Origin of the sequence: Pseudomonas reactans, from assembly GCF_013387025.1 — a bacterium.
GTDB classification, from domain to species: Bacteria; Pseudomonadota; Gammaproteobacteria; order Pseudomonadales; family Pseudomonadaceae; genus Aquipseudomonas; species Aquipseudomonas reactans.
In genome coordinates, this window is the sequence record NZ_JACAQP010000006.1 from 1 (window position 1) to 55396 (window position 55396).

Below are 55396 nucleotides of genomic sequence, written 5' to 3' on the forward strand. Positions count from 1 at the left end.
GGCTACTTCAGACCATCCTTTGCTGGGCGTACACGTTGTTTACCTTGTCCCAGAAATTAATGAGGAACTCAAGGTACTCCGGCATCGTTAGTAGCGCCTTGTTGTTCTCATCGAACTTGGAGAACGCGGTCAGGAGATAGTCTTCGTACAGGCAAATCGTGCCTATCTGATACCTTTTCTTCTTACCGTGTTTCCTTGCCTCGTTCTCCTCCAGGACTTCACTTTCATCAAAAGCGTATTCCTCGATGTAGCGGTCTAATTCGGAAATCGGAACGCCGAGATGCTTCTGGATGAAAACTCCGTTGAGAGAAGTCTCGCCAATTATCTTGTTGTCCACCTGAGTGTCGAAATACTCATTGAAGGCAATTGCCTTCAATCCCGGCTGGTGGAAAATGTCGCCGGTCTTGATCGCGACATCGCTGCCCTCAACATTGATGTCGATACTGTTCAGGTTGTTCGACCAGAGCCATATCACCACGTAGGTGAGTGCCAGTATTGCCAAGAAAGCCAAGCCAGCCTTCAGCTTCCACTCGGCAGGAACGTCAACAAAAATAACTATGAATGACAGCGTACCGCTGACGACAGCGGTGATCTCAAGGAATTTCTTGATGACCCGCTTGTCAAAAAAGTTGACCTTCGCCATGACGTGAATCATTCGCTCCGATATGTCGATTGATTATGGGTTGTATCTGTAGATGCCTGGGGCCTTCATGCTCCCAACCATAAACTCGCCGTCCTGCAAGGATTTTTTGATGAGCTCTTTATTCATCGGGACATGAAGCGTCGGGACTTTGTTCATCGAATCCCGGAACACGGGAAGATTTCCCCACAGGTTCTTGACCGCCTGCTTCAATGATCCGCCGACAAGCAGACTTTCCTTGGTGGCATATTCGGGATAGATGACAATAACAGGAAGCCCTTGATCGTTGATCCCGTAGTCGATTTCTTCTCGAAGGGCGCGGGAATTCGTCGTGATCGAACTCAAGATGAGGATAATGTTCTTCGAGCTCCGAAGGCGCTCCCTGAGCCTGGGTTTCAGTGTGTATTCCCAATCGCTGCCATCGCGGACACTGTAAGTTTTGTCGTGCGAATCAACGAAGGGGAACGTCGCATCAGCACCTTTCCACATCCGTAGGGTGTTGTAATACTGAAAATCCTTCGTCGCATTGGCACCTAGCGAGCTGGGATGGAATGGCTCTGCAACGTAAAAGGCGGTGTAGTTTCCATTTCGATATGCCATGTCGCTTCTCAATCTCCATCAGAGTTCAGTACCGCCTCAAGTTCCTGGCGCACCTGCGCCAACAACTCGTCAGCCTTGTGCGTGCTGTCGCCCGCAAAGGCCAGCGTCAACAACGTGAGCGGATGCACGTCCATGACCTCGCACAGCTCGGTCAGCTTGTGCAGGGTCGGACTTTTCAGGTCGCGCTCCAGCGTACTCATATAGGTGCGGCTCGACACGTCGGAGAACGCTTCCTGGCTCAAGCCACGCGCCTTCCTGACCGTCTTCAACGCCTTCGCCAATGAGTACTTTGCCGCCACCTATGGTTTCCTCTTAAAACCAAGATGACAACCCATTGAATCCTATAGGGCTACAATCTATAGTGTTCATTCATGGCTGAGAGGCCGCTTTCGTGCTTTTACGGAAATCCGTATCCCCGGATTCCGACAGAACCGGGGAATCGCATCCGTGTCTTTCCGGCTTCCGACAATTCCGCTTCGGTGCTTCCGTCCTTCTACGGATGCGATGGCTTGCACATCCGTGCTTCCACGCGAATGCACAGATTCGGTTCGACGGTTCTGTGCTTTGGCTCAAGAGCGCATCCGCGCATCCTCGGTTTCGTGGGGAGGCTGCCCATGACCCTGCCGCTTGTCACCGCAGATGAACGCGCCCGGCTGCTGGCTCACGGCGCGACGCGCGCCGCTGGTCAACGGTTCGACCCGCTGCCCGTGGTGCGCCTGTTCACCCCGGACGCGCACGCCACTTGGCTGCTGGTGTCCCTCGACCCCGCGGATGGCGATACGGCCTACGGTCTGATCGACCTCGGTATCGGGATGCCCGCGCTCGGGACGGTCAAGTTGTCCGACCTGGCTGGCATCGCCGGGCCGCGCGAACTGCCGGTGCGACGGGATCGGTATTTCCAGGCGGTGCGTCCGTTGTCGGAGTATGTCCGGCTGGCGCAGGAGAACGGCGCGATCACGGACTGATGAAAGCCAGCGCGGCCCGGCCAGCCGGGGCGCATTGTGACTATTTCAGTCTTGGTCAAGACCGTGCAGGTCTGAATCCGCATTCTCGCACCGAAGCGGTGCAACCATGCTGTAAGTAGTCCTGATCCTTGGCGCGGGCTGCGGCACGGTATCCGACGCCGCGCACCATTTCCGGGTTGCGCAGCCGTCGCATTCAGACGACTACCGCAACACGCCGGAGCCAAACGGTCTTGACACTAACAGTTACAGCTTAACCGTTTTTGATGACGACCTGATGGCATTTCGATAGCTCTCGCATCGCGGAAATCGTGGCGACGCACCCCGAACACTGGGAGGTTTCGCCATGACTGATCGCAGCGCCGAACACTGGTATCCGACAGCGGCTTATCTCTATGTCCTGCACCTTGATGGCCCTGCGCTGGCCTGGGAATACTTACGCCGAAACCCCGACTACCGCCGCGACTGGCTGCGCCGTCGCCGCCGGTCGGACGCGGCGCAGGCTTGGGGCCTGCGCTTGCTGGAAGACCCGGCCCTGGATGCGCGCGACGCGCATCCAGCCTGGTTCCCCGATCACGATGCCGTGGTGCAGCTTTACCCCGACGCCGATCCGCCACCGGACGCCGAAGCCTTCGAGTTGTGGCGCGTTCCAGGACGCAAGCACCTGATCCACGACGGCAAGCGCCTGGTTCTGGTGTCGCGCTGGCCTGGCTGCTGCCTGCGGCTCGCGCTCGGGCCGGGCTTGGAAGACGGTATGGCCTACCTCTACGCCACCCGTGCCTGCGCCATGCCCTGCGCGCGCTATCGCACGCTCGCGGCCGAGCTGGATGCCCTGGCCGCCGCTACGATTGCCGCGCCTGCGGCGGCGGCCCGTTCCCGGCCCACGCCGGCGGCGGTGCTGGAGCTGCACACCTTGCAGGCGCTCGACGCGACCCTCGCGGGCGCGTCCTTGCGTGAAGTGACCGAAGGGATTTTCGGGGCGGATGCTGTCGCCGCCGACTGGCACAAGGACAGCGCCTTACGTGCCCGCGTTCGGCGGCTGGTACGCCGTGGCGATGCGCTGATGCGCGGCGGCTATCGCCGCCTGGCACAGCTTCCGCCGCTGCCGTTGCAGTAGAGGGGACGTTTCGCATCCCCCACAGATCGTCCCTTAGCAAGCAGCCTCGCTTTCTTGAAAGTGCCTCTATCCGGCCGCGTGGTGTGGCCGGGCTTGATGGAGGTACATCCCATGCGACCCGCTCCCTTGCGGCCTGCCGCCGCTGCTGTCGCTGCGCCTGCGCAGCCCCAACGCTACCTGACTAACGACGAAGCCGCCGAATACCTGCGCCTGTCGCCGCGCACGCTGGAGAAACAGCGTGTGATCGGCGGCGGCCCGAAATTCCGCAAGTTCGGTCGCCGCGTCATGTACGCAGTGTCTGACCTCGATGCCTGGGCCGACCAACGTAGCTACGAGGCGACTTCCGACCCGGAATACGCCGAGCGCCACGCGGGTGACTACCGTGATGGCCGCTGATCGCTGGCGCGTGGGTGGCCGTCGCCATGTCCAGCCCGCCAGGGCAAGCCTTGCAGCAGCGCGAACAGCTCGACCTGTTCCGCGCGCTGCCGGGCGACATGGCTCCCCGCGACAGCCAGGACTTGATGGCCTTTCCGTTCTTCTCGCTGGCGAAGTCGCGGCGCACCGCGCCGATCGACTTCCGCAGCGGGAATATCACCATCCGCGTGGAAGGCACGGCCGAGCATGGCATCGCCACGATATGGGACGCCGACGTTTTGATTTGGGCAGCCTCGCAGATCGTGGAGGCGCGCGACGCGGGCATCCGCCCGTCGCGCTGGATACGCGCCACTCCCTACGAGATCCTGCGCTTCATCGGGCGCGGCACGTCCCTCAACGACTACCTGCGGCTGAAAGCCGCGCTCGACCGGCTGCAATCGACCACGGTGGCCACGTCCATCCGCGAAACCACGGGAAGGCGATTGCATCGCTTCTCGTGGATCAACGAGTGGAAGGAACTGGCCGATGCCAGCGGCGTGCCGCTGGGCATCGAACTGATCCTGCCGGACTGGTTCTATGCGGGCGTGCTCGACGCCGCCCTGGTGCTGACCATCGACCCGGCCTATTTCCGCTTGAAGGGCGGCATCGAACGCTGGCTGTACCGCCTGGTGCGCAAGCACGGCGGCAAGCAGCCGGACGGCTGGCAATTCGACTTCCGGCACCTGCATCGCAAGTCGGGCAGCGCGGCGCGCTTCTCCGACTTCGCGTACGACCTGCGCGCCCTGGTGTCGCGGCAGTCGTTGCCCGGCTACGTCCTGGGCATCGAGCGGATGCCGGACGACGGACTGGAGCTGCTGACCTTCCGGCCCGTGCTGCACACGGCACGGGGATAACTCGGGGAAAACGTGTGGACGGACTCGTGCTATCAGGAGTACCGGGTATCGTGCTATCAGGAGTACGCCTATCGTGCTATCAGGAGTACGAAAACGCCGGAAAGCCAATAACGGCGCGGATTTTCGGCCCCTCTAACTTACCTAACAAGAAATACATAACTTTTAGTAGAAGCGCTCCGTTTCGGTGGACAACCACCCAACGGCACGGGCAGGCCAGCTTTCCAACACGGAGGGCCGCGCCATGATCCTCGCGCTACTCAACCAGAAAGGCGGCGTCGGCAAGACGACGCTCGCCACGCACATCGCGGGCGAACTGGCGCTGCGCGGCCAGCATGTCGTCCTGCTCGATGCAGACCCGCAGGGTTCTTCGCTGGACTGGACGCAGCGCAGAAGCCAGCAGGGCTTGCCACGGCTGTTCAGCGCCGTGGGCCTCGCCCGCGAAACGCTGCATCAGGAAGCGCCAGAACTCGCCAGGCGGGCCGATCACGTCGTCATCGACGGGCCGCCGCGCATCGCCGCCTTGGCGCGCTCCGCGCTGCTGGCGGCCGAGCGTGTGCTGATCCCGGTGCAGCCCAGCCCCTACGACCTTTGGGCCAGCTCGGAAATGGTTTCGCTGATCCGTGAGGCGCAGGTGTTCCGGCCTGCGCTGCGCGCGGCCTTCGTCATCAACCGGCGCGTCAGCACCACCATCATCGGCCGCGAGGCGCGGCAATCGCTCGCAGAACAGCCGCTGCCCGCGCTGCGTTCGGAAGTGCATCAGCGCATCGTGTTCGCCGACAGCGTGGCCGCTGGCCGGCTCGCACGCGAGACAGCGCCCGACAGCGCCGCCACCCGCGAAATCACCGCCCTGGTGGACGAACTGCTGCGGTGGCCGACATGACAGCGAAGCAGCCACCACGCGGTAAGCGTGTCGGCATCGGCGCACGTCCGCCCGCGAATCCGCACGCCGAGGCGTGGATTCGCCAGGGCGACGCCGATGCGCTGGGCAAAGGCGAGCTCTACACCGCGCGCCTGACCCTCGACATTACGCCCGCCATGCGGGCGCGCATCAAGGTGTCGGCCTTCACGCGAGGCGTGACCGTGGCCGACCTGCTGCGCGGCCTGCTGGAGCGAGAGTTTCCTCCGGAGAGCACACCATGACCGCATCCGCTTTGCCTGCCGCGAACGCGGCACCGGCTACGCCGCTGCTTGCGCTTTCGGCACTCGCCGGGCAGGCCGGCAACGTGCCACTGACGCGCGTTTCGCTGGCCTACATCGAACACCGCTTCAAGCTCTACCTGCGCTTCGGCGAACCCGCACGCACGCTGCGCCTGGACGACTGGCGGCGCTGCGCGGTGTTCCTGCCGGGCGCGATGCTCTGCCGCATCCGCTGGCAGGCCAACGATTACGGCACCGTGCGCTGGCAGCTCATGGTGATGCAGACCGCCACGCCGCTCGATGCCGTGCAGCGCATCCCCGGCGTGCAGCCGGGCGCGCGCCTGCTGCTACACGCCGAAGGCGATGCCAACGTGCGCGCCGTGCTGGAACGCATCGACGCCATCGAGGCGCTGGGCATCGCCGCCATCGACGTGCCGCCCGCGTACTGGCGCACGCTGGGCAACCGGCTTGCGGCTCGCCTTGCGCTGCCCGAATACAGCGCCGAGCGGCATGTCGCCTGGCTGGCCGGAAAGGTGCTGCCATGACCGCCTCGACCACCACGGCCAACGCGCCCGCCGTGCCGCCGCGTCCTCGCTCGCGCCTGCGCGCTCGCATCATCGTGGCGACACTGGCAGCCATCGGCTTGGCTGCGCTGGCCTGGGCGGCTTTCGTGTCGCCGCTACCGCGCCTGACCTACAACCCGTCCGACAGCGTGGCGGTCGGCTGGTATCGCATCGACCCGTTCGACCCGCGCACCGCCTCGCTGTCACGTCCGTTGTCCGTGGACAGCATCGTGCTGGTGCCGCTTCCGGCCACGGCCGCCGCGCTCGCTGCGCAGCGCGGCTACCTGCCTGTGCACGTGCCGCTGCTCAAACGTGTGGGCGCGGTCGCGCCGCAACACGTCTGCATCGTCGCCGGTCAGGTACGCATCGACGGCGTGCCTTCGGCCGCCGTGCTGCCTGCCGACCGGCTGGGCCGGGCGCTGCCGGCCTTGCCGCTTTGCCGCCGCCTTGAACCGGGCGAACTGTTCCTGTTGAGCGTGACGAATCCGGCATCGTTCGACAGCCGCTATTTCGGCCCGGTCAGCGCATCCACCGTGATCGGTGTCGCGCATCCGGTCTGGCTGGAGACACGCCCATGATGGCCGCCGATTCGCTGCGCTCCGGCGTGCCATCGGGCTTGCCGTTCTCGCTGCTGCCGCCATGTCGCCGCGCCTGCCGTGTCGGTGCATTCGCACCGCACGTCGCGCTGCCTTCGGCGCAGCCGTCCAACGTGCAGGCGTCTTGCCTCGAACGCGCCCGGCCTGCGGCCATCGCCGCGTTCGCCGGCGCGCTGTCGGTTCACGCAGCAGCGCCGCCGGGCCGCCGGTGCCTGGAGCGACAGCGGAAGGCAAAGGCGGAAGGCAAGATAAAAGGTCGCGGCACATGGCCGCTTGAAAACCTTGTCTGCACATGGGGGGAGCGCGGCACGCGCCACGGGGCGGCAGCGTGCCGCGAAGGTGCGCAATGCCGCATTGGCCTTGGCGAAATCGCGTGCTTCGTCTGCTGGACTGCGCCGATCTTGGATGGGGCTACGCTATGAGCCAGCGCGACGATGACCACTTTCGCGTCCGGCCTGGTGCTCCGAAACAGCGCGGCGACGCCTACATCAACAAGGTGCTGCGGCAGGCCAACAAGACCGGCGCGAAGCTCGGCAAGGCGGCCGGCAAGGTCGGGCAGCGCCCCGGTTCTCGGCTGGGCCGCGGCCACGTCGCGGCGCGCTTCGCCGGTCGGGGACTTGGGGCCAACGCCCGGCGCGTGACGATCAAGGCGCGGCTGGTGAATCTGGCGAAGGCCGGGCTGCGTTCGACCGCCGCGCATCTGCGCTACATCGAGCGCGAAGGCGTCGATCGCCAAGGCGGGCCGGGCCATGCCTACGGGCCGACGACCGACGAGGCGGACACCAAGGCGTTCGAGGAGAGCGGGCGCGAGGATCGGCACCAGTTCCGTTTCATCGTCTCGCCGGAGGACGCCGAACAGCTCGACGACCTGCGCACCTACACCCGGCACCTGATGGCGCGCATGCAGGCCGACTTGGGTACGCGGCTGGAATGGGTCGCGGTCGATCACTGGAACACCGACAACCCGCACACGCACGTCGTCTTGCGCGGCAAGGACGACACCGGCAAAGACCTCATCATTTCCCGCGACTACATCGCCGAGGGAATGCGCCGCAGAGCATCGGAACTAGCGACGGAATGGCTCGGGCCGCGTACCGAACTGGAGATGCAGCGCGCCATGCAGCGCGAAGTCGATCAAGAGCGGTGGACGGGGCTGGATCGCACCTTGCAACGCGAGGCCGTGGACGGCCTGGTGCGACCGGAGACGTTGGCCGAACCCCGGTTGCAGCGCCAGCGGCAAATGTTGATCGGCCGCCTGCAACGCTTGCAGCGTATGGGGCTGGCGACCGAACAGCAGCCCGGCACCTGGGCTGTCCACGCCGACGCCGAAACCACGCTGCGGGCAATGGGCGAGCGCGGCGACATCATCCGCACCATGCAACGGGCCATGAGCGGCCAGCAACGCGAGCTGGCCGTGTTCCAAGCTGGCGAGGATGGCCGCGCCATCATGGGCCGCGTCGCCAGCAAAGGACTGGTCGATGAGCTGTACGACAAAGGCTATTTGATCGTCGATGGCACGGACGGCAAAGCGCACTACGTCGCGCTGCCGCCGCGGTCGGAACTGGAGCAGTACCCGACCGGCGCCGTGGTGGAAGTCAAAGGCGCGGCCGACGTGCGCGCGGCTGACCGCAATATCGCCGCGCTGGCCGTCGATGGCGTGTACCGTACCGATCATCACCTGGCCGTGGCGCTAGGACAGGCGACGTCCGACCGCGACCCGCGCGAGGTCGTGGCCGCGCATGTGCGCCGGCTCGAAGCCCTGCGCCGCGCCGGCATCGTGGAGCGCGAGGCCGAAGGCGTCTGGCGCGTCCCCGGCGACCTGGCCGAGTGTGGCCGCCAATACGACGCGCAGCGGCTCGGCGGCGGCGTGGCGGTGGAACTGAAATCTCACCTGCCCATCGAGCGGCAGGCGCGTGTGATCGGCGCCACCTGGCTCGACCAGCAGTTGATCGGCGGCGGCAAGGGGCTGGGCGACCTGGGCTTTGGGGCCGAGGTGAAGGATGCGCTACGCCAACGCGCGGACTTCCTGGCCGAGCAGGGCTTGGCCGAGCAGCGCGGACAGCGCGTCGTGCTTGCGCGCAACCTGCTGGCGACGCTGCGCGGGCGCGAGCTGGCGAAGATCGGACAGGACATCGCCGGCGAAACCGGCCTGGAGCATCGGCCAGTGGCCGACGGGCAGCGCGTCGCTGGTATCTACCGGCGTAGCGTCATGCTCGCCAGCGGGCGCTACGCCATGCTCGATGACGGCATGGGTTTCTCGCTGGTGCCGTGGAAGCCCGTGATCGAGCAGCGGCTGGGCCAGAAGCTCGCCGCCACAGTACGCGGTGGCGGCGCATCTTGGGAAGTTGGGCGGCAGCACACCCTTTCCGTTGGTTAGCTGCCAGTGCACGGGCTTTGCTTTTCGATAGGTGCTATCAGGTGCCTTTCTTCAGCGTGGTCATGAAGTCACGGAAATGCGGAGCGAACACCTGGAAAAGCGGATGCTCCCTATTTTCCAGCATCACTTCGCTGAACAGCTTGAGCCCCACTGCGAGGGCTGCTGCGGAGGCGGGGTCAAAATCGACACGCTCACGGACACGATCAACGATCGCAAAGATATTGTCGTGATTGCCTACCTCGAACTGTAGCGGTTGCCTGTTGGGCAGCAGGCTATCGTGGGCATCGACAAGGTGTTCGACGGTTATGCGGTAACGATGCTGTTTCATGGCTGGTCCTTACCTATCGCGTCCGTAGGCGCGCATGAACGTCGTTACAGCGTCTTTCGCCCACCGATCTCTTTGGGCAGCGGACGCCGGAGCATCAGGGTGCATTACGCACTGCATCTGGGCCTCACCGCGCACCATGTTCACGAACAATGAGGCCGCGGAGTCGAGTCCGATGCTTCCAAGATCCAGCTCTCCCTTCGAGGCAGCGACTTCCAGCGTCTCCGCAACGATGTTGTTTATGGCGGCGGGGCCGGCCAGGTAGAAGCGTCTCCCGAGCTCGGGAAACCTCGGCGCTTCGGCCGCAATCATGCGGTATAGCGCCAACCCGTCGCGCGACAGCACAATCTCCAAGTAGGCGAGCGCCATCGCGTTCAGAATATCGGCAAGCCGTTCTTCTGGAAACTTGGGCTTTCGAACGGCTCTAAGAAACCGCTCACATTCGGCCTCGACGACGGCCACGAACAAAGCTTCCTTGTTCGGGTAGTGCGAATACACCGTCGATTTCGATACGCCGGCGGCCTGCTGAATCATGTCGGTCGTCGCAGCGCTAAAGCCGTTTGCCAAGAAGACAGTCCTTGCGCCGGCAAGGACAAGGCGTGCTTTTTCTGATTGCACTGCGCCCCCAGCGGACGAGGGATGCTTGGAAGGCGTGCTCGCCTTCGAGCGCGCTGACGAAGTGGTCATGTGTTCGGTCCACCGCTGCGGAAAGTAAAGCCGCACGATAGCACATAAGCGGTCCAAGTCAAACCGATCGGTACTGTATTGTCTTTCCACAACATGTTGACATTGCTGTATTTCCTGTTTGACTTCCGCTCTTGACTAAACCGAACCGATCGGTTTAGCATGGCGCCATGCCAAGTCACGGGTGCCTCCATGTCAAGCCCATCGCTCCAATATTCATCCTTCGTCGATAAGTCCTCTGCCGCATGGCGCAAAACCGCTGCGGTAGCGATTTGCTGCGCAGTACTGGCGTCATGCGCCTCCATCCCGGACCTGGGGCCGATGGAAAAGCCCGCATCAATGGACGGGCTTGCGGCCGACAAGAGCCTTGGGGCGCCTGTCGGTGAATGGCCGACGCAGGCGTGGTGGAAGTCCTTTGGCGATCCACAACTTGACCAATTGATGGACGAAGCGCTGGCTAGCTCGCCGTCGATGGCGCAAGCGCAGGCTCGCCTCAATGCCGCTATTGCGCGATCGAAAGGTGCGCGCGCAGCGCTGTTTCCCTCTGTCTCACTGGACGCATCCGCCAGCGAGCAGAAGCTGACGTACAACAGCATCTTCCCAAAGGATGTCGTTCCCAAGGGATGGAACGACTATGGCGCGGCTTCTCTGAATTTCGGATGGGAACTCGACTTTTGGGGAAAGAACCGGTCCGCGCTGGATGCGGCCACATCCGAGGCGCTGGCGGTGCAAGCCGATGCCGCCGCAGCCCGCGTCCTGCTGACGACGGAGCTTGCAAGCCGCTATGTCCAACTCAATGGCTTGCATGTACAGCGCGATTTGGCGAGCGACACGCTCAGAAATCGTGAGGACTCCGAGCGCATGGCGATGCGCCGCGTTGACCAGGGCCTCGATACACAGACAACACTGGAACAGGCACATGCGAGGGTCAAGCTGGCACGGGCTGACTTGGCCGACGTGGAAGAGCGGATAGAACTGGCTCGCAATGGGATCGCGGCTCTGCTGGGGCGTGGACCGGATCGTGGTCTGAATATCCACGAGACGCATCTTTCGCCGAGCCTGTCCCTGGCGCTTCCGGAAACACTGAAGAGCGATCTGATCGGGCGCAAGCCCGAAATCGTGGCAGCGCGATGGCGCGTGGAGTCGGCCGCCAAGCGTATCGGCGTTGCAAAGGCAGGCTTCTATCCCAGCGTCAATCTGGTCGCCCTGGTTGGCTACGAGTCGCTGGGCCTGAACCGCCTGTTCGATTCGGGTTCCGACGCGGGCCGTGCCGGAGTCGCCATCCATCTGCCCATTTTCGAGGGTGGAAGGCTCCGAGCGAACTACAGCCGAGCCTGGGCCGAATACGAGTTCGCAGTAGCCAGCTACAACGATGCGCTGGTCCAAGCATTGAGAGAAACCGCGGACGCGGTGAGGAGCTTGCAAGCGCTTCCGATCCGCCTCGAAGCAACGGAGTCGGCGGTCGTCAGCAGCGACAAAGCCTACCAACTCGCCAAGCGCCGCTACGAGGGCGGCTTATCCAACTATCAAACCGTGCTAACGACGGAGGATGCCGCGCTCAATGCGCGGATGGCCGTCAATGCCCTGTGGGTGCGCGGCCTATCCCTCGACATTGCGCTGACAAAGGCCCTTGGCGGCGGCTTTTCCGATTCCTCAATGAATGAACAGGTGACCCGATGAGTGCTCCGATGCCCCCTGACCCTCAAGATTCTTCCACAACGCCGGAGGCTTCACAAAAGCGGGCGAAGCGCAAACGTCTCGTTTTAATTGCGACGGTTGGTTTGGTCGCCATCGGTGTTCTCTACGGTGCGTGGGCGCTTCTGTTCGCAGGCAAATCCGTCACCACGGATAACGCCTACACGGCAGCGGAAGTGGCCCAAATCACACCACTCGTTGCCGGCCCTGTAAAGGAAGTCAAGGTCAGTGACACGCAGGCCGTCAAGGCTGGCGACGTGTTGGTAATTCTGGACGATACCGACGCCAAGATTGCTGTCGCGCAGGCCGAGGCGGATTTGGCGCGTACTCAGCGCCAAGTACGGCAACTGCTGGGAAATGACGAGAGCCTTGCGGGACAAGTGGCCCTGCGTGCTGCCGAAATCGCCACCGCTCGCAGTGACCTGACCCGTGTAACTGCCGCCTATGAAAAAGCGGTCATCGACGAGCGCCGTAGGCAGAACCTGGTTGAAGAAGGCGCTGTCTCGAAAGAGGAGCTGACGAATGCGCAGACGCAGTTGCGCGAGGCGCGCGCTGCGCTGGAGCAGGCTCAAGCCCGAGTTCGCGCTGCCGAGGCCGCAAAGGAAGCTGCAAGCGGCGCCCGGACGGCCAACTGGGCGCTGATCGTAGATAGCACGGTCGATGACAACCCCGCCGTACTCGCGGCGAAGGCGCGGCTTGACCAGGCGCGCGTGAATCTTGAACGGACGGTGCTGCGTGCGCCCTTCGATGGCGTCATCGCGCAGCGTTCGGTGGAGATTGGGCAACAGGTTCAGACTGGCGTGCGGCTGATGACCGTGGTGCCGATCGACCGCATCTATGTCGATGCGAACTTCAAGGAAGGCCAGTTGCAGAAGGTCCGTCCCGGGCAGCACGTGGAACTGACCTCGGACCTCTACGGCAGCGATGTCGTTTATACGGGCCGTGTCGAAGGCTTCGCTGGAGGATCAGGGTCTGCCTTCGCAGCGATTCCCGCGCAGAACGCCACGGGCAACTGGATCAAGGTGGTCCAGCGGCTGCCCGTCAGGATTTGGATTGATCCCGAGCAGTTGAAGCAGCATCCGCTGCGGGTCGGTCTGTCAATGGAGGCTACCGTCGATCTGCGCGACCACGGTGAGTCCCAGCCGGTTGCGACGAGGTAGTGACATGACTTCCTCAGAACACAAGCCGCTTTCCGGGATGGATCTGGTCATCGCGGCAATCATCCTGTCTCTGGCGAATTTCATGGTGGTGCTCGATACCAGCATCGCCAACGTGGCCATGCCCACGATCTCGGGGTCGACGGGTGTCTCGACGAGCCAGGGCACTTGGATCATCACGTCCTATGCTGTTGCGGAGGCCATCACCATCCCCCTGACCGGCTGGCTCGTTCGCCAGGTCGGCGAAGTACGGTTGTTCATGATCTGCGTCGTGGCATTCGTACTGTTCTCCGTGTGCTGCGGCCTGTCATGGTCTCTGGAAAGCCTCGTCTTCTTTCGCGTGTTGCAGGGGTTGGCCGGTGGACCGCTGATTCCGTTGTCATCGACGTTGATGCTGGCGGTGTTCCCCAAGAACAAGTCAAACATCGCGCTCTCGTTGTGGGGAATGATGACGGTCGTGGCCCCGATCTTCGGCCCAATCCTGGGCGGGATCATTTCGGATAACTGGCACTGGGGCTGGATATTTCACATCAACTTCGGGTTCGGCATCTTGGTCATGCTGGGCGCCATGAAAGTGCTTCGGGGCCGGGACGAACCCACGGAGCGTTCCCGCATCGACGGAATCGGTCTGGCGCTTCTGGTGGTTTTTGTCACCAGTTTCCAGATCATGATCGACAAGGGCCGCGAGCTGGATTGGTTCGCTTCGCCGCTAGTGGTCACGTGCGCCATCGTTGCAGCCGTTTCGCTGATCTATCTGATTATTTGGGAACTCACCGACTCCGATCCCGTGATCGACCTGAGCGTCTTCCGCTCGCGCAACTGGCTGGTTTCCTCAATCACGCAGAGCCTGATGTTCGGCATCTTTTTCGGCAACATCGTGCTGACGCCTCTGTGGCTCCAGCAACAGATGGGCTACACGGCGACATGGGCCGGCTTCGCTACCGCGCCGATGGGCATTCTCGCGGTGGCGACTTCACCGATCGTCGGTCGTCTCCTGCCGAAGGTTGACCCTCGTTGGATCGTCACCTACGGCATGGGTATCTTGGCCGTCTCGTTCTTCATGCGGGCGCATCTGACGACCCAAGCCGACTTCATGTCGGTGGCCATCGCGATGTTTGTCCTCGGCGCAGGCATTCCCGCATGCATGATTACGCTGACCTCGTTGGGTGTTTCCGACCTGCCGCCCGAGCGCATTGCGAATGGAGCCGGCCTGCAAAACTTCCTGCGCGTGCTCTCGATGGCGCTCGGATCGTCCCTGACCCAAACCTATTGGGAGCATATGTCGAAGGCAAACCGGTCCGAGCTTGTCTCAATCATCAACCCGAATGCAGGGCATGAAATCGCTTCCGCGGCGGTTCGCGCCGGAATACCGCCATCGAGTTCTACAGCATTTTTCTCGCGCCTGGTCGATGGTCAGGCTGTGATGCTGGCTACGAACGATTTTTATGCGCTGGCTACCGTGCTGATGATCCTCTCGATCGGCGCTATCTGGCTGGTTAAGCGGCCGAAGGGGCCACTCCAGAAAGTCACGGGGCATTGATCTAAGGAGCGTGAATACTGCCGACGGGGTGTGACATGCAATTGATATATGCAAGAGAAAGCAACGCCGATGTGCCACATGGCCTCATTCATCTGATGAGTCGGACCAACATGGCGATTTGGCAGCTCATCACTCAGAGAACGTCTTCGCTGGGCGGCCTTACAGGCATGCAGGCGAGCGTGCTGCTGCTGTTGGCGTGCCGCCAAAGCATGACCTCCGTTGACCTTGCGCGTGAGTACAAGCTCTACCCGAGTGGCATTACGCGACTGATAGATCGTCTGGTTAGTCGAGGGTTGATTCAGAGAGTTCCTTGCGAGCGTGATCGCAGAGTGACGTATCTCCTCGCAACACGCGATGGCAAGGAAACGGCTTCGCAACTGCCGTCGGTCTTTGACGGCGCTTACGCCATCCTCTTCGATGGAATGAATGAGAAGGATATTGATGCTCTCAAGCGATGCTTGAGGCACATGCTTCTAAACGCCCGCGCAGCGGAAGAACTGAGCAACTCACCTGTAAATCAGAGCTTTCTAACTTAACCGAGGTTCTACTGCCGACAGCTTTCGTGGCCTGCGACAAGAATGGGAACCGTGCAAATTGCACCGGCAAGGCGCGAGCGGTCCGCTTAGGAGACTGCGATGGAAATACGCCATCTTCGCTGCTTTATTGCAGTCGCCGAGGAATTGCATTTTGCTCGCGCTGCTGAGCGGCTGCACATTGAGCAGTCTCCCCTATCGCGCGCGATCAAAGAGCTGGAAGAAGACTTGGGTGCACAGCTTTTCGTGCGCAATACACGCAGCACCCGACTGACTCGCGCAGGCCAGCTATTTCTGGAACACGTGCCGCGCGTCTTCACGGCTTTGCAGCAGGCGCGCGACAGCGTGAAGGCGGCTGCCAACGGTTTTCATAACCAGTTGCGCGTTGCGCTATCGGATGGCATCCCGTCTTCACGCTTCTCAACCTTTCTAGCATTGTGTCGCGAAGAAGAACCGGAAATCGAGATACGTCTATCCGAAGTTTCGCTGGCCCAGCAGATCAAAGGGCTGCACGACGACCTTTACGACGTGGGGTTTGCTCGGTCGGATGAAGTTGGCGACGGCATCGTCGCCGAAGCTGTCTGGAGCGATCCCTTGATGGTGGCGGTGCCCTCTCGGCACCCGCTGTTGACGTACAAGCGCATCCCACTGGAGGAAGTGCTACGCCATCCGCTGGTGCTTGGCGATCCCCATGCGTGCGAAGGATATACGCGGCAGATTGAAAGGGTGCTGCGTAGGGTCGATCAAGAGCCGTTGATCGCCGAACGGGTGGCCTCCGTTGATTTGATGATGGCGATGGTGGCAGCAGGTTTCGCCCTTGGGCTGGCCGGAGCCTCGCAGATTGCCGCCAGCCGTGAACAGGGTGTGGTCGCGCGGCCTCTGGCTGGCCGCACACCCATGCTCACTACTTACCTGCTGCGCCGGGGCAACGAGCCTTCGGAAGTGTTGGCTCGTTTCATCGAGAGAACAAGCACCCTTGAACCATCCGCGACGAAGAAGCCGACCGTACTACCCGACCTTGATGCTTCGGAGGAAATCGAGCCATGAACAAGATTGTGCTGATTCTGCTTGCTGCGATGCTGACCGCCTGCGGCAAATCCGAACCCACCGAAACGGTAGAGGCACTTGCCGCCAATCCCCAACGATTGAAGGAACTGCGGCAACAGTGCAAGACGGATCGCGCCAAGCTGGGCGACGAACTCTGCAATCGTGTGGCTGAGGCGACGAATCGACGGTTCTTTGGCGATGGGAAGGCGCCCTATACCCCACCGAAAGAGCAGCCGAAGTTTTGATCGGGCCATCACCTACCTAATGATCAAGCGAGCCCGCGATGCCACACACTAGGCCGGCCATTAGTGCTGCAAAGACGGCTCTCGTGCTGTCCGGTGGCGGTGCGCGCGCCGCCTACCAGGTCGGTGTGCTTCAGGCTTTGGTGACGTTGCGCCGTGAACACCTGGGCGAAGGGGCGCCCAACCCCTTCGGTATCCTATGCGGCACCTCGGCAGGCGCAATCAACGCCGCCGCTTTAGCCTGTCGCGCAGACTCCTTTGACGCTGGCGTGGAGGCCATCGCCGCAGTTTGGCGCAACTTCAATGCTGGTCAGGTGTATCGCACCGACGCGCTTGGTATCGCTCGCAGCGGCGCACAGTGGCTGAGCGCGATCTCGGTAGGCTGGATGTTGGCACGCTGGCGCAAAGAAGGACCGCATTCACTACTGGACAATGGACCACTAGCCGAACTGCTGCGACATTGGGCGCCTTTGGAACTGCTGCCGCACATGCTGGCCCAGCGCCATCTGCGTGCGCTGGCGATCGGCGCGTCCAGTTACACCAGCGGCGAGCACTTCACCTTCTTTGAGTCCATCGGCGATATGACGGGCTACGAACGCTCGCAGCGGCTGGCCGTGCCCATGCGGCTGGGATTGGCACACCTGCTCGCTTCGGCGGCTATCCCATTCGTGTTCCCGGCACAACGCATCGAACATATGGAGCATGCCGGCTGGTACGGCGACGGCTCGATGCGGCAGACCGCGCCGATCTCTCCGGCCATCCACCTGGGCGCGCAACGTATGCTCATCGTCGGCGTTGGTCGGATGCACGAACCTCGCGGGCGACTCGTGCGTAACGGCGGCTACCCGACACTGGCCCAAGTCGGAGGACACGTGCTGTCGAACATATTTCTCGACGCGCTCACGGTGGACATCGAGCGTATGGAGCGCGTCAACCGTACCCTTGGAATGATGACGCTGGGCCAGCGCCTCGCCACCTCACTACGTCCGGTGAAGGCGCTGGTGATTGCGCCGAGCGAGCGCATCGACGACATCGCGGCACGCCACCAAAAGCACCTACCGCGGGCCGTGCGCGCCCTGTTGCGCGGCGTCGGCTCGTCCAGCGCGAGCGGCGACCTGAGCGGCGCCGCCCTGGTCAGCTATCTGCTGTTCGAGGCTCCATTCACCCAGGAGGTAATGGCGCTGGGTGAGCGCGACACGCTGGCGCAACGGCAGGCAGTCTGCGAATTTTTCGGGTGGCTCTGAGGGGATGGGTGCTGCACTTCGACTTTCAGGGTGCAAGCATTCGCATGCGCCGCGCGTATATCGCTCGACACGCCATAACCCGCCGTCGTAGGCGGCGTTTTCCGTACATTCGCCCGTGCATGAAATCTTGCTTTTTCCGCGATATTCCTGCCGATAACGGTCTTTGACCAACCCTTGACCTGACTCCGATCCTTATGCGTGCGGCACGCTTTTGTGCCGCGTGACAACGAGGAGAAAGCGGAGGCCGGGATGCAAGGTCAAGGTGTGCTGTTCGGGCAAATCGGTGTCGTGTTCGGCATCGTAATTGCCGGCGTGTGGAGCGCCACGCAGTGGACAGCCGCCGCCCTGGGCTATCAAGTACGCCTTGGCTCGCCCTGGTTCGACTTACTCGGCACGCCGGTCTATCACCCTTGGCGCTTGTTCGAGTGGTGGTTCTCATTCGACGCCTACGCACCGCGCATCTTTGACACCGGCGGCGCAATCGCTGGCGGCAGCGGCCTGGTGGCCGTGCTGGTCGCTATTGCCATGTCCGTATGGCGCTCGCGGCAATCGAAGCTGGTCACGACCTATGGCTCTGCACGCTGGGCCGAAGCCGCAGACATTCGCAAGGCCGGCCTGGACAAGCCTGCCGGCGTGTTTCTCGGCCTGCATCGTGGCCTATACCTGCGGCATGAAGGCCCGGAACACGTCCTGACCTTCGCGCCGACGCGCTCCGGCAAAGGCGTCGGCCTGGTAGTGCCCACGCTGTTGAGCTGGCCAGCGTCTGCCGTCATCCACGACATCAAGGGCGAGAACTGGCAGATCACGGCCGGCTGGCGTTCGCGCTTCTCGCACTGCCTGCTGTTCAACCCGACCGATCCGAAGTCGGCCGCGTACAACCCACTGCTGGAAGTCCGGCGCGGCGCGCATGAAGTGCGCGACGTACAGAACATCGCGGACATTCTCGTTGATCCCGAAGGTGCGCTCGAACGCCGCAACCACTGGGAGAAGACTTCGCACGCGCTGCTGGTCGGCGCCATCCTGCATGTGCTCTATGCGGGCGAGGACAAGACGCTGCGCGGCGTCGCCAACTTCCTGTCCGATCCCGCGTGCCCGTTTGAGTTGACGCTGCACCGGATGATGACCACGCGGCACCTGGGCGACGTGCCGCATCCCGTCGTCGCATCGGCTGCGCGCGAGGTGCTCAACAAGTCGGACAACGAGCGATCGGGCGTGCTGTCCACCGCCATGTCGTTCCTCGGCCTGTACCGCGATCCGACGGTGGCCGAAGTCACGTCGCGTTGCGATTGGCGCATCGCCGACCTGATCGCGTCCGAACATCCAGTCTCGCTGTACCTCGTCGTGCCGCCTTCGGACATCAGCCGCACCAAGCCGCTGGTGCGCTTGATCCTCAACCAGATCGGCCGGCGCCTAACCGAATCGCTCGACGGCAGCGATGGCATCGCGCGTCGGCACAAATTGCTGCTGATGCTCGACGAGTTCCCTGCGCTGGGCCGCCTCGACTTCTTCGAGACGGCCTTGGCGTTCATGGCCGGCTACGGCATCCGCAGCTTCCTCATCGCGCAGTCGCTCAACCAGATCGACAAAGCCTACGGCCAGAACCATTCCATCCTCGACAACTGCCATGTGCGCGTGACGTTCGCCACCAACGACGAACGCACCGCCAAACGCATCTCCGAAACGCTCGGTACGGCCACCGAGCTGCGTGCGCAGCGCAATTACGCCGGCCACCGGCTCGCACCGTGGCTGGGGCACCTGATGGTGTCGCGCCAGGAAACCGCGCGCCCACTGTTGACGCCCGGTGAAGTGATGCAGCTCCCGCCCGACGATGCCGTGGTGATGGTGTCCAGCGTCGCACCGATCAAGGCGAAGAAGTTGCGCTATTACGCCGACGCCAATTTCAAGCGCCGCGTGCTTCCGCCGCCCGCGCTCGCGGCCGGACGCTACGCCGATGCGCCGCCGGTTCGGCCCGACGACTGGAGCGGGCTGGCTATTCCTGCTGTGCCGGTCGCGCCTGCCGCCGGCCTGGCGGACGACGACACCGGCGCCGCTGCCGACGACGGCGGGCCGCGCCGGCAGCCAGAGCTATCCGAAATCGCCGAATACAGCCCCGAACAGCAGCCGGCCGACAACGACCTGGCGTTGCTCGATGACGACGACCTGCCGTTGCCGCTTCCCCGTCAGCTCGACCCGGCCATGCAGCGCACGGCCCGGCTGGCGTCCCTCGACCAACAAGACGGGATCGAGCTATGAGCCAGTACCGCCTCAACCTGTTCATTCCGCACGAGCATGCAAAACGCCTCGACGAGCTGGCCACCAAGAAAGGCGTCTCGAAGTCCAGCATCGTCGCGGCGGCGCTCGCATCGTGGCTGTCACCCGATGCAGGCGACCAGCGCGAGGCAGCCATCGCCAAGCGGCTCGATCGGTTGTCGCGCCAGTTCGAGCGGCTGGAGCGCGACCAGAACATCGAGATCGAGACGCTGGCGCTGTTCGTTCGCTACTACCTCACAGTCAGCACGCCGGTTCCCGAGGCGCATCAGGAAGCCGCACGCGCGCAGGGCAAGGCACGTTTCGAGCAGTTCGTCGAACAGCTCGGCCGCCACCTGATGCGCGGGCGCAGCCTTGTACGCGACGTGGTGGAAGAACTGAACCCCGATGCCGCCCGGCTCGATGACGCGGCGGCGCTGGCGGCGGCCGAGGAGTGTGGGTCATGAGCGCCGTGCCGCAATCCTTCGCCACTACATCGCTCGACCGGCGCATCCGCATGTTGCGCACGGCGATGGGGCCGCTGATCGCCGCCGCGCTGGAAGACCCGGACGTGGTGGAAATCATGCTGAACCCCGACCGCACGCTATGGGTCGATCGCCTGTCGTCGGGTCGTGCCCCGATGGGCGCCGAGCTGTCCGAGGCAGACGGCGAACGCATCATCCGCCTGGTCGCGGCCCACGTCGGCGCGGAAGTGCATCGCGGTCAGCCGCTGTTGACCGCCGAGCTGCCGGAAACCGGCGAACGCTTCGAGGGCATTCTGCCGCCGGCCGCTCCTGGCCCAGCCTTTGCGCTGCGCAAGCGCGCGGTCGGCGTCATTCCGCTGGAACGCTACGTCACCGACGGAATGATGACTGCTGAGCAGGCTGCGTTCCTGCGTGACGCGGTACGCGAGCGGCAGAACATTCTCATCGCCGGCGGCACCAGCACCGGCAAGACGACCTTGGCAAATGCCTTGCTCGCCGAGATCGCTGCCACCGGCGACCGCGTGCTGGTGCTCGAAGACACCATCGAACTGCAATGCGCGGCGCGCGACCACGTACCGCTGCGCACGCGCGCCGGCGTCGTGTCGATGACCGAGCTGGTGCGCGCCACGATGCGCCTGCGCCCCGACCGCGTGATCGTCGGCGAGGTACGCGGCGGCGAGGCGCTGGATCTCATCAAGGTGTGGGGCACCGGCCATCCCGGCGGCATCGCCACGATCCACGCCGGTTCCGCGCTTGGGGCATTGCTGCGCCTGGAGCAACTGATTCTCGAAGTGGCCGTGAACCCGCCGCGGGCGCTCGTCGCCGAGGCGGTCAATGTCGTCATCCACATCGCCGGCCGTGGCCGGCGCCGTCGTATCGAGAGCATCGCCCGCGTCTTTGGCTTCGACGGCGTGGGCTATCGCCTGGCAGATGCGCTGGAGCAGCCGCTTCCAGAAGTGCCGCTTTCTTCCCCGTCCCCTAACCACCTTGGAGAACTGCCATGACGCAGACGCACGCCCATGCTTTCCGCTTTTCCGTAAATCCGGTTTCCATCCCCGCACGCCTGCGCCGCCTGGTCGGGCCGGCGCACCACGGCCTGTTGTCGGCGACCGTCATGCTGGCGACCGCCGGCACGGCACAAGCCGCCGGTTCCTCGATGCCCTGGGAAGGGCCGCTGCAATCCATCCTCGAATCTATCCAAGGGCCAGTCGCGCGCATCGTCGCGGTCATCATCATCATCGCCACCGGCCTCGCGCTTGCGTTCGGTGACACCAGCGGCGGCTTCCGCAAGCTGATCCAGATCGTGTTCGGTCTGTCCATTGCGTTCGCGGCATCGAGCTTCTTCCTGTCGTTCTTCAGTTTCTCCGGCGGGGCCGTCGTATGAGCACGGCCACCGACCTGCCTGGCTTCGAGGTGCCTCTGCATCGCTCGCTGACCGAGCCGATCCTGCTGGGCGGTGCGCCGCGCACCGTGGCGATCGCCAACGGGACGCTGGCCGCGGCCGTGGGCTTGGGCCTGCAACTCTGGATTCCCGGTGTCGTGCTCTGGATCGTCGGCCATTCGCTGGCGGTGTGGGGTGCGCGCGTCGATCCGCAGTTCATGCAGGTGTTCGCCAAGCACCTCAAGCACAAGCCGCTGCTGGACGTGTGACGGGAGGACGCCGCAATGCTCAACCTCGCCGAATACCGCCAGCGCCCAGCCTTGCTCGCCGACTGGCTGCCGTGGGCCGGCCTGGTCGCGCCGGGTGTCGTCTTGAACAAGGACGGCAGTTTTCAACGTACGGCGCGGTTCCGTGGGCCTGACTTGGAAAGCGCAACGCAAGGCGAACTGATCGCCAAGACTGCGCGCCTAAACAACGCACTGCGCCGCCTCGGTGCCGGCTGGGCACTGTTCGTCGAAGCCGAGCGCCTGCCGGCGGCGGACTATCCGCACTCGGACTTTCCCGAACCGCTGTCGTGGCTGGTGGACGAGGAACGGCGCGCGACCTTCGAGGAATCCGGCAACCATTTCGAGAGCGGCTATCACTTCACGCTGCAATACCTGCCGCCGGAGGAATCCCGCGCCCGCGCGGCCAAGCTGCTCTACGAGAACACACCGACCGCCGGCGTGGACTGGCGTGAACACTTGACCGCGTTCGGCGCCGAAACCGAACGCATCTTCGACCTTCTCGATGGCGTGATGCCGGAGATTGCGTGGCTGGACGACAGCCAGACGCTGACCTACCTGCACGCGACCGTCTCGACGCGGCGCTATCGCATCGGTGTTCCCGAAGTGCCTTTCCATCTGGACGCGCTGCTGGCCGATTCGGCACTGGTCGGTGGCTTGGCGCCCACGCTGGGCGACCAGCACCTGCGCGTGGTGTCGGTGCGCGGCTTTCCGACCTCGACCTGGCCGGGCTTGCTGGACGACCTCAACCGCCTGGGCTTTGCCTACCGCTGGAGCACGCGCTTCCTCTGCATGGACAAAGCCGAGGCGGAAAAGGAACTGGGCCGCCTGCGCCGCCAGTGGTTTGCGAAAAGGAAGAACGTCGTCGCGCTGCTGCGCGAGACGATCTTCCAGCAGGAAAGCCCGCTGGTCGATACCGACGCCAGCAACAAGGCCGCCGATGCCGACGCGGCCTTGCAGGAACTGGGCAGCGATCAAGTCGCGTTCGGCTATCTCACCGCCACGGTGACGGTGCTCGACGCCGACCCGGCCGTGGCCGACGAGAAGCTGCGCATGGTGGAGCGCGTCATCCAAGGGCGCGGGTTCGTCACCATCCCCGAGACCCTCAACGCCGTGGATGCGTGGCTATCGTCCATTCCCGGCAACGCCTACGCGAACGTGCGCCAGCCCATCGTCTCGACGCTGAACCTGGCGCACATGATACCGCTGTCGGCAGTATGGGCCGGGCCGGAGAAGAACGACCACCTCGACGGCCCGCCGCTGATCGTCACCCGCACCGATGGCGCAACGCCTTTTCGCTTGGTCACGCACATCGGCGACGTGGGGCATACGCTGGTCGCCGGCCCGACCGGCATGGGCAAGTCGGTACTGCTGGCGACGCTGGCCTTGCAGTTCCGACGCTACTTCGGCTCGCGGATCTTCGCCTTCGACATGGGCCGCTCCATGCGCGCCACCATCCTCGGCCTGGGCGGCGAGCACTACGACCTGGGCGCCGATGGCAGCATCGCATTCCAGCCGCTCGCCCGCATCGACCATGAGGGCTACCGCTCCTGGGCCGCCGAATGGGTGGAAGGTCGCCTGCTGCATGAAGGCGTGACCGTCGGCCCGGACGAGAAGGTGGCCATCTGGTCGGCGCTGGGGAGCCTCGCCGGTGCGCCGCAGGAACAGCGCACGATGACCGGGCTTTCCGTGCTGCTGCAATCGAACGCGCTGCGCCAGGCACTCGCGCCTTATGTCCTGGGCGGCGCGCACGGAAAGCTGCTGGACTCCGACCACGACCGGCTTGGCATGGCCGGCGTGCAGGGCTTCGAGATGGAAGAACTGATGCACAGCCCCGCCGCCGTGCAAGCAGTGCTGCGTTATCTGTTCGCCCGCTTCGACGAGCGTTTCGACGGTGCGCCCACGCTGCTGATTCTCGATGAGGCGTGGCTGTTCCTCGATGAGCCGTCTTTCGCGGCCCGCATCCGGCAATGGCTCAAGACGCTCAGGAAAAAGAACGTCAGCGTCATCTTTGCCACGCAGTCGCTGGCCGACATCAAGGATTCGACCATCGCGCCAGCCATCATCGAAAGCTGCGCGAGCAGGATTTTCTTACCTAATCCGCAGGCCACCGAGCCGCAGATTCGCACGATCTACGAGGGCTTCGGCCTCAACAGTCGGCAAATCGAGATCGTCGCCACTGCGCAGCCCAAGCGCGACTACTACTACCAATCCAGATTAGGCAATCGCTTGTTCGACCTCGACCTGGGGCCGGCCGCGCTCGCGTTCGCGGGCGCATCCACACCGCAAGACCAACGCGACATCGACCGCGTGCTGACGCAGGCCGGCGCACCCGGCTTCGCCGGCGCGTGGCTGCGCCATCGCGGCCTCGATTGGGCCGCCGACCTGCTGCCGTCCGCACCATCTGCCGCGTCCTTCCTCGCTCCCCAACCACAGGAGATTTCGCAATGAAGATTCGCCTTTTTTCCCTCGTCATCGCTGCGTTGATCGGTGTCACGTCCACCGCGCAGGCGCAATGGGTCGTCGTCGATCCAACCAACCTCGTGCAGAACACGCTGACCGCGGTTCGCACGCTGGAGCAGATCAACAACCAGATTCAGCAACTCCAGAACGAAGCGCAGATGCTCATCAACCAGGGGCGTAACCTGGCGAGCCTGCCGTTCAACGTGGTCAACCGGCTGCGCTCGACGCTGGCGACCACCCAGCAACTCATCGCGCAGGCGCAAGGACTGGCGTTCCAGGTGCAGAGCATGGACCAGCAGTTCGCGCGCCTATACCCAGAGCAGTACGCCGCGACCGTGAGCGGCAACCAGATGTACCAAGATGCCCACCAGCGTTGGCAGAACACGCTCGAAGGCTTGCAGGCCGCGATGCGGATGCAGGCGCAGGTGTCGCAGAACGTGACCGAGGACGAGGGCGTGCTGACCGATCTGGTCGGCCAGAGCCAGTCGGCCACGGGCGCCTTGCAGGCCATGCAGGCGACCAATCAGCTTTTGGCCTTGCAGGCGAAGCAATCCATTCAGGCGCAGCAGCTCCAGCTCACGCAGGGGCGCGCGGTGTCGCTGGAACTGGCGCGTCAGGCCGCCGCCGTCGAACGTGGCCGTGAGGTGACGCGACGCTTTCTCGGCACCGGCACGGCGTACACGCCGCAGTCGGTCAACTTCTACGGCAACTGACGGGCACGGCCATGAAGCACGCGCCCGTCCTGTTTGCCTTCGTGTGCCTGCTGGCGGGTTGCGACCGGCGGCAGGCGCTGTCGGTCGATGCACTGGCCGCCAATCCGGCACGGCTGCACGCGCTGCGTGCGCAGTGCCGGCATGGCGAACATGACGGCGCGTTCTGCGCGCAGGTCGCGCAAGCCGATCTGCGCCGCTTCCTTTCCGGGCGGGCCGGGCCGGATGAATACCAGACGCTGGCCGACCTGCCGCCGATCCCGGCCAGCTTCGACGATCCCAGCGCGCCGATGGAGGCACGGCCATGAACGACGTTTCGATAATCGACCACTTCCTCAACGTCTTCTCAACCTACATCGACTCCGGCTTCGGCCTGCTGCGCGGCGAAGTCGCGTTCCTGACCGCAACGCTGGTGGCGATCGACATGACGCTCGCCGGTTTGTATTGGGCGCTCGGCCACGCTACCGGCCAGGGCGAAGACGTGATGGCGAAGCTCATCCGCAAGGTGCTCTACGTCGGCGCCTTCGCCTACATCATCGGCAACTTCAACATGCTGGCGAGCATCGTGTTCCGCTCGTTCGCCGGCCTGGGCCTGACGGCTACCGGCTCGACCTTGAGCATGGAGACGTTCCTGCAACCGGGGCATCTCGCCAAGACCGGCATCGACGCGGCAGCGCCGATCCTCGACCAGATCAGCGAGATGGCCGGTTTCCCCGAGGTGTTCATCAACCTCACACCCATCGTCGTGATGTTTCTCGCCTGGCTGGTGGTCATCCTCTGCTTCTTCGTGCTGGCGGTGCAGCTTTTCATCACGCTGATCGAGTTCAAGCTGACCACGCTCGCCGGCTTCGTGCTTGTGCCGTTCGCGCTCTGGAACAAGACCGCGTTCCTCGCCGAAAAAGTGCTCGGTAACGTGGTGGCGTCGGGCATCAAGGTGTTGGTACTGGCCGTCATCGTCGGCATCGGTACGGGCTTGTTCGCCGAGTTCCAGGTCACGCCCGATGAACCTTCCATCGATCATGCGCTGGTCGTGATGCTGGCCTCGCTCGCCATGCTCGCGCTCGGCATCTACGGGCCGGGCATCGCCACGGGCCTTGTGTCCGGCTCGCCGCAGCTCGGGGCCGGCGCGATGGCTGGTGCGGCGCTAGGCGCGGCGGGAACAGCCGTCGCTGTCGGCGCTGCCGCTACCGGCGTTGGCGGTGCTGTTGCTGCTGGTGCTCGCATGGCGCCGGCCGCCGCCAGCGCCATCGGCAGCGGCGCCCGTGCCGCTGCTTCGACCGCGACCGGCGCGCGGTCGGCGTTCCAAGCCGGTTCCGCCGCCGCCGGCGGCGGCGCGAAAGGCGCAATGGCTGGCCTGGGCAATGTTGCTAAGACCGGCGCGCAAGCAGTCGGCCAGAAGGCCGCCGCCGGGGTGCGCTCAGTTGGGCAGCGCGCAGCCGCCGCGTTTCGCTCGGACGGCGCGGGCGCCGCCGCATCCGGTGCCAGCGCATCCGGTCAGGCCGCGAGCGAAGCACAAGCCAACACTGCCGAGCAGTCGCAGCCCGCCTGGGCCAAGCGGCTGCACCGCCGTCAACAGATCGCCCATGCGGCGACCACTGCCGCGCACACATTGCGCGGCGGGGATGGCGGTGGCTCGGCGCAAGGCCCAAGCCTGGGCAATTCCGATTCTTGAGGAGAACGAGCCATGCGATTCAAGCGACCGCAGGTGCGCTACGCCGATACACCGCAGCCTGCCACCCCGTATCAAGCCGCCGCGCAGGTGTGGGACGAGCGTATCGGCTCGGGCCGCGTGCAGGCGAAGAACTGGCGGCTGATGGCCTTCGGCTGCCTTGCGCTCGCGCTGCTACTCGCGGGCGACCGAATTCGGCTTTCCACGCAATCGCTGGTGACGCCCTACGTGGTCGAGGTGGAAAAGGATCATGTGCGCGCTGTTGGCGAGGCAATTACGCCGTACAAACCCACGGACGCGCAGATCGCGTTCCACCTCGCGCACTTCGTCACGCTGGTTCGCTCGCTGTCCATCGACCCCATCGTGGTGCGGCAGAACTGGCTCGATGCCTATGACTACACCACCGACCGCGGCGCGGCTGTGCTCAACGATTACGCCAGCAAGAACGACCCGTTCGCTCGCGTCGGCAAAGAATCCGTGACGGTGCAGATCACCAGCGTCACGCGCGCTAGCGATTCGTCGTTCAACGTGCGCTGGACAGAACAGCGATTCATCAATGGCGCACCGGCCGGAACCGAACGCTGGAACGCCGTGATTTCCACCGTCCTGCAAACCCCGCGCACCGAGCAGCGCCTGCGCAAGAACCCGCTGGGCATCTACGTCAACGGGCTGTCGTGGAGCCGCGAACTGGATGCGTCCGAAGGAGCCAAACCATGAAATCACTGCAAACCCGTCCTCTGCCATTACCCCGGCCCGGCAGTATCGAAAGAAAAACCCGTGTTGGGCGCAGCCAACCGGACGCCGACGAAAATGAATACCGCCGGCGTTTGAACGATGGGCTGATGCTGGCTTTCCCGCTGTTTTCGCCGCGCTTCGGACTGGATCGCCAAGTCCTCTACACGGTCAGCTTGTTGACCTTGGTGGCTGCGCTCGCTGGCTGCGCCTCGCAAGGCAAGCCGCCGCCACGCATCTCGCTCGATGAGCCAGTGCAGGCGCAGCCGCTACCGGAACCGCCCAAGCCTGTCGAAGTGGTGACGGTGCCGAAAGTGTTGCCGCTGCCGGCGCAGATGAAGCCACTGCCGGAAGCGGACGAGGCCAAGCCCGCACCGGAGCCGGCCGACGAAACTGTGCGCGTGTCGCGCGCCAACGCCGAGGCGCGCATCGCGCCAACGCGCGAGGGCTACGTCAATGCGATTCAGGTCTGGCCCTTCACCGACGGCGCGCTATACCAAGTCTATGCCGCGCCGGGGCGCGTCACCGTGATTTCGCTCCAGCCCGGTGAGGAACTGGTAACGGTCGCCGCCGGCGATACCGTGCGCTGGATCGTCGGCGACACATCCAGCGGCGCCGGCAATGATCTGCGCGTGAACGTGCTGGTGAAACCCATCCGCTCCGGCCTTAAAACGAACGTGGTCATCACCACCAGCCGGCGCACCTACCTGATCGAGCTGACCTCGACCGACAAGGCATGGATGGCGTCGGTATCGTGGGAGTATCCGAAAGACCAGATGCTCGCGTTGCGGCGTCAGGATCAAGCCGCGCAAGCGGCCGCGCCGGTCGATACCGGCTTGTCGCTGGAAAAGATCCGCTTCCGCTACGCGATCAGCGGCAGCAATCCACCGTGGAAGCCGTTGCGCGCCTTCGATGACGGCGAGAAGGTCTATATCCAGTTTCCACCGGGCATCGCCCAAGGCGAACTGCCGCCACTGTTCGTCATCGGCGCGCAGGGCGACGGGCAACTGGTGAACTACCGCTTCCGCTCGCCGTACTACATCGTGGATCGGCTGTTCGGCGCGGCCGAACTGCGTCTCGGTGGAGACAAGGGCGACATGGTGCGCATCGAGCGTACGGATGGCACGCGGGGGAACTGACCATGAGCCACGACGGAATCCCGGACGTGCCGATTCCTGATGCCACGCCGAAGGTCGCGCCGGAGAATGTGGCGCTGCGAGCGCAGCCGCGCCCGGTGACACGTCTCAATCGGCGCACGCTGGCGCTGCTGACTGGTGGCCTCGGCGTCGCGGTACTGGGCGCAACGATGTGGTCATTGCAGCCGACGCACCGGCGCGGCGGCAACGAGCCGGCCGAGCTTTACAACGTGGATCGCGTGTCGAAGTCCGAAGGACTCGACCAGCTTCCCGCCGACTACTCGAAGCTGCCGCCGAAGGTGCCAGAGTTGGGGCCGCCGCTGCCGGGCGACCTGGGGCCGGCTATCGTGAACTCGCAGCAGCCAGCGGTGGCCCGCTACACGCCGCCCGGCCAGGATGCGGCGGCAGCCGAGCGTGACGCGAGGCGCAAGGAAGCCGAAGCGGCAGCGGGATCGTCGGTGTTCTTCCGCTCCAGCAACCAGCGTGCCGCTTCTGCGCCTGCGCAAGTGGCGGCTGCCGGCCCGTCATCTGGCTTGGCCGGCTTCGACCCGCAGGCCGCTGGGCCGGCCTCGACGGCGGCGCAGCCTGCCGACCCGACCACAGTGCAGAACCGGCAAGACCAGAAAGAGGTGTTCCAGAAAGCCGGAACCACGGAAACCCGTAATTCCGGCAATCTACAAATGCCGTCCTCGCCCTATCAGGTAATGGCGGGGACGGTAATCGCGGCGGCGCTGGTGACAGGCATCAAGTCGGACTTGCCCGGCGACGTGATCGGCACGGTGACGGAGCCGGTGTACGACACCGCCACCGGCCGCTATCTGTTGGTCCCGCAGGGTTCGCGCATCTTCGGCAAGTACAACAGCCAGGTCGCCTACGGGCAGAGCCGGGTTCAAGTTGTCTGGAACCGCATCATCCTGCCCGACACGTCCTCGCTGACGCTGGACAACCTTGCTGGCACCGATCCGGCCGGCTACGCCGGCCTGGAGGATGGCGTCGATTGGCATTGGGATCGCGTCTTCGCCGGTGCGGCGCTGACGACGCTGCTGGGCGTCGGCGCCGAACTGGCCGCGCCGGAGAACCGTAACGGCGATCGCGTCATCATCGCCGGCCGCGACAGCCTGCAGGACAGCGTTAATCAGGTCGGGCAGGAGATGACCCGGCGCAACCTCAACATCCAGCCCACTTTGACCGAGCGGCCGGGCCTGCCGGTGCGCATCATCGTCAACCGCGATCTGGTGCTGCGGCCCTACCAGCCGCTGTTCTTCAATCGGGGAGCTTCGCAATGAGTACGACCAAGAAGCTGCGGCTCGGGCCGCTGCCCAAGACCGAGAGCATCAAGCTGACCTTCGCCTGTCCAGCCGGCCTCAAGGCCGACCTCGACCGCTATGCGGTGCTGCACGCGCAGACCTACGGCGAAACGGTCGATGCAACGACGCTGATCCCGCACATGCTGGAGGCATTCATCGCCGGGGATCGGGGATTCAGGAAGGGAGCGGCAGTCGCCAAGGCTTCGCCGCCGAAACCGCCCTGATGCTGCGGACGAGTCCGCTAGCATCCCCATGACGGAAGCGCAGCTCACGGGCTGCGCTTCGCTTTTGAGGGCGTCTTGCGATAAGTTGGGGCTATGATGACGACGCGACCTTGCCCGCTACGACGCCCCTGCGTTTACTACCGCGAAGCGCCTATGCGGCACCTAGCTCGATAAGCAGCAAGAGCACATGGCGGTCGAAATCTGGCCTAACCTCTTGCCCCATAAGACCTTTCGCACCGCTGCATGTCCGCACTAAGGGCTTGACAGCGGACATTTTTTATGCCCATTGCCGCACATTCAGGCCGTGTTCATTGTACGTAGGCGTCTGCATTGTCTAAGGTGCAAGCATTGCCGATGGAGCGTGCTGGATGACTGCTGTTGATTTACCCGCTGTACCCCGCGTGTTGATTGCCGAGGCGGACCCCTGGTCGCGGGACCTGCTTAAGCAAGTGTTGTTGAATGTGCGCTGCGACGCACGGCTGGATGTGTGTGCGGACGGGCAGCAAGCAGCGACGTTGCTGCGAGAAAAAGCCTACGACCTGATCCTGGCCGATTGGGAGCTTCCGGGCGTCGATGGTCTGAGCCTGCTGCGCAGCGTGCGCCAGAAGCGCCGCTCGCCAGCGTTGCCGTTCATTCTGCTGAGCAGTCGCAATGACAGTGCCAGCGTGCGTGAAGCCTTGCCTCTGGCGCCCACGGCGTATCTGACCAAACCCTTGAATATGGAAGGCCTGACCCAGCGCCTGCAAGACCTGCTGCTCAACGAAGGCGAAACGGTGTACTGCGAGATTCCACCGCTGTCACCGGGCATGACCTTGCCGGTGTTCCTTGAGCGCCGCCGCGAAGCGTCCGATGGCGCGCCGTTGCGAGTCGATGTGAGAGCTGCAGTGCAGCACAGCCTCGGGCCCGAAGGCTTGGACCTCAAGCGCCTGGAAGACCAGGTGCGCGCGGACCCGCAAATCACCGCTGTGCTTATTGCGGCCGCCAACAGCGCCGGCCATCACGGCACCCCCGTTCAATCCTTGCCTGCGGCGTTGCAAAAGCTGGTGCCGGGGCAAAGCATGAACCTGATTCTCGGCCTGGCGCTCAAGCACAACGTGGTGCTGGGTGACCCGGCCCTGGTGGCCTATGCGGAGCGCCATTGGCAGTTGTCCCAGGACACCGCCGACTACGCTCGGCGGTTGGCACGCATGCTGGAGCTGGACCACGAACGTTGCTACAGCGCCGCTATCCTCCATCGGCTGGGTGACCTGGCGCTGTTGCGCTGCCTGGAAGACTGGCGCCAGGGCGGCGGTGCGCTGGATGACGAAGCGATTGGTGAGTCTCTCTACACCTTCGGCGCCGCCTATGGTTCGGCACTGCGCGCGCGTTGGCGTTTGCCGCTGGAACTGCGCCAACTGATTGCGGCGACCTACTCCCTGGAAGGCGGGGTGTATGGCCGGGATGCGTTGGTGGTGAACCTGGCCGCGCAGATGGCGCGCTTGACTGAGCATGAAGGGTTGGAAGAGGTCGCCAGGGGCAAGACTGCACGATTGCTCAAGGTCGGCTTGGCGGAACTGATGCGGGTACGCAAGGCCTGAAGTCCACACCGATCACCCTGTAGGAGCTGGCTTGCCAGCGATGGCGGTGTATCAGCCTCCACCGCTATCGCTGGCAAGCCAGCTCCTACGGGGGGCGGTGTTAGCCCGCGATGACGCGGTTTTTCCCCTGGCGCTTGGCTTCGTACATCGCCGCATCGGCGCGGGCGAACAGGCTGTCCAGGGTCGAGTCTTGCTCCGTGAGGCTGGCCAGGCCCTGACTGATAGTCACGCTGAAGGCCTGGCCTTCATAGCTGAAACTCAGTGCCTGAATCTCCCTGCCCAACCGTTCCGCCACTTGCAAGGCCATTTCCGGCGCGCAGCCGGGCAGGACGGCGGCGAACTCTTCGCCGCCAATGCGTCCGAACAGATCGCCACGGCGTAATACCCCGCGGCCGCTCTCGGCGATACGTCGCAACACCTGATCACCTTCCAGGTGGCCATAGCTGTCGTTGACGTCCTTGAAGTCGTCGATGTCCAGTAGCAGGAAGGCCAACGGCGCACCTTGGGCACAGGCCGTATCGAAGGCCTGGTTGGCGCATTCGAAGAAGTGCCGGCGGTTGCTGCTCTGGGTCAACACGTCGGTGGTCGCCAGGCGGTGCAGCTCCAACTCCAGCTGTTTCTTTTCGGTGATGTCTTCGGCCATGCCCACCACGATCAGCGGTTCGCCGGGCTCGACCTGCTGGTTGATGTAGCACTTGTCGCTCAGCCAGCGGATCTGCCCGTCGGCGGTGATGATGCGGTATTCGCGGTCTTCCACGGCGCCCTGTTCCAGCACGCGGGCCAGGCTGTGTTCGGCGTAGTCGAGGTCTTCGGGGTGAATACTGTTGCGCCATTCCCGGTGATCGGCCAGCAGCAGTCCGGCGGAACGTCCGAAAACGCGTTCATAGGCCGGGCTCACGTACAGCACACGGCGAGTTTCCCAATCGATGGCCCACAGCACCGCGTTCACGCTCACCAGCATCGAACTCAACAGCTGCTCACGCTCGCTCAACCGCTCGACTTCACCCTGGGCATGCACCAGCGCCAACAGGGTCGCAGCGGCAGCCGGACGCGGATGTTCAGCGGTGGGAGGATCAGGCAAGTAAGGATTTTCGTGAACCATCGGCACAACTCTCTCTGGGCGCGCCGCAGGTTGGAGCAGCGGTCGCTACAAGGGGCCACCATGATGGCGAAGTGTTCATTGAGAGAGGGTAATGACGGTGAAGTTCCGTCAACAGGACCGATTGCCGGTGCCCGGTAAATGACGCCAAAAAGCTGATAGGTGGGAGAGCAAGCCCTCCCACCGCACCATCAGGCTGTCGCAGGACGCAGCGAATAAGTCTTCAATTGGTGAGCGAAATCCCGCAGGGACTGGATGCCGCTGGCCTCGGCTTCATGCACCCATTCCTTGATGGCCGCCAGCATATCGTGGCCATTGGAGCTGGTCTTGAGCCAGATCTGCTGCAGCGCCAGGCGCTTCTCGTAAATCACTTTCAGCGCCTGGCTGTGTTCCAGCATGCTCTGGATACGCAGATGGTGGCGGTCATCCAGCAAGCTGGTTTCCCGCGACAGCAGACGCTTGGCGCGGTGGAACTGGTGCCGCACCGAGTGATCGACTTTTTCCAGCTCCTGCTTGACCAGCGGGCCGATGACCAACTTGCGGTACTGGGCCATGATCTGGAAACGGTTATTGAGGATCGCCATGGCGGTGTCCATGTCCAGATGGCCCTTGCCTTCCACGCGGTGGGCGATGGGCGCGACGCGTTGCACCTTGGCCAGGCGCAGGAAGCTGAAGACTTTGATCCATGCCCAGCCCATGTCGAATTCCCACTTCTTCACCGACAGCTTGGCGGAGTTGGGGTAGGTGTGATGGTTGTTATGCAGCTCTTCGCCACCGACGATGATGCCCCACGGCACCAAATTGGTCGCCGCGTCACGGCATTCGAAGTTGCGATAGCCCACGGCATGGCCCAGGCCGTTGATCACGCCGGCGGCCCAGAACGGAATCCACATCATCTGGATCGCCCAGATGGTGATGCCGATGGTGCCGAACAGCAGCAGGTCGATCACGCCCATGATCGCCACGCCCAGCAGCGGGTAGGGGGTGTAGATGTTGCGTTCGATCCAGTCTTCCGGGCAGTTCTTGCCGTAGATGCGCAGGGTCTCGGGGTTTTCGGCCTCGGCGCGGTACAACTCGGCGCCTTTGCGCATCACGGTGGACAGGCCCTTGATGACCGGGCTGTGCGGGTCGTCGACGGTTTCGCACTTGGCGTGGTGCTTGCGGTGGATGGCGGTCCACTCGCGGGTGTTCTGCGCCGTGGTCAACCACAGCCAGAAGCGGAAGAAATGTTTCAGGCCGGCATTGAGCTCCAGGGAGCGATGGGCCGAATAGCGATGCAGATAGACTGTGACCGCAACGATGGTCACGTGGGTCATCAACAGAGTGACCGCCACCAGTTGCCAGGCTGACAGGTCAAGAAAACCGTTGTACCACATAGGCTGTATGGCCCTCAGATAAAGAAAAGAACAGCTCACGCATTATCACTAAGCCTACAGAGAAAACCAGCCGCCCTTTCAGATAGGAGTGACTGGATGTTTCTTATTCTATAATCCGCAGCCTTTGTAGGGCGATTCTGTTTTTTTGGTAAGGATTACTGACCATATGCTGTTTTCATACCGAGGTGCCCTGCGTGCGGGGCTGGTATACCTGCTGGTTTCCGTTCTGTGGATCGGCGTCACTCAGCGCGTATTGATCGAGTTTCTCGATAACCAGAGTGAGCTGAACCACTGGCTGCAGGTGTGCGGCTATGTGTGGGTGGCGCTTAGCGCCCTGTTGATTTATCTGATCTGCGCCCGATTTGCCCGTACCCATCAACGGCAACAGCCGCTGAAAGAAAACCGCGAACGCCTGCGCCAGGCCGCCGCCGTGTTCGATTGCACCCGCGAAGGCGTGTTGGTCACCGACGCACAGGGGCTGATCGTACACGTCAACCGGGCGTTCATGGAGATCACCGGCTACAGCCGCGAAGACGTCATGGGGCATCAGCCCAGCCTGTTCAAATCCGGTCGCCATTCGTCGAATTTCTATCAACAGATGTTCCAGAGCCTGGAGCGCACCGGCGAATGGAGCGGTGAAATCTGGAACCGACGCAAAAGCGGTGAGATTTATCCACAGTGGCAAACCATTCGGGTCATTCACGATGACCAAGGGCAGGTCAGCCATTACGTCGCGGTGTTTTCCGACATCAGCGCCATCAAGGACTCCGAGCACGAACTGGCCCACCTCGCGCACCACGACCCGCTGACCGACCTGCCCAACCGCCTGCTGTTCACCGACCGCGCCGAGCAGGCGCTGGCCTCGGCACAAATCCACAAGCGCGGTTGTGCCCTGCTGTTGCTGGACCTGGACCACTTCAAGATCATCAACGACAGCCTGGGTCATAACGTCGGTGACCAGTTGCTCAAGTTGGTGGGCGAACGGCTCAAGGCGCTGTTTGGCCCTGGCGTGACGCTCGCGCGCCTGGGAGGGGATGAGTTCGCGGTGCTGGCGGAAAGTTGTCCACAGGTCGCCCTGGCGGCGGGCTTGGCGCAGCGCATGCTGGACGCGATGAAGCAGCCTTTCATCTTCGACGGCCACCAGCTGTTTATCAGCGCGAGCATTGGCATCAGCCTCTTCCCCAACGACGCGCTGAGTGCCGAACAGTTGCTGCGTAATGCCGACTCCGCACTGTTCAAGGCCAAGAGCGCCGGGCGCGAAGGCTACGCCCTGTACACCGAGGAACTGACCGCCCATGCGCAGAATCGCGTAGAAGTCGCCAGCGAACTGCGCCGCGCCCTCGAACAGCAGGAACTCTGCGTCTATTACCAACCCGTGCACGACCTGCACAACAGCCGTCTGATCGGCGTCGAAGCGCTGGTGCGCTGGCAGCACCCGGAACGCGGCCTGGTGCCGCCGGGGGAATTTATCCCGATCGCCGAGCGCACCGGGCTGATTGCCGAGATTGATGCCTGGGTGATGGACCAGGCGTGTCGGCAGATGTGCCAATGGCTGGCTGATGGCGCCCCGCTGAGTTTTATCGCCATCAATGTGTCCAGCCGCCTGTTTGCAAGGCGTGAGCTGTATGAACAGGTCGCCCTGGTGCTGCATGACACGGGCCTGGATCCGGCCTTCCTGGAGTTGGAGGTCACCGAGAGCGCGGTGATGGAAGACCCGGAGGTCGCGCTGGAGCAGATGCACCGTCTCCGTGAGTTGGGGCTGCGCCTGGCGATCGATGATTTTGGTACGGGTTATTCGTCGCTGCTGCGCCTCAAGCGGCTGCCGGTGCAGAAGCTTAAGATCGACCAAGGCTTCGTCGCTGGCTTGCCCTGTGATGAAGACGACGCGGCCATCGTGCGCGTGGTGATTGCCCTCGCTAAAAGCATGGGGATGCAGGTGCATGCCGAGGGCATCGAGCAGGTTGAGCAGGCGCGGTTTTTGTTGGATCAGGATTGCGATATGGGGCAGGGGTATTGGTTTGGCAGGCCGGTGCCGGCGCAGGAAATTGATTGGTCGCGGGCCCCCGTAATCGGACAGGCATGACGCGATCAATGTGGGAGCCGGGCTTGCCCGCGATGACGGATTGTCAGTCGACAATGATGTTGGCTGGCACACCGTCATCGCGGGCAAGCCCGGCTCCCACAGGGTTCAGTGGCACCCTTAAAGAAGTATTTTCGAGCTGAAAACTGTTGCAACTCCACGTCCCACCAGAAAATTCTTTCTGGTTATATAAACATTCTTAAATAGTATTTTTAAGAATATCTCCGCTTATCTACTATCGCTCTCACGCCGCAAGCAGTGCCGCCACTGCGAGGCACTATTCATTTCAGGAGCGAGACCATGAGCGCATCTCTACGTAGCGTCGACGGCCAGGACGAAGCAGCCATTTTGCGTGAGATCCAGAGCGCGTTGCGCGATCTGCGGTTTGGCGCGGTGGAAATCACTGTGCACAACGCTCAAGTGGTACAGATCGAACGCAAAGAAAAATTCCGTTTGCAGAACCCGGGTAACAAACCGAGCTAAGCACTGACGGCGATAGACCCGCACTTAATAAGAAAAAGCCAACACCCCAGAATTTTCAGGAGCTTCTATGTCGTCGATTCGCCGTTATGCCCTGGCCGCCCTGGCCAGCGCCGTGTTTGCAGGTTCCGCCGTTGCCAAGGACTACGAGTTGCTCAACGTCTCGTACGACCCGACCCGTGAGCTGTACCAGGACTACAATGCTGAGTTCACCAACTTCTGGAAACAGTCCCACCCTGGCGACAACGTCAAGATCCAGCAATCCCACGGTGGTTCGGGCAAGCAAGGCCGCGCGGTGATCGACGGCCTGCGCGCCGACGTGGTCACCCTGGCCCTGGCCGGTGACATCGACGAAATCGCCAAGCTGGGCAAGACCCTGCCGGAAAACTGGCAGACCCGCCTGCCGGACGCCAGCACCCCGTACACCTCGACCATCGTGTTCCTGGTGCGCAAGGGCAACCCTAAAGGCATCAAGGATTGGGGCGACCTGATCAAGAAAGACGTGTCCGTGATCACCCCGAACCCGAAAACCTCCGGCGGTGCCCGCTGGAACTTCCTCGCCGCCTGGGCCTACGGCCTGAAAGCCGGAGGCAGCGAAGCCAAGGCCCAGGAATACGTGAAAGAACTGTTCAAGCACGTACCTGTGCTGGACACCGGCGCTCGCGGTTCGACCATCACCTTCGTCAACAACGGTCAGGGTGACGTGTTGCTGGCCTGGGAAAACGAAGCCTTCCTGGCGTTGAAGGAAGACGGCGGCGCCGACAAGTTCGACATCGTCGTGCCGTCCCTGTCGATCCTCGCCGAGCCGCCAGTAGCCGTGGTCGACAAGAACGCCGAGAAAAAGGGCAACACCGAAATCGCCACCGAATACCTGAAACACCTGTACAGCCCGGCTGGCCAGGAGATTGCGGCGAAGAACTTCTACCGCCCACGCGATGCAAAAGTCGCCGCCAAATACGCCCAACAGTTCCCGAAACTGGACCTGGTGACTATCGACAAAGACTTCGGTGGCTGGAAAACTGCCCAACCGAAGTTCTTTAACGACGGTGGCGTGTTCGACCAGATTTACACCGCGCAGTAAGCCGAGCAACAACCCGTCCACAGAGCCCGCATTCACCTGCGGGTTTTGTGTGTCAGTTCCCTTAACCAAGGACTCTTATGTCGCGTCGTATCTCCCCCGTCATACCCGGCTTCGGGCTGACGCTGGGCTACACCGTGGTGTACCTCAGCCTGATCGTACTCATCCCCCTTGCGGCGATGTTTGTACACGCCGCTCAACTCACCTGGGATCAGTTCTGGAACATTATCTCCGCACCACGCGTGCTGGCGGCGTTGCAACTGAGCTTCAGCACCGCGCTGTACGCCGCGTTGATCAACGGCGTGATCGGTACACTGTTGGCCTGGGTGCTGGTGCGCTACACCTTCCCAGGCCGCAAGGTCATCGATGCGATGATCGACTTGCCGTTCGCCTTGCCCACCGCCGTCGCCGGTATCGCGCTGACCGCGCTGTACACGCCTAACGGCCTGGTTGGCCAGTTCGCCGCCGACCTGGGCTTCAAGATCGCCTACACCCCGTTGGGTATCACACTGGCGCTGACCTTCGTCACGCTGCCGTTCGTGGTGCGTACGGTGCAGCCGGTATTGGCCGATATCCCCCGGGAGGTCGAAGAAGCCGCCGCCTGCCTGGGCGCCAAGCCGTTGCAGGTGTTCCGTCACATCCTGGTGCCCGCGTTGCTGCCCGCCTGGTTGACCGGTTTCGCCCTGGCGTTCGCGCGTGGCGTCGGTGAGTACGGCTCGGTGATCTTCATCGCCGGCAACATGCCGATGAAAACCGAGATCCTGCCGCTGCTGATCATGGTCAAGCTCGACCAATACGACTACCGCGGCGCCACGTCCATCGGCGTGCTGATGCTGGTGGTTTCCTTTGTCCTGCTGCTGCTGATCAACTTGTTGCAGCGGCGCATCGAACGTCCATAAGGAGGCGCGGAACATGTCCCAATCGTCTATTTCCGCCGCGTCCTCGGCCAACGCTGCCCGGCGTGGCAGCGCGGCATCGCGACGTATCCTGATCGGCCTTGGCTGGCTGGTATTTGCGCTGTTCCTGCTGTTGCCGCTGTTTATCGTGGTGACCCAGGGCTTGAAGAACGGCCTCGGCGCGTTCTTCACCGCGATTCTCGAGCCCGACGCCCTGTCGGCGCTGAAACTCACGGTGATCGCCGTGGTGATTTCGGTGCCGCTCAACCTGGTGTTCGGCGTCAGCGCCGCGTGGTGCGTGAGCAAGTACTCGTTCCGTGGCAAAAGCATCCTGGTGACGCTCATCGATTTGCCGTTCTCGGTGTCGCCGGTGATTGCCGGCCTGGTCTATGTGCTGATGTTCGGCGCCCAGGGCTTCTTTGGCCCGTGGCTGCAGGACCATGACATCCAGATCGTGTTCGCCTTGCCCGGCATTGTGCTGGCAACCATCTTCGTCACCGTGCCCTTCGTGGCCCGTGAACTGATCCCGCTGATGCAGGAGCAGGGCACCCAGGAAGAAGAGGCCGCGCGCCTGCTCGGTGCCAACGGCTGGCAGATGTTCTGGCATGTGACTGTGCCGAACATCAAATGGGGCCTGATCTACGGCGTGGTGCTGTGTACCGCACGGGCCATGGGTGAGTTCGGTGCGGTGTCGGTGGTGTCCGGCCACATTCGCGGCGTGACCAACACCCTGCCGCTGCACGTCGAGATTCTCTACAACGAATACAACCACGTTGCCGCGTTTGCGGTGGCGAGTCTGTTGCTGATCCTGGCGCTCTTCATCCTGCTGCTCAAGCAGTGGAGCGAGAACCGTATTAACCGCCTGCGCGCCGGTGCGGCTGAGGAATAAGTCATGTCGATCGAAGTCCGTAATGTCAGCAAGAACTTCAACGCCTTCAAGGCCCTGAACAGCATCAACCTGGACATCCAGAGTGGCGAGCTGGTGGCGTTGCTTGGCCCGTCCGGCTGCGGCAAGACCACCTTGCTGCGCATCATCGCAGGTCTCGAGACCCCGGATGACGGCAGCATCGTGTTCCACGGTGAAGACGTCTCCGGCCACGACGTGCGTGATCGCAATGTCGGCTTTGTGTTCCAGCACTACGCGCTGTTCCGCCACATGACCGTATTCGACAACGTGGCGTTCGGCCTGCGTATGAAACCGAAGAACCAGCGCCCGAACGAAAGCCAGATCGCGGTCAAGGTGCATGAGCTGTTGAACATGGTGCAGCTGGATTGGCTGTCGGATCGCTACCCGGAGCAGTTGTCCGGTGGCCAGCGCCAACGTATCGCCCTGGCCCGCGCCCTGGCGGTGGAACCCAAAGTGCTGCTGCTGGACGAACCGTTCGGCGCCCTCGACGCCAAGGTGCGTAAAGAACTGCGCTGCTGGCTGGCGCGCCTGCACGAAGACATCAACCTGACCTCGGTTTTCGTGACCCACGACCAGGAAGAGGCCATGGAAGTCGCCGACCGTATCGTGGTGATGAACAAGGGCGTGATCGAGCAGATCGGTTCACCGGGTGACGTCTACGAAAACCCGGCGAGCGACTTCGTTTATCACTTCCTCGGTGATTCGAACCGCCTGCACCTGGGTGAAGACAAACACGTGCTGTTCCGCCCGCACGAAGTGTCGCTGTCGCGGCATGAGCTGGAAGACCATCACGCGGCGGAAGTGCGTGATATTCGCCCGCTGGGCGCGACCACGCGTGTGACCTTGAAGGTCGAAGGCCAGAGCGAATTGATCGAAGCCGAAGTGGTGAAAGACCACGACAGCCTGACCAACTTGGCACGCGGCGAGACGCTGTTCTTCAAGCCAAAGGTTTGGCAAAAAGCCTAAATATTGCGCAACATCCAATGTGGGAGCGGGCTTGCTCGCGAATGCGGTCTACCAGTTGATGAATGCGTCGACTGGTACTCCGTATTCGCGAGCAAGCCCGCTCCCACATTCTGACCTCTCTCGGCTTCAGACCGTGGCGCGTTTTCCTCTAACGGCCACCGGTCCCGAACGCTCCTCGATCTGCTGCTTGAGCGCATGCCGCAGCCCCAGCAAAAACGCCAACTCCGCCACCACAAACAACGGCCCCACGATCAGCCCCGACACGTCATCCACAAACGCCGGCTTCTTGCCTTCGTAGTAATGCCCGACGAACTGAATCACCCAACCCACCACAAACATCCCAATGCCGCTGCTGAGCCACACCAGTGTGCTCTGTGCCGCCAGCACGTGCCCGGCCCACACCGACAAGCCCATCAGCACAGTCATCAACAGCCCCAGTGCCAACTCCAGGCGCAAGTAGAACCACGCCGAAAACAGCGCGAGAAGAACGGCCGGTGAGATCCACAGCCCACCGACAGCCCATTCCGGGCGGGACAGCAGCACGGCCACCGCAACAACAATCAGCGGGATGCCGATAAAGTGGCTGGCGATGTTGCGCGGGTCGCGGTGGTAGGCAGCGTATTGACTGAGGTGATCGACGAGGCTTTTCATTGTTGTTCCTCCTGTAGGATGCTTGATCATGCCCTGTCAGCCGGTGGCGAACTGTCAGTTGGGCGACAATCTTAGGAGTTCACATGGACGCGGAACAATGGCGCTCGCGGTTGGCCACCGGTCATTGGTTCAGCCACCTGCCCGCGTCTTTTCAGCATAGCTTGCTGGCTAATTCCCGCGTGAGACAGCTCGCGGCGGGAGAGTATCTGTTCAAGCGCGGCGATCCGCCCTGCGGCTTGTATGCGGTGCTGGAAGGTGCCGTGCGGATCAGCGCGGTCAATGCCCAAGGCAAGGAAGCGGTACTGAGCCTGGTTGAATCACCTTACTGGTTCGGTGAGATATGCCTGTTTGACAGCTTGCCGCGCACGCACGATGCGCTGGCAATGGGTCCGTGCACACTGTTGCAGATACCGCAGGCGCTGATGCTCGAAATCCTCGACAAACACCCTGTGTACTGGCGGGATGTGGCGCTGCTGATGAGCCACAAATTGCGCCTGTCGTTGATCAATATCGAACAGATAAGCCTGATGCCCACGTCGGTGCGCCTGGCCCATCGGTTGCTGATGATCGCCGAAGGCTACGGTGAAATAGCCCAGACGCGCCGCGTCCTGCACTTGCCGCAGGAAGACCTGGCGGCGATGTTGGGCCTCTCGCGCCAGACCATCAACAGTCTGCTCAAGGCGCTGGAGCAGCAGGGCATCCTCGGCTTGAGTTACGGTGCGATTGAAGTGCTCGACCTGCAACGCCTGCGGCAAGCCGCAGGCGTCGACGGTTGAGCTAGGAGCCGCGATACGTGGAGAACCCGTAAGGGCTGAGTAGCAGTGGAATGTGGTAATGCTGGTCGGCCTGCTTGACCTGGAAAATGACCGGCACTTCGGGGAAAAATGTCTCGCGACCGGCGTTTTTGTAGTAATCGCCGGTCTTGAACACCACGCGGTACTCGCCGGGCTTCATGGCTTGGTTGGCCGGGAACAGTTCGGCGATGCGCCCCTGCTGGTTGGTGACACCTTCGGACAGCGACTGCCAGTGATCGCCTACGTGTTGCTCCAGGGTGACGCTGACACCGGCAGACGGCAGGCCGTTTTCCAGGTTGAGCACGTGCACGCTCAGGGGGTTGCCGTCCGCGAATGCCAGATTGCACAGGCTGCTCAGGCTGAGGGCGGCGAGGGTCATGCTTAGGGTTTTCATCGAGAGGTCCTTTCGAAGGTGGGGTCAGGGGGTGATGCGCAAGCCCAGTTGCTCGGCAGCCTTGATAGCGCAGGCTTCGTCCTGCGCCGCGCCGCCGGCACCGGCGATGCCGAGTGCACCGACCAGTTCAGCGTCGGCGAACAACGGCACGCCGCCACCGAGCAACAGCAATTCGGGCAAGCTGTTAAGGTTGGCCGCTTCGGGGTTGTTGCGGGCGCGCTCGGCGAACAAGCGAGTCGGGGTTTTTGTCGATAGCGCGGTGTATGCCTTGCGTTGGCTGGCGAGACTGTTGTGCGGGCCAACGCCATCGGCTCGCAGGCTCAGCAATGGATTACCGCCCCGGTCGAGTACGGTAAGTGCCGCCGTGCACTGCGCCAGGCTGGCGTCTGCCAGTTGGCGTGCGGTGTGCAAATCCAGGTCGGCGTGGCGCGGCAGCGGTGGTGCTGCCAGGACGCTGGCGCTGATGGCGAAGCTCAAGAACAAGGCATTGCGGTACATGGGAACGGCTCCAGAAAGCAGGCCGTTACCTTAGCCAGCGGTCTCGCTCAAAAGCCGAACAATTCGATTACAGGTTTGTAATGAACCAAGAGGTAGGCATGCAGGTGTTGTTAGTGGAAGACCAGCCGAAATTGGCGCAACTCATGGCCCAGGGCTTGAGTGAGGCCGGCTTCGCAGTAGAAGTCGCAGCCAATGGCATGGCAGCTCAGCGGTTTGTGGAAAGCACTGACTATGACTTGGTGATCCTGGATGTAATGTTGCCGGGTTTGAATGCCTGGAAGTTGCAGCAGTCGATTCGCAAGAAGGGCGAGACGCCGGTGTTGTTCTTGACGACCCCGGAAGGAATCGAGGACCGTCTGCGCGGGTTGGAACTGCATGAGGATGATTACTTGCTCAAGCCGTTTGAGGCCAAGGCCTTGGTGGCGCGGGTGAAGAAGGTGTTGCGGCGTGATCGTGCGCGCTGATTGATCCGGCATTTTCAATAACTGGGCCACCGCCATCGCAGGCAAGCCAGCTCCCACATTTGGAATGCATTCCCCTGTGGGAGCCGGGCTTGCCCGGCGATGGGGCCATCACGAACACCGCAAATCCACCTACCGCAACCCATCCCTGAACTGCCCCGGCGTCATCCCCGTCCAGCGCTTGAACGCGCGGTTGAAACTGCTGGTATCAGCAAACCCCAGCAAATGACTGATTTCCGCCAATGAGCACTGCGGATCCCGCAGATGCAGCAACGCCAGATTCTCGCGGCATTCATTCAGCAGCGCATCAAATCGACAGCCTTCGTCCGCCAGGTGGCGCTGCAAACTGCGCAGGCTCAGGTGCAGCGCCTGGGCGACGCGCTCGGCGCTCGGTTCGCCGTCGGGCAGCTGCGCTTCGATCACCCGGCGGACCTTACGTTCCCAGGTCAGCGGTTGCAGTTGGGCGAGGGTGCGCTTGAGCACGGTTTCGTTGTGTTCGGCCAGTTCGGGGTTGGCGTCGTCCAGGTGGCTGTCGAAATCCTGGGCGGCGAACTCCAGGCGGTCCTCTTCAGCGCCAAAAAATACCGGCGCGCGAAACACCGTGTGCCAAGGCTTCGGGTCAGCAGGCTCAGGCCTTCGCAGGTACACCGCCAGCGGCGCGTACTCGCGGCCGAGGCGATTGCGACAGGTACGCACATAGATCGCCGCAAACGCGTCGATGGCTTCGAAGGCTGGCGTCGGGCTGCCCGGTAGTTGCAGCAGGCGGAACCGATAACGTTCGCCATCGCCGCTCAGCTCCAGGCTCAAGGCATCGCTGACCACCTGGTGATACCGCACGATGCGCTCGAACACCTCGCGCAAGCTGCCACTGGCCACCAGCGCATACCCCAACGCATGAAACGTGGTGGGGCTGACAAACCGCGACACCCGCAAGCCAATCGCCGGATCACCGCTGGCCTGTACCGCCAACTCCCAGAGACGCGTGGTGGCCGACAGCGGGTAGCGCGCATTGGGATCGTCCATCTGTTGCGGATCGAGCCCGGCTTGCAGGCACAGCGCGGCGCTGTCGAGGTCCAGGGCGTCGAGCTGCTTGCGCAGGGCGCGGGTCCAGCTGGCGAGGGAGGTGGGTTCGGTCATGGCGATTGGCGCGTGCGGTCAACAGGTTGGCGTCCGGGGCTAGCATCCTGCGAGGTCGCCTGGGGCAGGATGTGAGCACCAATAAGCAAGAGGATGGAAGCATGGACGGTACTTCTGCAAGTCCCCAGCCGATGAACGCACAACAGCGCTCCGCGCATATCCGTGAAGTGGTGCTCGCCGAAGGCGTGCGCCTGCGCCAGCAACACCCCTGGCTGCTGCATCAGGACGCGTTGGGCGCGGGAATCCTGGCGGTTGCGCTGTTCGGCATGGTGGGTTCGGCGGCGCTCTACCTCACGGGCCATATGGCCTGGTGGGCGTGCCTGCTGCTCAACGCGTTCCTGGCCTCACTGACCCACGAGCTGGAACACGACCTGATCCACAGCATGTACTTTCGCAAGCAGCGCCTGCCGCACAACCTGATGATGGGCCTGGTGTGGCTGGCGCGGCCGAGTACGATTAATCCGTGGGTGCGCCGACACCTGCACCTCAACCATCACAAGGTGTCCGGCACCGAGACCGATATGGAAGAGCGCGCGATCACCAACGGCGAGCCCTGGGGGTTTGCGCGGCTGCTGATGGTTGGGGATAACGTCATGTCGGCCTTCATTCGCATCCTGCGGGCCAAGACCTGGAAGCACAAACTGACAATCCTCAAGCGCTCGCTGTTGGTGTATGCACCGCTGGCGCTGCTGCATTGGGGGGCGTGGTATGTGTTCCTCGGTTTTCATGCCGCCAACGGCATCGCCAGCCTGCTCGGCGTGCCCATCGAGTGGTCAGCCGGCACTTTGCAGATGATGCACGTGATCGATATCGCCGCCGTGGTGATCATCGGCCCCAACGTGTTGCGCACTTTTTGCCTGCACTTCGTCAGCTCCAACATGCACTACTACGGCGATGTGGAACTGGGCAATGTGATCCAGCAGACCCAAGTACTGAACCCGTGGTGGATGTGGCCGTTACAGGCGTTCTGCTTCAACTTCGGCAGCACGCATGGCATCCACCATTTTGTGGTGAAAGAACCGTTTTACATCCGCCAGATGACCGCCAAGGTGGCGCACCAGGTGATGGCTGAGATGGGCGTGCGCTTCAATGATTTCGGTACGTTTGCGCGGGCCAATCGGCTGGAGCCGCAGGCGCGCACAAACGCGGGGCTTAGTCCGGCTGAAACGGCGATGCGCTGAGTATCACGCCGGTTTCTTCCACGTATTGCTGCCAATGGTCGATGAGCGTGGCCAGCTTGTCCGGGTGACGCTGGGCCAGGTCGTGAATCTCGCCGGGATCCTGGCCCAGGTCATACAGCTGCCATGTCGCCGGGCCTACCGGGCCGGGGATGTACACGGCCTTCCACTGGCCCTGGCGAATGGCCCGGCGCCCGAACAGCTCCCAGCCGGTGACGGTGTGCTCGTCGTGCACCTGGGCGGTTTCGCCCGACAGGAAGCCCAGCCACGACTTGCCCCGCAGTGGCGCCACTGACTTGCCGCGCCATTGTTGGCCCGGATGGCGCACACCGGCCAGGTCCAGGAGCGTCGGCGTGATGTCCATCACCGTGCCAAACCCATGGCTGATCCGGCCTTCAAGTGCCAGCCGAGGGTAGTGCACCAGTGCCGGCACCCGAATCCCGCCCTCGGTGGTAAAGGCCTTGAACAGCCGTGACGGGGCGGTTGCCACTTGAGCCCACGAGGGGCCGTACCAGACGTAGGAGTTGGCACGCCCGATGTTCTCCAGGCTGTTGTCGTAGTGCTGGTTGAGGTAGGTCAGCAGCTCGGGGCCGAACTTGGGGAAGGCTTCCAGCAGTGCCCCTTCGGCGCCGTTGTCGGACATGAACACGATGAACGTGTTATCCAGTTGACCCTGCTGGCGCAGGTACTCCACCACCCGGCCGATGTTCCAATCCATGCGCTCGACCATGGCCGCATACACTTCCATCGCCCGCGCCGACACCTGGCGCTGTGCGTCGGTCAGGGCGGCCCACTGGGTATTCAATTCGATCAGTGGGTGGGGTTCGACATTCGCGTCGATCAGTCCCAGGGCCTTGAGCTTTTCCAGGCGTTCCAGGCGCAGCACCTCGGGCCCGGCGTCGTAGCGGCCACGGTATTTGTCGACGATTTCGGCGGGTGCCTGCAACGGCCAGTGCGGGGCGGAGAATGGCAGGTAAGCGAAGAACGGTCGCGCCTGGTCGCGCTCCTTGAGGTAGTGCAGCAACTTGTCGCCAAAGGCGTCGGATGAATAGAAATGTTCAGGCAGTTGCTCGACGAAAGCGTCGTCTTCGATATACAGCGCAGGCGTGGATTTGAGCAGGCCGGGCGTCGTCTCGTCGTAGGGCGGTTCGAAACCATAGTGGTTGGCCGCGCCGGGCAACAGCGCAAAGGAGCGCTCGAAACCCCGTGCGTGGGGCGCGAGTTCCGCGGTCAGGCCCAGGTGCCATTTGCCGCTCATCAGGGTTTGGTAACCGGCGTCGCGCAGCAGCTCCGGCAATGTCACGACTTTATCGTTCAGGTAGCCCTCATAGCCGGGTTTGCCGATCAGATCGGGCGTAAGCGCCTCGGCCATGGTGCCAATGCCGGCGATGTGGTGGTCGGTGCCGGTGAGTAGCATCGAACGGGTGGGTGAGCAGGTGGGCGCGGTGTGGAAGTCGGTCAGGCGCAGGCCGTTCAGGGCCAGGGCGTCCAGGTGCGGTGTGGCGATTTCCCCGCCAAAGGCGCCGAGGTCGGAAAACCCCATGTCGTCGGCCAGAATCACAAGAAAGTTGGGACGTTGCGGCATCAAGGCACTCCTCTTTCAGCAGGCAATAAAGGCCAGGGGCAGGTCGCGGATCTGTTCGCGTACTGGTGGCTGGTAGTGGTCATCATTTGTCAGCTCGTGCAACAGTTCCTCACGCAATTGATGGAACTCGAAACTGCTGCGTTGGCGCGGATGGGGCAGGGTGACTTGCACCACCTGTTTGATCCGGCCTGGCCTTGGCTCCATCACCACGACGCGGTCGGCGAGGAAAATCGCTTCTTCCACGTCGTGGGTCACCAGTACTGTCGTGATCCTGGCGCGAGCGCGAATCGCCAGCAGTTCGTCCTGCATCTGCTGGCGTGTCAGTGCATCGAGGGCGCCGAAGGGCTCGTCCAGCAGCAGGATGCGGGGGCTGGCCACTAGGCCTCGGGCAATTGCCACGCGTTGCGCCATGCCGCCGGAAAGCTGGTGGGGATAGGCACGCGTAAAGTCGGTCAGGCCCACCAACTCGATAAAATCACGGATCCGTTGGTTGCGCTCGGCTTCGCCAAGTGGCTCGTTGACCAGCCCCAGCCCAATGTTTTGCGCCACGGTCAGCCACGGGAACAGGCGGTGTTCCTGGAACACAATGCCGCGCTCACCGCCGATGCCGCTCACGGCTTTGCCGTCCACCTGGATCTGGCCGCGGAACTGTGTGTCCAGGCCCACCAGCAGGCGCAACAGAGTGGATTTGCCGCAACCGCTGGAACCGACAATCGCGACGAATTCGCCTTCGGCAATCTCCAGGTTGAATTCACGGATGGCCTCCAGTTCGAAGCCGTCGACGTCAAAGCTCTTGCCCACATGGTTGAAGCGGACGATAGGTGCGTTCATGCGTGTCTCCAGCGGGTGGCGCGGGTTTCGATGCGTTGGCCGATAAGGTTGAGGGCGGCGCCGGTGAAGCCGACCAGGAGCATGCCGCTCATGATCAGGTCCATGCGCAACAACTGTTGGGCGCCAATCATCAGGCTGCCGATGCCGCCGTTGGAGGGCATGAAATACTCAGCGCCGATGGTGCCCAGCCACGCGTAGATCAGGCTGAGGCGCAGGCCGGCGAAAATCCCCGTCGCAGCGCCGGGCAATACCAGGCGGCGCAGGCGCTGGAACAGGTTCAGGCGCAGCACCTGCGCCGCTTCGCGCAATTGGGGTGATAGGTTCAACACGCTGCGCTGGGTGGCGATAAATAACGGGAAGAACGCGGCGAGGGCGATAAACACCCACTTGGCCAACTCACCCAGGCCGAACCAAGCGGTGAGCAACGGTACCCAGGCGAAGATCGCAATCTGGCGCAGGGCCGACAACGTCGGTCCGAGAACGCGCTCGCTGCGCCGCGACAACCCCAGCCACAGGCCCATGGCAAATCCCAGGCTGGCGCCGAGGACCAAGCCGCCCAGCGTACGGCCCAGGCTTTTGCCCAAGGCACCGGACAAGCTGCCATCCAGCACGCCCGTCACGGTGGTGTGCAGGACTGTCCATGGGCTGACCAGAATGTTCGCGTCCACCCACTCCTGCTGGGTTGCCAATTGCCACAGCGCCAGTAACCACAGCGGCAGCAGCCAGGGCTGCAGGCGCTGCCAGCCTTGATAACGCGGGCCCTGACGAATCTGTGCCGTTGCCGGATGGGGCCAGTGCACCCATTTGCGATCAAGCCAGCCAATGCCGCGATCCATCACCACGCCCAACACGCCGATGACTGCGATGCACACGAAGACAATATCGAGCATGAACAATTGGCGGGCCCACACCATCAAGTAACCAATGCCTTCGCTGGACGCCAACAGCTCCACGGCCAGTAATGAGGTCCAGCCGGCGGCCAGTGCCAGGCGTATGCCGGCCATAAACGCCGGGAGCGCGGCCGGCAGGATCAGCCGACGAATCAGCAGGTGAGTGGGCAGGCGCAGCACGCGGGAGGCTTCACGCAGGTTGGGCTGGGTATCGCGCACGCCCACCAGGGTGTGCAGGGTGACGGGCACTACGATTGCCTTCACCAGCACCACCAGCTTCAAGGTTTCGCCGATACCGAAAAACACCATGAACAGGGGGATCCAGGCCAGGGTCGGGATTTGCGCCAACGCGCTGAACGTCGGGAACACCAGGCGCTCGGCCCGCGCGCTGAACCCCAGCAGCGCACCCAGTAACGTCCCGGCGGCGATGCCCGCCAGGAGTCCCCAGAACAAGCGCTGCAAACTGATTGCCAGGTGAGTCCATAACTCGCCACCGGCCAGTTCCACTGCACTGCTCCATACCAGTGAGGGCGGCGGCAGAATCTGCTCGCTCATCCAGTGATTGCGGCTGGCCAGCCACCACAGCGCGAACAGCATCAGGGGCAACAACCAGGGTAGCAGCCGTTCTCCCAGTTTTGGCCAGCGCTGCGCTCCACCTTGACGGGGAGCGGCCAGAGGCAGGCTCAACAGTGATATTCGGGCCATGGAGGACCTCCGTTGTCGCCGATGGCGTTATGTGATTTTGATCTTACAGAAACGCAATCAAGATGATTTAGGGATAAGAGAAATCATTTAATGCCTCAGCCGGGCACGCATCCAATGCATTCGGAGAATATTTTCCATGCTGTTCATGCATAGGCCCCTGTTGCCTGCGTTTTAAGCCTCATAGTTCTAAAAGCTATTAAATTGTGAATTTATAGTATTTAAAGTTTTGTGTGGGTTGTGCCTACTTTCTGCTCCCCGGGTGACCGTCCCCCACAGGAGCTGCACGTATGAAACTGCCTTTCAAACGCTTGATTGCATTGTTCGCGGGTACCGCCCTGGCCGGGTGGGTACAGGCCGCCGAGCTCAAGGAAATTCGCATTGCCGTACCCGACCTCAGTGCGGGCAGCCAACACAGTGGGGGGGGTATCACGGATGTACTGCGCGACCAGCAGATCTTCGAGAAAGCCTTTGCCGACCAAGGCATCAAGATCCAGTGGAACTACTTCAAGGGCGCAGGGCCGGTGATCAACGAGGCCTTCGCCAATGGTCAGCTGGACCTGGCTTATCTTGGCGACCTGGCGGCAATCATCGGTCGTTCCAATGGCCTGGATACCCGCCTGCTCAGCGCCACCGCACGGGGCGTGAAACAGTACCTCGGCGTGGTTCCGGGCTCTGGCATCAAGACCCTGCAGGACCTCAAGGGAAAGCGCGTGGCGGTGTTCCGTGGCACCGCCACCCAGCTCTCGTTTAACAGCGCCCTGGCCAGCCAGGGCTTGAGTGAAAAAGACCTGAAAGTCATCAATCTGGATTTCAGCGCCGCGAGTGCCGCGCTGGCCGCCAGGCAGATCGACGCCACGTGGGGCAGTTCAAGCCTCAGTGCACTGCAGGCCAAGGGCCTGGCCGAATTGCCACTGACCACCAAGGACCTCGGCGGCGCGGGCAGCATCCAGGCCGTATTGGTGGGCAGCGGCAAGTTCGTCGACGAGCACCCCGACGTCGTGGCCAAGTTACTCAAGGCCCAGCAGCAAGCAGTGCAGTGGTTGACCGATGACAACAACAAGCAGGCCTATATCGACCTGGTGTCGGGGCTGGCGAGTTATCCACCGGTCATCCTGGCCAATGACCTGAAAAACGAGAAGCTCAGCGAGCTGTTTCCCTCGACCCTTGACCCGGTGTTCCTCGGCAAATTGCAGGAGTCGGTGGACCTGGCGACCAAGGAGCGGCTGATACGCAAGTCGTTCCAGGTGAGTGACTGGGTGGCGCCGAATCTGCAGGCGGCGGGGCTCTAAGGGGCGTCAGACCGCCACGCTCACGTCTTGGCGGTCCACTTGCACCAGCGTCTCGATCATCGCCTTTGCCGCGGGCGACAGGCGCGAGCCGGTGCGGCTGACCACCCCGCACCGCGCACTCATGGTGTCCAAGTTCTGCGGCAGGTTGCGCCAGTGCAGCAGCACCAGCGAACCCTGGGCGATGTCCTCGGCAAATGCCTCTTCGGTGCCTACGCCAATGGCATTGGACTGCAGCACGATCTTCACCAGCGCCGGGAAGTGCTCGGTCTGGATGCTGGGTGAAAAGTCCATGCGCCCGCTGAGGTTCGCCAGCAGTTTGCGGATGCCCTGGGAGATCAGCGGCGACGCCAGCGGATAGTCGAACATATCGTTGGTCGACAGGCTGTCCTTGGCCAGCAGCGGGTGCCCCGGACGGCAGAAAAATACGCCACGCTTGGGGCTCAGCGCGCGGGTCTGGAAGTTTGGATCGTTTTCGAACTGGCGGATGTCGGCAATGAAGAACTCGATTTCTTCACGGCTCAGGGCGCGACTGAGTTTTTCCCAGTTATCCACCTGGAAACTGGTACGGACTTTCGGGTGCGCGGTGATAAAGCGTGCCACCGCATCGGGTACCAGTTTCACCGCGGGCGCCGGGCCGGTACCAAAGCGCAGGTCGCCGGCATCGAGCTTGGTCATGCGCGTCACTTCACTGCTGAGCAAGGCGGCACCGTGCACCAGGCTCAGGGCATGTTGCAGCACCACCTGGCCTTCGGGGGTGGGGCGCAAGTCCTTGTTGCCTCGGTCCACCAACACGCAGCCAAACTCTTGTTCCAGGCCCTGAATGCTGCGGCTGAACGCGGGTTGGGTGATGCCCATGGCGTCCGCAGCACGTACAAAACTGCGGTGTTCGTTGAGGGCGATGAAGTAGCGCAGTTGGCGAAGATCCATATGCTTTCCCGGCATCTTAAAAATAGGTCGAAGGCATTTGCGACCGAGGGAGCTGAGGTTTTAAATGCAAGCTCTTATTCCGTCAACGAAGCATTGATTCATTTGCTAGATCTAAATTGCATATGAATAGAGCGTTGTCGGATAGCGTCCCCACCATCAGGCACATGAGGGTCACCACAATGAGCAATGCCGCATTCGCTGTTCAACCCATCACCCAGGCGCTGGACATTCACCCCATCGGCGGGCGCATTGGCGCCGAGATCCGGGGGATCAAACTGTCCGGCGACCTGGATGCCGCTACCGTCGAGGCCATCCAGCAGGCCCTGGTGCAGTACAAGGTGATCTTCTTCCGCGAGCAGACCCACTTGGATGACCAGCGCCAGGAAGCCTTCGCGCATCTGCTCGGCGAACCGATTGCCCACCCGACCGTACCGGTGCGTGACGGCACGCGTTTCCTGATGGAGCTGGACGGCGGCCGTGGCCAGCGCGCCAACTCGTGGCACACCGACGTGACCTTCGTCGACGCCTACCCCAAGGCCTCGATCCTGCGTTCGGTGCTGGCGCCCAAGTCCGGTGGCGACACGGTCTGGGCCAACACGTCCAGCGCCTACAATGACCTCAGCCCAGAGCTGCGAACATTGGCGGACAACCTGTGGGCGGTGCACAGCAACGAATACGACTACGCCGCGCGCAAGCCGGATGTGTCGGTGGAGACGCTGGAGGAGTACCGCAAAGTGTTCACCTCCACCGTTTACGAAACCGAACACCCGGTGGTGCGCGTACACCCTGTCAGCGGCGAGAAAACCTTGTTGCTGGGGCACTTCGTCAAACGCCTCAAAGGGTATTCCCAGGCGGACTCGACGCAGCTGTTCAACCTGTTGCAGAGCTACGTCACCCGCCTGGAAAACACCGTACGCTGGCGTTGGAATACCGGTGACGTAGCGATCTGGGACAACCGCGCCACCCAGCATTACGCGGTGGATGACTACGGCACCCAGGAGCGTATCGTGCGCCGGGTGACGCTCAAGGGCGATGTGCCGGTGGGGGTGCAAGGGCAGGCCAGCAAGACCACCAAGGGCGCGTGATTACCACACGCCGATCTGCACCACCTTGTCCGCTTCCGGCTCTCCATAACGAAACCGTTGGCCACGCAGATCGATCTCTGTGTGGCTGATGGTGGTGCGCCGCTTCAAACCACGCAGCCATTCGAACAGATAGCCCGAATGGGTCTCGCGCACATCGGCATACGCCGGGTCGGCCCCCAGGTCATGCAGTTCCTGCGGGTCGTTTTCCAGGTCGAACAGTTGCGGGCGAAAGCCATCATATGCCAGGTATTTCCAGCGCTCGCTGCGCACCATCGTCATGCGGCATCGGTCGATGGGCTGCTCCAGCCGCTCGCGGGCCGGGGCCTGGAAGGCGTAGTCATATTCGGCGATGGCGTAGCGTCGCCAGGTGCTTTGCGTTCGGTGCAACAGTGGGATCAGCGAGCGGCCTTCCAGGCGATGGTCGGCAGCAGGCAGCCCCAGGGCGTCGAGGAAGGTCGGCAGCGCATCAATGGTTTCCACCAGGCGGTCGTCGACGGTGCCACGGCTGGCATCGGCATTGGCGCGTGGGTCGCGCACAATCAATGGCACGCCCACGGCCTGCTCCAGCAGGAACTCTTTCTCCCCGAGGAAATGATCGCCAAGGAAATCGCCATGGTCGCTGGTGAACACGATCAGCGTGTCGTCCCAGTGTCCATGGCTTTGCAGAAAATCGAACAGCCTCCCGAGTTGGTCATCGATCTGTTTGATCAGCCCCATGTAGGTCGGGATCACCGTGAGGCGTACCTCATCACGGGAAAAGTTGAGGCTCTCCTGGTGCTGGCGAAACGCTTGGTAAACCGGGTGATCGCTGGGCTGCCCGGGCTGAATGGGCGCCTGGATGTGCTCGGCGCCATACAGCGCGTGGTACGGCGCGGGGGCGATGTAGGGCCAGTGCGGCTTGATGTAGGACAGATGCAGGCACCACGGCTGCCCGGCTTGTTCCTGGATAAAGTCGATGGCGCGGTCGGTGGTGTAGACGGTTTCCGAATGCGCCTCGGCTACCCGCGCCGGCAACCCGGCATTGCGCATGTGCCAGCCGCTGAATATTTCACCGTTCTGGCCTTCTGCGGCGTTGGCCCAGTCGTGCCAGGGGTTGGTGCCGCTGTAGCCTTGCTTGCGCAGGTAATGGGTGTAGGGAGCGGACTCGCGCTTGTCGGCGAACAACGGGCTGTCAGGGTAAATGCCGTCGTGACGCACATACGCGTCAAAGCCGACCTCGTTCAGTGGCTCGGCCTGGGCACTGTGGGGGTCGATCTTCAGGCGCTGCAAAGCGTCCAGGTTGGGTGTGGCGTGGGTCTTGCCCACCAGCGCGGTACGGATGCCGTGGGGGCGCAGGTAATCGCCGATCGTCAGCTCTTCCAGCGGCAGCGGCACCCCGTTCCACGCCACCTGGTGGCTGCTGACATAGCGTCCTGTATAGGCCGACATCCGCGACGGTCCGCAAATGGTGCCCTGGGTGTAGGCGCGGCTGAAGCGCACGCCGGCGGCGGCGAGTCGGTCGATATTCGGCGTGTGCAGATGGGCGTGGCCGTAGCACGACAGGTAATCGCGGCGCAGTTGGTCGCACATGATGTACAGCACATTGCGCACGGGTTGGGGTTGAGACATGAGGGTTTACCGAACGGAGGACAGACGGCTTTTTTCGCCGTTCGCGCAGGGGCTGGCAAGTGCATTTGGGGACTGGGTTTGATGCAGTCCATGCATGGGTCAGACAGCGAAATTTTCCAGCGCACACACATCCTCATCCAGCGCATCAATCTCCTTGATCTGCTCGATCATTGCCTCCGCCAGCGGTGATAACCGGTATCCGGCGCGGCTGACGATGCCGTAGCGGGTGTAACGCTCCTCCAGGTCTTCGGCGAGGCCGTCGATCTTCAAACACACCAATTCGCCCCGGGCCATGTGCAGCACATCGCTGTTGGCACTGACGATGCCGATGGCATCGGAACGCAACACTACCCCCATCAGGCTATAGCCGTTTTCGCATTCCACATTGGGCAGGTAATCGGGTCGGCCGCTAAGGTCGACGATGACCTTGCGCAGGTTGGGCGGGCGGATCGTCACGGCCAGTGGATAACTCATCAACTCGGCGGCGCTCACGCTCTCGCGCCGGGCCAGGGGGTGGCCAGCGCGGCAGCAGAAGTTCC

At 62.9% G+C, this 55396-nt stretch carries 59 protein-coding genes (1 of these 59 cut by a window edge); 42 read left to right on the forward strand and 17 right to left on the reverse strand.

Annotated elements, in window-relative coordinates:
• Positions 1-7: 7 nt before the first annotated feature.
• Genes HX793_RS06415 through HX793_RS06425 form a run of 3 tightly spaced genes read right to left on the reverse strand, consistent with a single transcriptional unit; the run spans position 8 to position 1539 of the window.
• Positions 8-643, reverse strand: coding sequence for a macro domain-containing protein (locus HX793_RS06415; RefSeq protein WP_256733863.1), 636 nt, complete (start codon positions 641-643; stop codon positions 8-10).
• A gap of 33 nt (positions 644-676) precedes the next feature.
• Complete coding sequence (locus HX793_RS06420; protein ID WP_024087536.1) at positions 677-1240, reverse strand: TIR domain-containing protein; 564 nt, start codon at positions 1238-1240, stop codon at positions 677-679.
• Between the two features lie 8 nt (positions 1241-1248).
• Complete coding sequence (locus HX793_RS06425; protein WP_024087535.1) at positions 1249-1539, reverse strand: helix-turn-helix domain-containing protein; 291 nt, start codon at positions 1537-1539, stop codon at positions 1249-1251.
• A 315-nt stretch (positions 1540-1854) separates the two neighbouring features.
• On the opposite strand from HX793_RS06425, the gene HX793_RS06430 reads away from it, so the two are divergent.
• The 10 genes from HX793_RS06430 (at position 1855) to HX793_RS06475 (ending at position 9260) form a co-directional block, all read left to right on the forward strand.
• Entirely contained in the window at positions 1855-2205 is a 351-nt protein-coding gene (locus tag HX793_RS06430; RefSeq protein ID WP_024087534.1) for a DUF2958 domain-containing protein, read from the forward strand.
• 343 nt (positions 2206-2548) lie between these two features.
• Positions 2549-3319: a DUF2285 domain-containing protein gene (locus tag HX793_RS06435; RefSeq protein ID WP_024087533.1), complete on the forward strand. Its 771-nt coding sequence runs from the start codon at positions 2549-2551 to the stop codon at positions 3317-3319.
• Between the two features lie 126 nt (positions 3320-3445).
• Positions 3446-3715, forward strand: coding sequence for a helix-turn-helix transcriptional regulator (locus HX793_RS06440; RefSeq protein WP_425313408.1), 270 nt, complete (start codon positions 3446-3448; stop codon positions 3713-3715).
• A 26-nt stretch (positions 3716-3741) separates the two neighbouring features.
• Positions 3742-4587, forward strand: a complete 846-nt coding sequence (locus HX793_RS06445; RefSeq protein WP_024087532.1) for a replication initiator protein A — start codon at positions 3742-3744, stop codon at positions 4585-4587.
• A gap of 241 nt (positions 4588-4828) precedes the next feature.
• On the forward strand, positions 4829-5467 hold the full coding sequence (parA, locus tag HX793_RS06450; RefSeq protein ID WP_024087531.1) for a ParA family partition ATPase: 639 nt from the start codon (positions 4829-4831) through the stop codon (positions 5465-5467).
• Positions 5464-5727: a hypothetical protein gene (locus HX793_RS06455; RefSeq protein WP_024087530.1), complete on the forward strand. Its 264-nt coding sequence runs from the start codon at positions 5464-5466 to the stop codon at positions 5725-5727. The genes parA and HX793_RS06455 overlap by 4 nt, the downstream gene beginning before the upstream one ends.
• On the forward strand, positions 5724-6269 hold the full coding sequence (locus HX793_RS06460) for a DUF2840 domain-containing protein (protein ID WP_024087529.1): 546 nt from the start codon (positions 5724-5726) through the stop codon (positions 6267-6269). Before HX793_RS06455 ends, HX793_RS06460 begins: the two co-directional genes overlap by 4 nt.
• Positions 6266-6865 (forward strand): S26 family signal peptidase, encoded by a 600-nt coding sequence (locus tag HX793_RS06465; RefSeq protein ID WP_024087528.1) that lies wholly within the window; start codon positions 6266-6268, stop codon positions 6863-6865. The genes HX793_RS06460 and HX793_RS06465 overlap by 4 nt, the downstream gene beginning before the upstream one ends.
• Positions 6862-7305: a hypothetical protein gene (locus tag HX793_RS06470; protein WP_024087527.1), complete on the forward strand. Its 444-nt coding sequence runs from the start codon at positions 6862-6864 to the stop codon at positions 7303-7305. The genes HX793_RS06465 and HX793_RS06470 overlap by 4 nt, the downstream gene beginning before the upstream one ends.
• Positions 7302-9260 carry a relaxase/mobilization nuclease domain-containing protein gene (locus tag HX793_RS06475; RefSeq protein ID WP_024087526.1) on the forward strand — a complete coding sequence of 653 codons (1959 nt, stop codon included), beginning with the start codon at positions 7302-7304 and terminating at the stop codon, positions 9258-9260. The genes HX793_RS06470 and HX793_RS06475 overlap by 4 nt, the downstream gene beginning before the upstream one ends.
• A 37-nt stretch (positions 9261-9297) precedes the next feature.
• On the opposite strand, the gene HX793_RS06480 is transcribed toward HX793_RS06475, so the two are convergent.
• Both HX793_RS06480 and HX793_RS06485 read right to left on the reverse strand, forming a co-directional pair.
• Positions 9298-9588 carry a DUF3861 domain-containing protein gene (locus tag HX793_RS06480; protein WP_023087374.1) on the reverse strand — a complete coding sequence of 97 codons (291 nt, stop codon included), beginning with the start codon at positions 9586-9588 and terminating at the stop codon, positions 9298-9300.
• A 9-nt stretch (positions 9589-9597) separates the two neighbouring features.
• Positions 9598-10272 (reverse strand): TetR/AcrR family transcriptional regulator, encoded by a 675-nt coding sequence (locus HX793_RS06485; RefSeq protein ID WP_079769125.1) that lies wholly within the window; start codon positions 10270-10272, stop codon positions 9598-9600.
• A 189-nt stretch (positions 10273-10461) separates the two neighbouring features.
• Between HX793_RS06485 and HX793_RS06490 the strand changes: the two genes are divergently transcribed.
• From HX793_RS06490 to HX793_RS06590, 21 genes are all read left to right on the forward strand, one after another.
• Positions 10462-11949, forward strand: a complete 1488-nt coding sequence (locus tag HX793_RS06490) for an efflux transporter outer membrane subunit (protein WP_150564577.1) — start codon at positions 10462-10464, stop codon at positions 11947-11949.
• Positions 11946-13124, forward strand: a complete 1179-nt coding sequence (locus tag HX793_RS06495) for an HlyD family secretion protein (RefSeq protein WP_057379586.1) — start codon at positions 11946-11948, stop codon at positions 13122-13124. Before HX793_RS06490 ends, HX793_RS06495 begins: the two co-directional genes overlap by 4 nt.
• Positions 13125-13128: 4 nt before the next feature.
• A complete protein-coding gene (locus HX793_RS06500) occupies positions 13129-14661 on the forward strand; it encodes a DHA2 family efflux MFS transporter permease subunit (RefSeq protein ID WP_057379585.1) in 1533 nt (510 codons plus the stop codon).
• A gap of 35 nt (positions 14662-14696) precedes the next feature.
• A complete protein-coding gene (locus HX793_RS06505; protein ID WP_049876657.1) occupies positions 14697-15197 on the forward strand; it encodes a MarR family winged helix-turn-helix transcriptional regulator in 501 nt (166 codons plus the stop codon).
• Between the two features lie 99 nt (positions 15198-15296).
• The gene (locus HX793_RS06510; RefSeq protein WP_178905464.1) at positions 15297-16241 is read left to right on the forward strand and encodes a LysR family transcriptional regulator; all 945 of its coding nucleotides are present in this window, start codon (positions 15297-15299) and stop codon (positions 16239-16241) included.
• Complete coding sequence (locus tag HX793_RS06515; RefSeq protein ID WP_023124812.1) at positions 16238-16486, forward strand: EexN family lipoprotein; 249 nt, start codon at positions 16238-16240, stop codon at positions 16484-16486. The genes HX793_RS06510 and HX793_RS06515 overlap by 4 nt, the downstream gene beginning before the upstream one ends.
• Positions 16487-16569: 83 nt before the next feature.
• Positions 16570-17727 (forward strand): patatin-like phospholipase family protein, encoded by a 1158-nt coding sequence (locus tag HX793_RS06520; protein ID WP_228770476.1) that lies wholly within the window; start codon positions 16570-16572, stop codon positions 17725-17727.
• 249 nt (positions 17728-17976) lie between these two features.
• Positions 17977-19980 (forward strand): conjugal transfer protein TraG, encoded by a 2004-nt coding sequence (locus HX793_RS06525; protein ID WP_023124814.1) that lies wholly within the window; start codon positions 17977-17979, stop codon positions 19978-19980.
• Positions 19977-20441, forward strand: coding sequence for a hypothetical protein (locus HX793_RS06530; protein WP_023124815.1), 465 nt, complete (start codon positions 19977-19979; stop codon positions 20439-20441). The genes HX793_RS06525 and HX793_RS06530 overlap by 4 nt, the downstream gene beginning before the upstream one ends.
• The gene (gene trbB / locus HX793_RS06535; protein WP_023124816.1) at positions 20438-21463 is read left to right on the forward strand and encodes a P-type conjugative transfer ATPase TrbB; all 1026 of its coding nucleotides are present in this window, start codon (positions 20438-20440) and stop codon (positions 21461-21463) included. Before HX793_RS06530 ends, trbB begins: the two co-directional genes overlap by 4 nt.
• A complete protein-coding gene (locus HX793_RS06540; RefSeq protein ID WP_023124817.1) occupies positions 21460-21843 on the forward strand; it encodes a TrbC/VirB2 family type IV secretion system protein in 384 nt (127 codons plus the stop codon). The genes trbB and HX793_RS06540 overlap by 4 nt, the downstream gene beginning before the upstream one ends.
• Complete coding sequence (locus HX793_RS06545) at positions 21840-22109, forward strand: VirB3 family type IV secretion system protein (protein ID WP_023087386.1); 270 nt, start codon at positions 21840-21842, stop codon at positions 22107-22109. Before HX793_RS06540 ends, HX793_RS06545 begins: the two co-directional genes overlap by 4 nt.
• A 15-nt stretch (positions 22110-22124) precedes the next feature.
• Entirely contained in the window at positions 22125-24575 is a 2451-nt protein-coding gene (gene trbE, locus HX793_RS06550) for a conjugal transfer protein TrbE (RefSeq protein ID WP_024087513.1), read from the forward strand.
• A complete protein-coding gene (trbJ, locus tag HX793_RS06555; protein WP_024087512.1) occupies positions 24572-25300 on the forward strand; it encodes a P-type conjugative transfer protein TrbJ in 729 nt (242 codons plus the stop codon). The genes trbE and trbJ overlap by 4 nt, the downstream gene beginning before the upstream one ends.
• A gap of 11 nt (positions 25301-25311) precedes the next feature.
• Complete coding sequence (locus tag HX793_RS06560; RefSeq protein WP_024087511.1) at positions 25312-25605, forward strand: EexN family lipoprotein; 294 nt, start codon at positions 25312-25314, stop codon at positions 25603-25605.
• A complete protein-coding gene (trbL, locus tag HX793_RS06565) occupies positions 25602-26969 on the forward strand; it encodes a P-type conjugative transfer protein TrbL (protein WP_024087510.1) in 1368 nt (455 codons plus the stop codon). The genes HX793_RS06560 and trbL overlap by 4 nt, the downstream gene beginning before the upstream one ends.
• 12 nt (positions 26970-26981) lie before the next feature.
• The gene (gene trbF, locus HX793_RS06570; protein WP_024087509.1) at positions 26982-27683 is read left to right on the forward strand and encodes a conjugal transfer protein TrbF; all 702 of its coding nucleotides are present in this window, start codon (positions 26982-26984) and stop codon (positions 27681-27683) included.
• Between the two features lie 269 nt (positions 27684-27952).
• Entirely contained in the window at positions 27953-28837 is an 885-nt protein-coding gene (trbG, locus tag HX793_RS06575) for a P-type conjugative transfer protein TrbG (RefSeq protein WP_428842760.1), read from the forward strand.
• Between the two features lie 2 nt (positions 28838-28839).
• Positions 28840-30120 (forward strand): TraB/TrbI/VirB10 family type IV secretion system protein, encoded by a 1281-nt coding sequence (locus tag HX793_RS06580; RefSeq protein ID WP_023124822.1) that lies wholly within the window; start codon positions 28840-28842, stop codon positions 30118-30120.
• A complete protein-coding gene (locus HX793_RS06585; RefSeq protein ID WP_003160610.1) occupies positions 30117-30365 on the forward strand; it encodes a DUF2274 domain-containing protein in 249 nt (82 codons plus the stop codon). Before HX793_RS06580 ends, HX793_RS06585 begins: the two co-directional genes overlap by 4 nt.
• 368 nt (positions 30366-30733) lie before the next feature.
• On the forward strand, positions 30734-31942 hold the full coding sequence (locus tag HX793_RS06590; protein ID WP_177051862.1) for an HDOD domain-containing protein: 1209 nt from the start codon (positions 30734-30736) through the stop codon (positions 31940-31942).
• 100 nt (positions 31943-32042) lie between these two features.
• Here the strand turns inward: HX793_RS06590 and HX793_RS06595 are convergent, their stop codons facing one another.
• Together HX793_RS06595 and desA are read right to left on the reverse strand one after the other, a co-directional pair.
• Positions 32043-33044, reverse strand: a complete 1002-nt coding sequence (locus HX793_RS06595; RefSeq protein WP_177051860.1) for a sensor domain-containing diguanylate cyclase — start codon at positions 33042-33044, stop codon at positions 32043-32045.
• Positions 33045-33232: 188 nt separating this feature from the next.
• Entirely contained in the window at positions 33233-34417 is a 1185-nt protein-coding gene (gene desA / locus HX793_RS06600; RefSeq protein WP_016976653.1) for a delta-9 fatty acid desaturase DesA, read from the reverse strand.
• 166 nt (positions 34418-34583) lie between these two features.
• Here desA and dibA point away from each other — a divergent pair, with 166 nt between their 5' ends.
• The 6 genes from dibA to HX793_RS06630 all read left to right on the forward strand — a co-directional run bounded on the left by dibA (position 34584) and on the right by HX793_RS06630 (position 40824).
• Entirely contained in the window at positions 34584-36500 is a 1917-nt protein-coding gene (gene dibA / locus HX793_RS06605) for a phosphodiesterase DibA (RefSeq protein WP_177051858.1), read from the forward strand.
• Positions 36501-36797: 297 nt separating this feature from the next.
• Positions 36798-36980 (forward strand): sulfur starvation response protein OscA, encoded by a 183-nt coding sequence (gene oscA / locus HX793_RS06610; RefSeq protein ID WP_003170956.1) that lies wholly within the window; start codon positions 36798-36800, stop codon positions 36978-36980.
• Positions 36981-37047: 67 nt separating this feature from the next.
• Positions 37048-38058, forward strand: a complete 1011-nt coding sequence (locus HX793_RS06615; protein WP_016975030.1) for a sulfate ABC transporter substrate-binding protein — start codon at positions 37048-37050, stop codon at positions 38056-38058.
• Between the two features lie 77 nt (positions 38059-38135).
• Complete coding sequence (gene cysT / locus HX793_RS06620) at positions 38136-38954, forward strand: sulfate ABC transporter permease subunit CysT (RefSeq protein ID WP_016975029.1); 819 nt, start codon at positions 38136-38138, stop codon at positions 38952-38954.
• Between the two features lie 13 nt (positions 38955-38967).
• Complete coding sequence (gene cysW, locus HX793_RS06625; protein WP_010214166.1) at positions 38968-39840, forward strand: sulfate ABC transporter permease subunit CysW; 873 nt, start codon at positions 38968-38970, stop codon at positions 39838-39840.
• A 3-nt stretch (positions 39841-39843) separates the two neighbouring features.
• Entirely contained in the window at positions 39844-40824 is a 981-nt protein-coding gene (locus HX793_RS06630) for a sulfate/molybdate ABC transporter ATP-binding protein (protein WP_177094508.1), read from the forward strand.
• A gap of 126 nt (positions 40825-40950) precedes the next feature.
• On the opposite strand, the gene HX793_RS06635 is transcribed toward HX793_RS06630, so the two are convergent.
• Positions 40951-41475 carry an Mpo1 family 2-hydroxy fatty acid dioxygenase gene (locus tag HX793_RS06635; RefSeq protein WP_177094511.1) on the reverse strand — a complete coding sequence of 175 codons (525 nt, stop codon included), beginning with the start codon at positions 41473-41475 and terminating at the stop codon, positions 40951-40953.
• Between the two features lie 83 nt (positions 41476-41558).
• On the opposite strand from HX793_RS06635, the gene HX793_RS06640 reads away from it, so the two are divergent.
• Positions 41559-42251, forward strand: a complete 693-nt coding sequence (locus HX793_RS06640) for a Crp/Fnr family transcriptional regulator (protein ID WP_177074413.1) — start codon at positions 41559-41561, stop codon at positions 42249-42251.
• A gap of 1 nt (position 42252) precedes the next feature.
• On the opposite strand, the gene uraH is transcribed toward HX793_RS06640, so the two are convergent.
• Positions 42253-42663, reverse strand: coding sequence for a hydroxyisourate hydrolase (uraH, locus tag HX793_RS06645; RefSeq protein WP_016975025.1), 411 nt, complete (start codon positions 42661-42663; stop codon positions 42253-42255).
• A 24-nt stretch (positions 42664-42687) separates the two neighbouring features.
• Positions 42688-43161: a GlcG/HbpS family heme-binding protein gene (locus HX793_RS06650; RefSeq protein ID WP_016975024.1), complete on the reverse strand. Its 474-nt coding sequence runs from the start codon at positions 43159-43161 to the stop codon at positions 42688-42690.
• Between the two features lie 98 nt (positions 43162-43259).
• On the opposite strand from HX793_RS06650, the gene HX793_RS06655 reads away from it, so the two are divergent.
• Positions 43260-43625 (forward strand): response regulator, encoded by a 366-nt coding sequence (locus HX793_RS06655; RefSeq protein ID WP_016975023.1) that lies wholly within the window; start codon positions 43260-43262, stop codon positions 43623-43625.
• A gap of 129 nt (positions 43626-43754) precedes the next feature.
• Here HX793_RS06655 and HX793_RS06660 read toward each other — a convergent pair whose 3' ends face one another.
• Positions 43755-44759, reverse strand: a complete 1005-nt coding sequence (locus tag HX793_RS06660; RefSeq protein WP_016975022.1) for an AraC family transcriptional regulator — start codon at positions 44757-44759, stop codon at positions 43755-43757.
• Between the two features lie 101 nt (positions 44760-44860).
• Between HX793_RS06660 and HX793_RS06665 the strand changes: the two genes are divergently transcribed.
• Complete coding sequence (locus tag HX793_RS06665) at positions 44861-45940, forward strand: fatty acid desaturase (protein ID WP_177051852.1); 1080 nt, start codon at positions 44861-44863, stop codon at positions 45938-45940.
• Here HX793_RS06665 and HX793_RS06670 read toward each other — a convergent pair.
• From HX793_RS06670 to HX793_RS06680, 3 genes are read right to left on the reverse strand one after another with little or no spacing between them, the layout of a single operon-like run.
• The gene (locus HX793_RS06670) at positions 45912-47522 is read right to left on the reverse strand and encodes an arylsulfatase (RefSeq protein WP_177094513.1); all 1611 of its coding nucleotides are present in this window, start codon (positions 47520-47522) and stop codon (positions 45912-45914) included. The genes HX793_RS06665 and HX793_RS06670 overlap by 29 nt on opposite strands.
• A 15-nt stretch (positions 47523-47537) precedes the next feature.
• Positions 47538-48353 (reverse strand): ABC transporter ATP-binding protein, encoded by an 816-nt coding sequence (locus tag HX793_RS06675; RefSeq protein ID WP_016975019.1) that lies wholly within the window; start codon positions 48351-48353, stop codon positions 47538-47540.
• Positions 48350-49948 carry an ABC transporter permease gene (locus HX793_RS06680; RefSeq protein ID WP_177094514.1) on the reverse strand — a complete coding sequence of 533 codons (1599 nt, stop codon included), beginning with the start codon at positions 49946-49948 and terminating at the stop codon, positions 48350-48352. Before HX793_RS06680 ends, HX793_RS06675 begins: the two co-directional genes overlap by 4 nt.
• A gap of 287 nt (positions 49949-50235) precedes the next feature.
• On the opposite strand from HX793_RS06680, the gene HX793_RS06685 reads away from it, so the two are divergent.
• Complete coding sequence (locus HX793_RS06685) at positions 50236-51237, forward strand: ABC transporter substrate-binding protein (RefSeq protein WP_016975017.1); 1002 nt, start codon at positions 50236-50238, stop codon at positions 51235-51237.
• A gap of 6 nt (positions 51238-51243) precedes the next feature.
• Here HX793_RS06685 and HX793_RS06690 read toward each other — a convergent pair whose 3' ends face one another.
• Positions 51244-52164, reverse strand: coding sequence for a LysR family transcriptional regulator (locus HX793_RS06690; protein ID WP_177051845.1), 921 nt, complete (start codon positions 52162-52164; stop codon positions 51244-51246).
• 179 nt (positions 52165-52343) lie between these two features.
• Here HX793_RS06690 and HX793_RS06695 point away from each other — a divergent pair, with 179 nt between their 5' ends.
• Positions 52344-53249, forward strand: a complete 906-nt coding sequence (locus HX793_RS06695; RefSeq protein ID WP_016975016.1) for a TauD/TfdA dioxygenase family protein — start codon at positions 52344-52346, stop codon at positions 53247-53249.
• Here the strand turns inward: HX793_RS06695 and HX793_RS06700 are convergent, their stop codons facing one another.
• Positions 53250-54857 carry an alkaline phosphatase family protein gene (locus HX793_RS06700; RefSeq protein ID WP_177094515.1) on the reverse strand — a complete coding sequence of 536 codons (1608 nt, stop codon included), beginning with the start codon at positions 54855-54857 and terminating at the stop codon, positions 53250-53252.
• Between the two features lie 99 nt (positions 54858-54956).
• On the reverse strand, positions 54957-55396 hold the 3' end of the coding sequence (locus HX793_RS06705) for a LysR family transcriptional regulator (RefSeq protein WP_177094516.1). Its footprint extends 505 nt past the window's final position; 440 of the gene's 945 nt are visible here — the last part of the coding sequence; the start codon falls outside the window, past its right edge; the stop codon is at positions 54957-54959.

Excerpts from the sequence above, each read along its gene's own strand:
- parA (WP_024087531.1), top strand. The coding sequence starts at position 4,829 with ATGATCCTCGCGCTACTCAACCAGAAAGGCGGCGTCGGCAAGACGACG.
- cysT (WP_016975029.1), top strand. The coding sequence starts at position 38,136 with ATGTCGCGTCGTATCTCCCCCGTCATACCCGGCTTCGGGCTGACGCTG.
- HX793_RS06590 (WP_177051862.1), top strand. The coding sequence starts at position 30,734 with ATGACTGCTGTTGATTTACCCGCTGTACCCCGCGTGTTGATTGCCGAG.
- HX793_RS06635 (WP_177094511.1), bottom strand. The coding sequence starts at position 41,475 with ATGAAAAGCCTCGTCGATCACCTCAGTCAATACGCTGCCTACCACCGC.
- HX793_RS06445 (WP_024087532.1), top strand. The coding sequence starts at position 3,742 with ATGTCCAGCCCGCCAGGGCAAGCCTTGCAGCAGCGCGAACAGCTCGAC.
- HX793_RS06545 (WP_023087386.1), top strand. The coding sequence starts at position 21,840 with ATGAGCACGGCCACCGACCTGCCTGGCTTCGAGGTGCCTCTGCATCGC.
- trbJ (WP_024087512.1), top strand. The coding sequence starts at position 24,572 with ATGAAGATTCGCCTTTTTTCCCTCGTCATCGCTGCGTTGATCGGTGTC.
- HX793_RS06595 (WP_177051860.1), bottom strand. The coding sequence starts at position 33,044 with ATGGTTCACGAAAATCCTTACTTGCCTGATCCTCCCACCGCTGAACAT.
- oscA (WP_003170956.1), top strand. The coding sequence starts at position 36,798 with ATGAGCGCATCTCTACGTAGCGTCGACGGCCAGGACGAAGCAGCCATT.
- HX793_RS06615 (WP_016975030.1), top strand. The coding sequence starts at position 37,048 with ATGTCGTCGATTCGCCGTTATGCCCTGGCCGCCCTGGCCAGCGCCGTG.
- HX793_RS06660 (WP_016975022.1), bottom strand. The coding sequence starts at position 44,759 with ATGACCGAACCCACCTCCCTCGCCAGCTGGACCCGCGCCCTGCGCAAG.
- trbB (WP_023124816.1), top strand. The coding sequence starts at position 20,438 with ATGAGCGCCGTGCCGCAATCCTTCGCCACTACATCGCTCGACCGGCGC.
- HX793_RS06455 (WP_024087530.1), top strand. The coding sequence starts at position 5,464 with ATGACAGCGAAGCAGCCACCACGCGGTAAGCGTGTCGGCATCGGCGCA.
- HX793_RS06510 (WP_178905464.1), top strand. The coding sequence starts at position 15,297 with ATGGAAATACGCCATCTTCGCTGCTTTATTGCAGTCGCCGAGGAATTG.
- HX793_RS06500 (WP_057379585.1), top strand. The coding sequence starts at position 13,129 with ATGACTTCCTCAGAACACAAGCCGCTTTCCGGGATGGATCTGGTCATC.
- HX793_RS06665 (WP_177051852.1), top strand. The coding sequence starts at position 44,861 with ATGGACGGTACTTCTGCAAGTCCCCAGCCGATGAACGCACAACAGCGC.
- HX793_RS06470 (WP_024087527.1), top strand. The coding sequence starts at position 6,862 with ATGATGGCCGCCGATTCGCTGCGCTCCGGCGTGCCATCGGGCTTGCCG.
- trbF (WP_024087509.1), top strand. The coding sequence starts at position 26,982 with ATGCGATTCAAGCGACCGCAGGTGCGCTACGCCGATACACCGCAGCCT.
- dibA (WP_177051858.1), top strand. The coding sequence starts at position 34,584 with ATGCTGTTTTCATACCGAGGTGCCCTGCGTGCGGGGCTGGTATACCTG.
- HX793_RS06700 (WP_177094515.1), bottom strand. The coding sequence starts at position 54,857 with ATGTCTCAACCCCAACCCGTGCGCAATGTGCTGTACATCATGTGCGAC.
- trbL (WP_024087510.1), top strand. The coding sequence starts at position 25,602 with ATGAACGACGTTTCGATAATCGACCACTTCCTCAACGTCTTCTCAACC.
- HX793_RS06490 (WP_150564577.1), top strand. The coding sequence starts at position 10,462 with ATGTCAAGCCCATCGCTCCAATATTCATCCTTCGTCGATAAGTCCTCT.
- HX793_RS06525 (WP_023124814.1), top strand. The coding sequence starts at position 17,977 with ATGCAAGGTCAAGGTGTGCTGTTCGGGCAAATCGGTGTCGTGTTCGGC.
- HX793_RS06630 (WP_177094508.1), top strand. The coding sequence starts at position 39,844 with ATGTCGATCGAAGTCCGTAATGTCAGCAAGAACTTCAACGCCTTCAAG.
- HX793_RS06505 (WP_049876657.1), top strand. The coding sequence starts at position 14,697 with ATGCAATTGATATATGCAAGAGAAAGCAACGCCGATGTGCCACATGGC.
- trbE (WP_024087513.1), top strand. The coding sequence starts at position 22,125 with ATGCTCAACCTCGCCGAATACCGCCAGCGCCCAGCCTTGCTCGCCGAC.
- uraH (WP_016975025.1), bottom strand. The coding sequence starts at position 42,663 with ATGAAAACCCTAAGCATGACCCTCGCCGCCCTCAGCCTGAGCAGCCTG.
- HX793_RS06460 (WP_024087529.1), top strand. The coding sequence starts at position 5,724 with ATGACCGCATCCGCTTTGCCTGCCGCGAACGCGGCACCGGCTACGCCG.
- cysW (WP_010214166.1), top strand. The coding sequence starts at position 38,968 with ATGTCCCAATCGTCTATTTCCGCCGCGTCCTCGGCCAACGCTGCCCGG.
- desA (WP_016976653.1), bottom strand. The coding sequence starts at position 34,417 with ATGTGGTACAACGGTTTTCTTGACCTGTCAGCCTGGCAACTGGTGGCG.
- HX793_RS06420 (WP_024087536.1), bottom strand. The coding sequence starts at position 1,240 with ATGGCATATCGAAATGGAAACTACACCGCCTTTTACGTTGCAGAGCCA.
- HX793_RS06480 (WP_023087374.1), bottom strand. The coding sequence starts at position 9,588 with ATGAAACAGCATCGTTACCGCATAACCGTCGAACACCTTGTCGATGCC.
- HX793_RS06680 (WP_177094514.1), bottom strand. The coding sequence starts at position 49,948 with ATGGCCCGAATATCACTGTTGAGCCTGCCTCTGGCCGCTCCCCGTCAA.
- HX793_RS06475 (WP_024087526.1), top strand. The coding sequence starts at position 7,302 with ATGAGCCAGCGCGACGATGACCACTTTCGCGTCCGGCCTGGTGCTCCG.
- HX793_RS06530 (WP_023124815.1), top strand. The coding sequence starts at position 19,977 with ATGAGCCAGTACCGCCTCAACCTGTTCATTCCGCACGAGCATGCAAAA.
- HX793_RS06690 (WP_177051845.1), bottom strand. The coding sequence starts at position 52,164 with ATGGATCTTCGCCAACTGCGCTACTTCATCGCCCTCAACGAACACCGC.
- HX793_RS06650 (WP_016975024.1), bottom strand. The coding sequence starts at position 43,161 with ATGTACCGCAATGCCTTGTTCTTGAGCTTCGCCATCAGCGCCAGCGTC.
- HX793_RS06655 (WP_016975023.1), top strand. The coding sequence starts at position 43,260 with ATGCAGGTGTTGTTAGTGGAAGACCAGCCGAAATTGGCGCAACTCATG.
- HX793_RS06695 (WP_016975016.1), top strand. The coding sequence starts at position 52,344 with ATGAGCAATGCCGCATTCGCTGTTCAACCCATCACCCAGGCGCTGGAC.
- HX793_RS06675 (WP_016975019.1), bottom strand. The coding sequence starts at position 48,353 with ATGAACGCACCTATCGTCCGCTTCAACCATGTGGGCAAGAGCTTTGAC.
- HX793_RS06495 (WP_057379586.1), top strand. The coding sequence starts at position 11,946 with ATGAGTGCTCCGATGCCCCCTGACCCTCAAGATTCTTCCACAACGCCG.
- HX793_RS06465 (WP_024087528.1), top strand. The coding sequence starts at position 6,266 with ATGACCGCCTCGACCACCACGGCCAACGCGCCCGCCGTGCCGCCGCGT.
- HX793_RS06580 (WP_023124822.1), top strand. The coding sequence starts at position 28,840 with ATGAGCCACGACGGAATCCCGGACGTGCCGATTCCTGATGCCACGCCG.
- HX793_RS06685 (WP_016975017.1), top strand. The coding sequence starts at position 50,236 with ATGAAACTGCCTTTCAAACGCTTGATTGCATTGTTCGCGGGTACCGCC.
- HX793_RS06560 (WP_024087511.1), top strand. The coding sequence starts at position 25,312 with ATGAAGCACGCGCCCGTCCTGTTTGCCTTCGTGTGCCTGCTGGCGGGT.
- HX793_RS06485 (WP_079769125.1), bottom strand. The coding sequence starts at position 10,272 with ATGACCACTTCGTCAGCGCGCTCGAAGGCGAGCACGCCTTCCAAGCAT.
- HX793_RS06515 (WP_023124812.1), top strand. The coding sequence starts at position 16,238 with ATGAACAAGATTGTGCTGATTCTGCTTGCTGCGATGCTGACCGCCTGC.
- HX793_RS06540 (WP_023124817.1), top strand. The coding sequence starts at position 21,460 with ATGACGCAGACGCACGCCCATGCTTTCCGCTTTTCCGTAAATCCGGTT.
- HX793_RS06415 (WP_256733863.1), bottom strand. The coding sequence starts at position 643 with ATGGCGAAGGTCAACTTTTTTGACAAGCGGGTCATCAAGAAATTCCTT.
- HX793_RS06435 (WP_024087533.1), top strand. The coding sequence starts at position 2,549 with ATGACTGATCGCAGCGCCGAACACTGGTATCCGACAGCGGCTTATCTC.
- HX793_RS06585 (WP_003160610.1), top strand. The coding sequence starts at position 30,117 with ATGAGTACGACCAAGAAGCTGCGGCTCGGGCCGCTGCCCAAGACCGAG.
- HX793_RS06670 (WP_177094513.1), bottom strand. The coding sequence starts at position 47,522 with ATGCCGCAACGTCCCAACTTTCTTGTGATTCTGGCCGACGACATGGGG.
- HX793_RS06430 (WP_024087534.1), top strand. The coding sequence starts at position 1,855 with ATGACCCTGCCGCTTGTCACCGCAGATGAACGCGCCCGGCTGCTGGCT.
- HX793_RS06640 (WP_177074413.1), top strand. The coding sequence starts at position 41,559 with ATGGACGCGGAACAATGGCGCTCGCGGTTGGCCACCGGTCATTGGTTC.